Origin of the sequence: Actinoallomurus purpureus (assembly GCF_024055795.1) — a bacterium.
Taxonomy (GTDB): domain Bacteria; phylum Actinomycetota; class Actinomycetes; order Streptosporangiales; family Streptosporangiaceae; genus Actinoallomurus; species Actinoallomurus purpureus.
Map to the genome: position 1 here is coordinate 1 of NZ_JAMXMY010000037.1, position 52,915 is coordinate 52,915.

Sequence of the window (52,915 nt, forward strand, 5' to 3'; positions counted from 1 at the left end):
CGACGACTGCTTGACGGCTGGCTCGCCGCGCGCTGGTGACCTCGTCGTCGAGCTTGTCGATCCGGGTGCGTAGTGCCGCGATCTCGACCGCGTAGACCGCCACCAGCACGTACTTGTCGAATGTCGCGGTGAACATGGTCGCGTTCGTGGTGAGCTGGCTTTTGAGGTCGAGGATGTCGGCGCTGGTTTCGCGGTGGTTCCGCTCGATGAGCCGCTCGAGCTCGGCAGGCCCGGGTCCATCAGTCATCGAACCCCTTTCCCTTGTCGCCGGACTGAGTGCCGAGGGCTCAGGAGTAGGTGACCGGGGTGACGGTGAGGTAGGAGTTCTCCTTGACCCTCACTCCGGTGCCGCCTGCCGTGGTGTCGGCGGCGACCTGGAGGGTGACCGACCCGTTGACCACGGAGGTGCCGACGTACAGGTGCCCGACGATGTACAGCGATCGCTGGTTGGTGTAGCCGGAGGCGCTGACGTTGCCGTCGCCGTCGACGACGACGTAGCGGGTGGTGCCGACCTGGGAGAGGACGTAGGGGTTCTGGGCGGTGGCGTCGGCCTTGGTGTAGTGCGGCTGCCAGTGGAAATCGACGGTGCCGGAGCCGGAGACGATCGCGGTGGCGAATCCCATCCGGGCGTTGTCGGTGGCGTCGGCGCGGTAGATGATCAGCGCTTCGACGCGGTAGTAGCGGGCGCCGCCTGGGACGGTGGCGGTGAGCTGGCCGTCGGAGGTGAGGGTGGTGCCGGTGACGGTGACCTCGTCGGCGCTGCCCTTGCGTTTGGCGACGACTCCGGATGCGCCGGCCGTGCCGCCGTTGGTGATGGTCAGCAGCGTCGAGCCGAAGGAGGACTGGACGCGGACCTCGTGCGTGGAGTGGGCGGCGCCGTTGACCCAGCCGACGCCGTCTGCGGGGTCGGCGGCGCTGCTGCCGGACTTGTTGTCCCAGGCGGTGCCCTGCAGGAAGATGTTGCGGGCGGCGGCGTCGATCGTGACGCCGCGTTTTTGCAGCTGGGAGGTGCTCGACCGGTTGTAGGCCTGGATCCCGGTCATGGTCAGGGATGAGGCGGAGGCGCCGATGTAGAACCCGGAGCACTCGTAGGAGCCCGCAGACCCGGAGATGTTGTCGATGTAGTTCGAGCTGTCGGCGGTCGCTCCGACGAACGTGTTTTTCCCGAACTTGACGACGAAACCGTGGCCGCCGTTGTCCTGGGCTTCAACGCCGAAGAAGCGGTTCCGGGTGCCGCCGATGTACCAGCCAGCGCCGTCTTTGTAGGTCTGGCCTTCGACGAACGCCGTGGAGCGCTTGTTGAACCAGCTGCCGGTGGCGAGGAAGGCGTTGTTGGTGCCGTAGACCTCGATGCCGCTGTAGGTTCCGCCGCCGCGGTTGGCGGAGGAGAAGTCGCACATCGCGTAGTGGTCGTCGGCGCCGCCGCCGGAGCCGTCTTCGCGGCCGACGACGAGGCCTTGCCGGAGGAAGTGCCGTCCCCGGATTGCCACGAAATTGATCGCCTGGTCGTCGACGCCGTATACGACGAGGCCGCGGTCGCAGTCCCAGATCAGCAGGTCATGGAAGCGGTGCACGGCGTCGGAGTCCCAGGTGACGCCGCCGGAGTTGAGCAGGATCCCGTCGATGAGGCTCGGCGGGGTCGTCGCGAATGCCGTGCCGGGCGTGCCTTTGATCCACAGGTTGGAGACGTGGACGTTGTGGACGTTCGCTGCGGTGCTCAGCGTGCCGATGTTGATGATGCCGGACTCAGACGCCCAGGTGCCGACCGCGACGAGCATCGTGTTCTCTTGGCCGGCGCCGCGCAGCCACACCCCGCTCTTCATTTGCAGGCCGGGCGCGCCGATGCCGTACGTGCCGGGTGGCAGCAGGACGATCCCGCCGCCGGCTGCGGACACGTCGTCGATGGCGGCCTGGATCACGGCGCGGACGTCGGTGGCGCCGGTCTTGTCGGCGGAGTAGGGGCCCTGGGTGACGTCGACGCCGATGTATCCGGCCGGGCTGGATCCGCTGCTGCCGCCGGTCGGTGGGGCACCCCACCGGACTCCGAATTCGCTGGTCGGGTCGGCGTCGGGGGTGAGCATCTGCCCGACCGCGCCGCCCCGAAGGAGGGTCAGCAGGTCGTTGAACGCCGTGTGGTCGACGTTGAACGCGCCGATCGCGTCGGCCAGGTCGGTGGCCAGGATCTTGATGCGCGGGCCCGCGCCGCCGTTGCCGTCCGCCCAGGCATACCAGGTGTCCGGGGTGGTGTCGGGGCCCTGGATCTGCGGGAGCTGGCCGTTGCTGTCCGCGGTCACCGAGGTGATGGGGTTGCCGAGCGCATCGAGCAGGTCGGTGATCTGGACGCCGCCGCTCGCGGCGGTCCACAGCGTGACGGTCCCGCCCGGGATGACCAAGGCGTGCTTGCCGGCCTGACCGGACACTGCCGTCTCGTCGGCGCCCAGGCCGAGCGCCCAACTCGCGACGTCGCCGAAGAACAGGTGCCGCGCCATCAGCGTTCCGCCTCCTCGTCGTCGCCGGTCGGGGGGTTCGGAGGCGGCACCGGGCCGCAGAGAATCGGCATGCTCATCCCAGGAGGTAGCTGGTGTCGAGGTAGACGCCCTGGCCCTCGGACAAGGAGCCCACGGGCATGGCGGTGATGGTGATCAGGCCGGAGGGGTACAGGCGCATCCGTCCGGCCGCGGACTGGCCGATCGGTGCGAGCCAGACGTGGTCCTCGACGGGCGCGAAACCGCTCGGCAGCTGTGCGACCTTGGGTTCGGACGTGCCGGCCTGGATGCTGATGGTGCCCTCGACCAGGGCGTTGCCCTTGACGTAGCACCAGCCGTTCTTGGCGCGGACCTTCATCGGGAGCCCGCCGGCGGAGAACTTCGAGCTCGCCACGCTGTAGCTCTGCCAGCCGGTGTCCTGGTAGAGGATCTGGCCGGCGGTGCCGTTCCAGCCGATCCACCTGCCGGTGGAGGTCTCATAGACGATGTCGCCGGGGACCAGCACCGTCTGGATGTCGGTGATGACCGTGCACGCGCGGGACGCGGCGGCCTGGAGCAGGGGCCGGGACTTCACGTTCCCGCCAGCGATGGATGCAGCGCCGTTGAGGACCGTGACGTCCGCGGCCGGGATCTCCCACAGGCCGGTGTCTCCGGCGTCGCGCTGCAGCGTTGGGGCTCCGGCGCCGGGGGTGCCCTGCCGCACCACGCAGTTCGCGTTCCAGGTGGACTTGTCCAGCCGGATCACGACGGTGTCGATCCGGGTCTTGCCGGAGGTGTTCGCGGCGATCGTCAGGTTGAACTCGCTGGTGCCGGAGGCCCAGGCGTGCCCGCGCACGATGGCGTAGCGGTTCGCGCGGACGTGCACCTCACGGGCGGAGGAGTTGGCGTAGACCAGGTCAGAGACGTCGGGGAAGATCCCGTCGGCCGACCAGGGGATGAGGCGGGGGTATTCGGTGTCGGTGACGGCTCGCGCCGGGGTGCCGTGGCTCGGCGACGGCCAGGAGACTTCGGCCACGTCATGTCCTTTCGAGGCGGGCGAGTCGTTTGCTCAGGTCACGGACGGCGGTGACCCAGCGCGGGTCGGTGGTGGCGTCCGGGGAGCCGACCACGCTCGTGACGTATTCGCCGTCCTTCGGACTGGCCTGAAGTTGGGTGGAGCGGACCAGGTCAGAGACGGTGGTGCCGGTTGCCAGCTCGACGGAGACCTTGTCGCCGAGGTCGAAGTCCCGGCCGGCCTTCAGGTCAGGGGTGTCGACCGTGACGGTGGCCAACTCGACGGGCGCGGCGCCCTGGGCGAGGGCGACCTGCCCGGACTGGGTGAGTTGGCTGGCGTCGCCGGTGTCGGACTGGTTGACCACGTCCTCGATCCGCCACCAGGTGCTGGTGGCGGTGGCGTCGCTGACCTCGGCGATGATGCGGGACTCGGCATCGCCGGATCCAGCGACCAGCGCGGTGGTGAGGGTCGGCGCGGACTGCTTGTAGGAGACCGCGCGCAGGTTCCCCAGGCCCCGGGAGAACCGGGCGGTGGCGGTCAGGTCCCGCGGGCCGTACACCTGGTACTCGATGCTGGTGCCGACCTGGGCGGTGCGGAATCCGAGGCCGCCGGCGGCGATCGCGACCGTGCGGCAGGCGTCCAGCAGCGGTTCGAAGCGCGTGGTGACATTGCAGGTCGTGCCGACGCTCGCGACCGCGCCGAGCACCAGGTGCGCGATCTTCCGGGCGGTCAGCGCACCGGGCCCACAGTTCAGGTTGACCAGGTCACGCAGGATCGTCTCGCCGTTGACGGCCGTACGGACGTAGGAGGCGACGGTCTGGGCCGTCGCAGCGGCGGCCGGGTTCGGGTAGGTCTTGTATCCGGCGAGGTAGGCCAGGTCGTCGGCGAAGGAGACCTTGACGATCCCAGGGTCGGGTTCGGAGGAGGCCGAGGCCCCGCCGACGCCCCAGGTGTATTCCTGGGGGACCTCCATCGGCCCGGCGCACCAGATCTGCCCGTCGCGGATGACGATGATCCGGTTCCCGGGCTGCAGCTGGGCGAGGATGTCGGGGTAGGCGACCAGCTCGAGCGTTCCGGCGGCGGGTGCGTTGAAGCTCCGGGTGACGTCCAGGGACCGCCAGTCGACGATCGGGTCGCCGACGACGTTCAGGTTCCGGTCGGTGACCAGCAGCTGGATCGCCACGGTCAGGCCGTCTCGTACAGCGGGTAGAAGACCAGGTCGATTGCTGATCCGGCGCCGGAGCCGTCGAGCTGGAACGTCACGTCGACCGTGCCGGGCGGGATGCCCCACAGCACGGCCCCGGGCCAGTTCAACGCCCCGATCCAGTTCGTCGAGCCGAACCGCACCTGCGGCGGGTCGGTGCTGATCGTGACCTGCTCGCCGGCCAGGAGGTTGCCGTGACCGATCGCGGTGGCGTTCGGGTTGAGCTGGAAGCTTTCCCCGGTGGTGGTCAAGGTGGCGGTCAGTAGGCTCGCCGGGCCGGTGACGACCCAGTTCGGCCAGGCGATGGCGTCCCCGGGATTTTCGATCGTCGTCGCGCCGAGCACCTGGGCGGAGCTCACCGACGGGTACGGGGACTGGAAGTCCACGCCGGTCGCGGTCTCCCGGTGGATGACCTGCGGGGTAACGTCCCGCCAGTACGGATCCTCACACAGCAGCGTCAGGACGAAGAAGTCGGCGATGGTGCCGTAGCCCTGCTTGCCCTGCCCCTCGAACCCTTCCTGGTAGTACGCCGTGACGCGGCGGGCGGTGCCGTCCGGGCGGGCGATCTCCAACTCGCCCGGCCCCAGCCGGCTGGTCTGGGTGAAGGCCGTGCCGACCGCGCGCCAGAGGTTGATGAACGCCTGGTGGTCCTCGCCTTCCACGCGGATCGGCCAGGTGATGATGCGCTGGCCCGGCTGGATGTGCCGGACCCGGACGCCGCCGCGCGGCCGGTCATCGGTCGTGATGCTGATCGAGGCGGCGTCCAGGCCCGACACGCCGTCGGCGAGGGTGAACCAGCCGGAGTCGGGGTCGGTGAGCGGCCACACGGTGCCGTCGGGGGCGTACCAGGTCGCGACCGAGAAGCCCACGCCGGGCAGATCGGTGCCCCCACCGGCCTGTATCTGGGATCCGACGAGAACCGGCATTTACCGCGGCCTCCCCACGCGCGCCTGCGCTTCCTGGCGCCGCTGCAGCGCCTGCAGGTCCTGGACGCTGAAGTTGGCGCGCTGCGGGTAGATCTCGTAGTGGACGTGGCTCGCGCCGTCGCCGCCGCGGGTGAGGCTGGAGATGTCGGCCCACTGCGTGGGCGAGAACACCGGCTCCGGCTTCCGCGTCGCGTTGTAGGCCAGGTTGAGGCCCGGCTGGAGCCAGCCGCCATCGTCGTACCAGCCCGAGGACACCTCGTGGGACCAGGCCGCGGCTGGGGAGCCGTAGCGGCCCCGGATGTAGTTCAGGCCCCAGCGCATCTGCGTCGCGGCGTTGTCCCGCCAGTCCGACCCGGCGGAGGCCATCTTCGAGGCGGGCAGGGACTGCGGGATGCCGTACGCCCCCGAGGAGGGGTTCGTGGCGTTCCACCGCCACCCGGACTCCCTGTTCCACAGCCGGATCAGCGCGGAGTACTGGCCGGCGGTGCCCCACCCGTAGCCCATGAGGGCCTGCTGCGCCCACGCCTGCGCAGCGGACGACGAGGCATGAATCAAGCTGCCGCCCGGGCCGGCGCCGACCGGGTAGGCCGGATGGGCGTGCCCCTGCGCGCTGCTGCGCGTCACCAGGGCGACACGGTCACCGTAGTTACCCTCGACGGACTGCCAGGGGTTCCCGCCGCTGACCGCGATACCGACGTGGCCGATGCCGCCCCAGCCGTTGCTCTGGCCGCTGTAGAAGACGATGTCACCGGGCATGACCCCGGAGCTGCCAGCCTCGAACCGGCTCCCGAAACCCTGCGCCATCCCTGGCGCGCTCGGAGTCTTCGGGATGATCTTCGAGTTGCCGGTCTGCTGGGCGAGCCAGTCAATGAAGTCGGCGCAGTTGTGGACGGCAGCACCATCCGCGACGAACGCATGTTCGCCGGGGACGGTCAGGTCGTACACCGTCTCTAGGCGACCGGTACGGCTCACACTCCGGACCGGCACCCACAGGTAGCCGTCCTGCTCGAAGTGCTGACGACGTCGGATCGGCCCCGGCTTCCACTTGACCAGGTACGCCTTCCGAACTGAAACCTGGCGACCCTCGATGGTCATCTCACCCGCGTCATGCGCCACATGGATGTTCGGCACATGCCCGAGCGACCGGACGAGCTTGCCAAGGCCGATCGCCAGGGCGCGGGACACGGTGGTGGCGCGAAACCCGTTCGCTTCATCGAACGATCCGTCGCCGGCCAAGTACCCGTCGAGGAGCGCCTCGCGCGCTGCCCGATCCCAGGTGAACACCTCACCTGGGATCTGCTTGCCGTGCGCGAGGTCCCCGAACTGGCCGCATAGGTCGTACAGGTCGTCGTCGTAGACGGTGAAGTGCAGACAGGTCCGATTCTCAGTCACACGAACATCGCCGTTGCCCGCGGCCTTCAAAGCCGCCAGGATCCGCTCCCGCTCGCACGCCTCGTCGCTGAACTGCACGCCGTGCGCCGTGTCCCGATGCAGCCGATGTCCGTCGGCGAGGTACATGCCGAAGACATAGGCCAGCGCGGGGTCGAAGGGATCCCGCCCCTCGGCCGGGATCGGCAGGGCAATCATGTCGCCGCGCTTCAGCTCACCCGCCGGGGTCCACGTAGGCCCGTCCAGGCGCCGCTTGTGCTTCGCGGGGGTGGTGCGCCGCATCGCCCAATACGGATGGTCCTCGGTCACCAGCGTGTCCGGGACACCGAGCGCTGTGAGTTGCAGCAGTTCCTTCCGGCGTGTGAGCAGCGCAGAGGTCCGCGCCGCCCGCCCGGATGGCGTCAGGACGGTCGAACCAGGCTGGATCTCCTCAATAGGCCGCAGGCCGTTCGGAGTGTCCACGAGAGTCCCCGCAGCGAAGCACCACTGTTCTGCGGGCTGCCCGATCCCGGCGCTGTACTTGTTGGAGTTGTTCGCGCCTTCCCGGTAGCCGACCTGGCCCCGGGCCAGAGCGACCATCGCCTGCGCGCCAGCGCCGCCTCCGAAGGAGGATTTGAACGTCTCGATGATCTGCTTGGCGGCGGTCCAGACCTCGCCGATCAGCTTCGGCGGGATCGCGGCTGCGGCCTTCCCCCAGTCACTCGTCCCCAGGCCCTTCGCCTGGCCGAGGATCGGCGCGGCGAGCTTGTCGAACACGCCCTTGGGGTTCGCCAGCAGGCCGAGGGCGTCCTTGCCCAGGTTGAAGATCGAGCTCGCGGCCTTCTTGACGCCGTTGAGGATCCCGCCGATGATGCCGCCCTGGGCGAGCATCTGCAGGTCGCCGCCGGCCGCCGCCCACAGTCCCTGCGCGCGGGCCCGGTAGCGCGGATCGGTAGGAATGACGTACTCGGGGAACTGCGGCCGTCCCTCGCCGACGATCGCCATCGGGCCGTTGGTGACCATGGGGCGGATCGGCTGCGCGGCGGACAGCTCGCCACCGGACGCGAGGCCGGGTACGTGGTAGGGGGTGAGCGTCCCGACCGTCTTCTCAAGGTGGAGCCAGCCCATCACCTTGTTCCACATGCCGACGATGCCCTGGTTGTAGACCGTCTCGACGACGAAGTGGATCGGGGCGGAGGCGTAGCCCTTGACCTTGTTCCAGGCGATGCGGATGGCGCTCGCTGCGACCTCGAATGCGTGCCCGACCTGCCCGAGCGCGGTCTTGACCGCGTTGAACACGGGTCGGATGCCGGTCTCCCAGACCGTGGAGATGGCGCTCTTGATGCCGTTCCACACGGGGGAGACAACGTTGTGCCACAGCCAGCGGAAGATGGGCCCAAGGGTGTCCCGCAGGAAGCCGACGATGGCGGCGAAGACCGTCTTGATGGCGCGCCACTGCGTGAGGATGATCGCCTGGATCCCGCGCCAGGCCGGGACCGCGACGTTGTGCCACAGCCAGGTGAAGGCCGAGCCGATGGCGCGGACGGCGGCCCGGATCGCGTTGAAGATCGGCCGGATGAACACGACCCACCAGGCGGCGATCAGCAGCCGCATCCCGTTGAAGGCAGGGACGATCGCGTTGTGCCACAGCCACAGGGCCGCCGCCGACAGCACCTTGAAGGCGACGACGATCGGCGCGATGACTGCGAACAGCACGATCGCGGCGAGCAGCCGCGCGGCGATCGAGATGAACGTGAACGCGGGCTTGATCGCGTTGTTCCACAGCCACAGCGCGGCCGTCCCGACGGCGCGGATCGCGATGCCGATGGCGGCCAGGATCGGGCGCAGCACGCCGATCACGAAGGTCAGCACGCCCACGACCAGCCGCAGCGCGGCGACCAGCACGACGCCGGCGACGCGCGCGACTGCGGCGATGATCCCGATGGCCAGCTTCAGGACGGGCAGCAGGGCGGTGACCAGCGTTGCCGCGAGCTGGGCGACCGGGGGGATCAGCGGGATGAAGGCGGTGTAGACCTGCAGCAGGATCGGCACCAGCGTGAACAGCGGCGGCAGGAGCTGGGCGATGGCGAGGACGATCTGCTGGATCGAGGGCATTGCGGTGATCAGCGCCTGGACCAGGGACCCGTCGATCTGGGCTGCGAGTCCGGCGAACATGCTGATCAGCGGGGTCAAGATCGGTAGCAGTCCGGACACCAGGTGGGCGATCAGCTGGCCGAGGGGCGGCAGGATCGGGGTGATGGCGGGTAGGACCCGGGCGATCGCGCCGACCAGCAGGGCGACGACGGGCACCAGGGACGCGACGGCCGGCTGCAGCCCGGACAGCAGCGCGGCGATCACCGGCTGCAGGGCGCGGATGACGACGCTGAGGATCGGGCCCAGGCCGAGCAGGATCGGCTGCAGCCCGTTGATCAGCTGGACCAGCAGCGGCGCGAGGGCGGCGACCAGCTGGGTCACGAGCGGGGCCAGGGCGCGGAAGATGGGGGCCAGGGCGGCGCCGAGCGCCCCGGCGACCTGCGCCAAGGCGTTGATCACGGGGGCGGCGACCTGCCCGACCGCGCCCAGCAGGGCGCGCAGGGCGGGCTCCAGGCCGGTCACGATCCGGCCGAGCCCGCCGATCAGCTGACCGATGATCGGCTGGAAGGCGGACAGGTTCTGGCCGAAGGCGGAGAACGCGGCGCTGGCGTGGACGATGCCGCCGAGCACGATCGGCGCGAACGGGGCCGCGGCCTGGATGATCCCGGCGAGCCCGGTCGCGATGTTGCCGAGCGTGCTCCCGAGCGCGGCGACGGAGCCGTGCGCCAGCCCGCCGATGGTGGTCGCGAAGCTCTGCCAGAACGGGGAGCCCAGCGCCCTCTGCGCCGAGGACAGCAGTTCGTTCAGCGCGGAGGCGGTGCCGCGCACTGCGGGGGTCAGCAGCGGGAACACCCCGCGCAGCAGGGTCAGGCCCCGGGTGAGGACCGGCAGGACGGCCGGCTCGAGGCTGGCCTGCCACGCCTGGTAGACGCGGGAGAAGCCCTGCCATGCGGTCATGAGGTCCCGGGCGGCGGGGGACAGCTTCCCCATCGCCGTGGCGAGCGTGTTGTTCGCGGCGGCGCCCTGCAGGCTCGCGGCGATCATGGCGCGGCGGGCGGCGGCGACCTGGTCGGCGGCCTGCTGGTCCGCGCGCGCGACGTTCGCGCGGGCCTGGGCCAGCGCCCGCTCGGAGTTCTGGACCTGCAGGTTGGCCTGGGCGAGGCGCTGACGCGCCGCCACGACCTGGGAGGAGCCGTCGACGCCGGCCTTTGCGGCCGCGCGCTCGTCCTGCTGCAAACGGCGCAGCTGAAGCTGCTGCTCGCGTAGCTGCTGGACGGCCTGCCGGTAGTTCAGCTCGGCCTTCTTGGCGGCCAGGTCCGCGGCCCGCTGCTGGTTCTGGGCGGCCTTCAGCGCGGCCTGCGCTGCGGTCACACGTACCTGGGCAGCGGCCTTGTCCGCGTCGGAGGCACCCGGGGTGCCGGCGAGCTGCTGCTGCGCGGCCAGGGCGGCGTTCAGCTGCGTCTGGGCGGCCGAGACCTGGTTGGCCGCTACCGCCGCGGCGGTGGCCAGCTGCTGCATGGACAGCCGGGCGGCATCGACCTGCAGCGTGTCCTGCTCGACCGCCAGGCCCGCGTCGATGACCTGGTTGCGCAGGTCCTCCATCGTCCGGCGGGCCTCCAGCCGCGCCTGGGTCAGCTCCCGCTGGGCGTTCACGGCGGACTGCTGGGCCGCCGTCAGCTGCTGCTCGGCGTTGCGGACCTGGTCCAGTGCCTGCTGGTGTGCGTACGCCTCGTTGCGGATCGCTGCGGCGAGCTGCTGCCGTGCGCCGGCCTCGGTGAGGGCACGCTGCTGCGCCTGCACGCCTGCGGCGGCGGACTGTTGGGCAGCTTGGGTCTGGGCCTGCAGGGCGTCCTTGATCCGGACGATGGCCGGCATCGCGACCGCACCGAACCCCGCGAGCCCGACACCGGCGCCGGCCGCGCCGGCGGCGACCGCCGCCAGGCTCGCTCCGGCCGCGACACCCAGCGACGACAGCGCGGGGAATAGGACCGCGTACTTGGCCGCCAGCAGACCCAGGCTGGACAGCGCACCGGTGACGTCGATGTTGATATGCGCGGTCCGGCCGTCGAGCTTCTTGACCTCCTCGTCGGTCGCGGCCAGCTCCGCGTCGGCGCCGGCCGTGTCCGCATCGACCTGGACGTTGGCGTGCGCGGCGGTGACCTTGTCGACCTCGGCCTGCACGGCGTCCAGCTGCGCGATGGCCGCCGCGGTGTCGGCCTGCACGTGGATGGAGGCGTTGTGACTGACGGCCTCGAGCTCGCGTTTGATCGCGGCGAGCTCAGCGATCGCCTCCCCGGCATCGACGTCGACGCCGATGGTCTTCTTGGAGAGCTCCTCCATGCGGGCGCGCAGCTCGGCGACCGTACGGTCGGCCTCGGAGGAGTCGGCGGTGATCTCGGCCTTGGGCAGGGATTTGAACGCCGCCGTCAGGCGCCGCTTGAACCCGGCGGCGAACGCGCCCCCGATCTCCTCCCCGTCACGGGGCGCCTTGGGCTGCTGCTTCCGCTTCGACTCCTCCAGCGGGTCCTTGAGCGGGTCGCCCAGGCCCTGCCCGATGCTGTCGCGCAGCTGCCGGCCGATGTCCTCGCCGATCTTCGCGACGATCGGGCCCAGAGCCTTGTTCAGCTCCGTCTGGATCGTCTTGTGGAAGCCGGTGAGGTCGGGCCGGATGGGGATGTAGGCGGTGCCTGCTTGGGCGGGCATACTCACCCCCGCCCCGTGGCGTCGCGCGTCAGTTGTGTGGCAGGACCCGGGCGACGAGCGCCTGGTGACGTTCCAGCCGCCGGCGTTGCTTGAGCCGGTCGGCGGCGGTTACAGGCCGGGGATAGGCCGGGATCTGTGGTGGGGTGCCGCCATTCGCGGCGATGAGCACGCGGATCAGCTCACCGAGCCGGTCGACGCCGGCGATGATGGCCTGCACCTCGGGAGACCATTCGGTGAGGCGGGGCGGCCTCGGCTGGGGGTCCTCGGTGGACTGGGCGGCGAGTTCCTCATCGTCGGCCATCGCCGCGATGTAGTGGGAGTTGCTGGGCAGCCCGTCGATCACGTTCAGCAGCAGCCGCCAGCGTTTCGCCGCCCACAGTTCGGCCAGGTCCCAGCCGCGGTCGAACAGGTCCCGCTCGATTGCCTCGCCGTACCTGCTCAGGAGGTAGGCGAGGCGTCGTCTTCCCCCTCCTGGGGCAGCCCGTAGTACTCCTGGAGGACCTCGACCAGCTTGGCGACCTTCCAGACCGGCATCCCGACGGCCACGAACGCCTCGTAGTCCTCGCCCAGGAGCGCGCGGATCAGCCGGTCGACGTCACGCGGGTCGAAGCTGATCGCCTGCTGGTAGTCCATCTCCATGGGGTCGGGGAAGGTGAACTCGCGGCCGCCGGCTCGGACGACGAACGGGTCCTTGGTGCCCTCCCGCTCCAGGGCGTCCAGGTCGAACGCCTTCTTCTTGGGGGCGGGGCGGGGCCGGGTGGTGCGGGTGTTGCTCATCAGGGCGGGCTCCGTCTTCTATTCGGTGTCGGACTTCGGCGGGCGCTTGGTCTGCTTGGCGGCCGGGTCGCTGTCGGCCCCGCTGCCTGCGGCGGCGGGCGGGGTGGGGGGTTCCTGCTTGCGCCAGCCGGCGAACTTCAGCCGGACCTCATCGCCGACGGTCGCGGCGATCTGGGTCCGGCCGTCCTTCTCATAGACCGGGTAGGCGGGCTGGGTTGGTTCGGTCACGTCTCCTCCAGACGCGGGCGGGAAGGTGTGGTCGCGCCGGCCGGGCCGCCCGCCCTACGAGAGCCCGGCCGACGCGACGATCAGGGCTCGCGGGCGACGAGCTTGAGCTGGCTCGAGTCGACGTCGATCGCGAGGGAGTTGCCGTACACGCTGGCCGGGAAGTCCCCGAAGTCCATGGAGGAGTTCGCGGGGACCGACACCTGCCGGTCGGAGACCGCCAGGCCGTCCACCGTGCCGGGCGTCTCGAAGGTCACCTGGTGCGGGTTGGTGCCATCGGCGTTGCGGACGGTGATGACCGTGCGGCCGGAGTTCGTGACGACGTGCCCGTTGGTGTTGTCGCCGGCCTGCTCGGTCGGCGAGGTGACGCCGCCACGGGCGGCCTTGACGACGGGAAGGACCGTGCGCGCCATGATCAGAAGCCCATCTGGGTCTTGAGCGCGGCCCAGCCCTGCCCGCCGTACAGGTCGCGGGAGCTGTAGCCGAGCGTGCTGTCGATGTAGGCGGTGAGGGTCACGCCGAAGGTGAGCGGGTCGTCGGCCTTGCTCTGGAACTTCTGGTCGTCGTAGTCGGTGACCCGCACCCTGGGAAGGAACCGGGCGATGTACAGCTCGCCGGCGTCGGTCAGGTCCACGCCGAGGATCAGGCACCGGTAGTGCTGGAACGCCGGCCGCGCGGGCTTGGCGATGTCCACCTCGCTGGTGGTGGCGTCCGCGGTGATGCCGGTCATGTCGGCGCCGGAGTACAGGCCGATCGTGGCCCGCTTGGTCTCCTGGCAGATGATTTTGACGGTGGTGGTGTCCTTGGTGATGTCCGAGCGGGTGGGCTCGACGGCACCGAAGGAGGTGGCGTTGGCGGTGTCGACCGACCGGGCGAACACCGCGCCGGAGTCGTCGATCCAGCCGACGTCCTCATAACCGACCGGCAGCGCCCTGAGGAGCTTGTCGGTGTCGGTGAGCGTGGTAATCGCGGACGCGGTGATCGGCGCGAGGAACACGCTGCCGTCGATCGTCCGGCGGATCAGCTCGTTCTGCTTGTTCTGGAGCGTGTCAAAGGCCACTCCGGCCATGACGGTGCCCCCCTTCCGGGTACGGGACTCAGGAAATGGCGGAGCCCCGCGTACGGGGCGAAGGGCGGGCGGGCTCTGGCGGCGGCCGGGTCAGGGGACGCGGCGCCGCAGCGACATCCGGTAGGTCGCGGTGACCATCCGGACGTCGGGGTCGTCGTAGGAGATCTCCTGGGGCCGGACCTCGGTGGTGGCCCGGTCGATCACCCCGAAAGCGGTCTGGCGTGGCCGGGAGATGAGGCGCTGCCGGATGGTCTCGGCCAGCGGCATCGCCACGGCGCGGGTCGAGGCGTAGACCTCGACGTCGACGCGCGGGTAGTCGGTGAAGCGGTCGTCGTCGCCACCGATGCAGCGGACCCGGATGACCTTGCGGCCGGCCCCCAGACGCGTCTGCAGATCGGCGGGGATGCGGGTGCCGACGTCGGCGGGGTCGGTGACCAGGTCGGCGAGCAGGTCCATCACCGCGCGTTCGACGTCGGGGAACGGGCCGAGCTCAGGCACCGCCGTGCTCTTCGATGTAGTCGACGGTGCGGCCGAGCACGCGCTCGCCGCCGCGGTTCTTGAACTCCACGTCCGCTGCGTGGCCGGAGTCGTTGACCAACCGCGCCTCCGCGCGGTCGTGCCGGGGGCCGCCCTTGACGTTCGCCTCCACCCGGAAGGAACCGGCGTAGGTGCCGGTCCGGCGGGGGCTGATGGAGATGGCGTGCTCCTTGCCCTTCTCGGCCGCGGCCGTGACGAGCGCGAGCATCTCGGGGCTGTTCATCAGCTCGTTCGTGCCGCGGATGTCGGGCTGGTAGTCGATCGTGAACTTCGGCATGTCGACCCCTTTCCTCAGCCCTCGACGCGCCGCAGCGCGACCTCAACGTGGTGCGCTCTGCCGCTGAGTACGTCCCAGGCGTCCGGGTCGCCGTCGACGGCATACAGCACGCCGTTGAAGCGGATCTTGTCGGTGGCCCGTACGTCGGTGCCGGGCGGCAGGAACGCGATCAGGCCGGTGATGACGGTGTCGCGCAGGTCGGTGGCCTCGGTGCTGGTGCGCGGCTGGACGAAGCAGCCGCCCACCGTCGTCTCAGCTGAGCCGGGGAGGGGGTCGCCGAGCGGGTCCTGCCCGGCCGGGCGTACGACGGTGACGGTGTGGCTGCCGAGCTTCACATCTGCCTCACCGAGAAGACGCCGCGGCGGCGGCCGGTCACGCTGAGCCGGGTGCGGATGCGTTCGACCAGGTCCCGGCCGAGGGTCTCGGTCGCGTAGGTCTCGGAGTAGCCGCCGACGGTCTTGGACCGCAGCCCGTCGGGGTTGGACCACAGGACCTGCGCGACGTCCAGGACGATCGCGATGACGTCGTCGGGGATGGTCTGGTAGCCGTGGCTGTAGGTGACCTGGACGCGGGGGCCCCACACACCGAGGGGCCGGTTGTAGGGCCAGCCCATCAGGCGGGTGTTGTTCGTCCAGTACCAGGGGTAGCCGCGGGTCAGGACGTTGCCGACGCGTTCGAAGTCGCGGTGCTCGACCATCGGGATGTCCTCGCCGCCGAACACCCCGCGTTCGACGACGGTGAGCGGGTGCGCGTCGTCGACCACGGCCGGGCGCTGCGGCAGCGTCAGCGTCCGGTCCCCGCCGACCAGGATGACGGTGTCGCCTGCGACGAAACTGATCGTCTGCCGGGCGATCGCCCGTACGAGGCCGGAGGCGTCGGTGAGCGCCTGGGTGGCCTCGGTGGTGTCGAGGGGCTGGCGGAGGCGGGCGGTGAGCTGTTCGACGGTGGCGAGAGGTTCCATGGCCGCCTCCTGGTCGAGGGTGGGCTGGTCAGGAACCGGCGATCTCGGCGAGCTTCTTCAGCAGCGTCGAGCGGGGTTTGTCCTTGGCGGACTCGGCGGCGTGCGCCTCGGCGGCCCGTTCGGGGTCGTCGGCGACCCAGTCCAGGACGGCGGCCGCAGTGCCGGTGATGTCGAGCTCACCGTCCGACGCCGGATCCTCAGGGCCCGAATCGCCCGCCGGATCGGGATCAGCCGGCGGCGCAGGGTCGGGGGCCGGCGTGGGGGCGGTGTCTGCGCCGACGACCTCGACGGGCGCGCCGCTGCTGGCCAGGAACTCGGCGAATTCCCCGTCGTGGGCTTCGCCCGCGGCCACGTCGATGCAGACCATGCGGTAGTAGACCTTGAAGGTTTCAGTGGCGACGACACGCATCGGTTCTCTCCTCGGGGGCGTGCGGCGCGGCCCGGGGATCGCCTCGGGCCGCGCCAGCGGTCGTCGTGGGTCAGGAACCGTGCTCGACGATGACGCCGCGCTTGTACAGCGCCGCGTCGCCGGTCTGCAGGTCCGACGGGACGCCGTAGTCGCCCACCCACGCCCACGTGGTGGACAGGACCTGCTGGAGGCGGTCCTGCGGCGGACGGACGATCCGGGCGACCTCCACGCCGGGCGCGGCGGTGACCATCGAGATGTCCGGGACGGACTCCACACCGGTGCCGGCCAGGAGCGTGCCCATGTTCTCGAACGGCGCGGCGACCAGGACCCCGCCGCCGACCACGATGGGCCGGTGCACGGTGACGTTGCCACCGGAGCCGCCGAGCAGCGTCGGCACCTCGTTGTTGCGGACCCAGTCGATCCCGCCGAACCGGCCGATGGACAGGTCGGTGTAGACGGGGGAGTCGACGCGGCCCTGCAGCGCCTGCTTGAAGTCGCTGTCGTCGAACAGCATCGCCTCGGTGTCGGGGTCGATGTGCGCGACGTAGTAGCCGCCAATCGTCGGCACGTTCATCTTCCGCAGCCGCGCGACCGCCGCCCGGAAGAGCTTGAACGTGGCGACGTCGGAGGATGCGAGGTCGTACGCGGAGTTCTTGCTCGTGCCCGGGCGCACGGAGAACGGCGCGTTCGCCGACAGCACGTAGTCACCGGCGACGTCGACGCGGGCGGTGCCGAGGGTGAGCGTCTTCGTGCTGGTGTTGACGCCGGTGACGGTGTTCGCGACGCCGGCGATGGTGACGTTGAGCGGGTTCGCGCCGGACACCGGCGTGGGGACGCCGTTGACCATGACGGTCTCGAAGCCGTCGGTGGACTGCACGACGATGCTCGTGTCGGAGCTGCCCGCGGTGGTGCACCAGGTCCTCCCGCCCGCGTAGGCCTTGTACAGCTTGGTCCGGGCGATCTGGTTCAGGGACTGGCCGGCGTTGATGCCCAGCGTGCCGACGTCGGCGAGGTATTTGCTGGCCAGCGCCATCGAGGACTGCAGCATGTTGGTGTCGACGGCCTGGCCGTACTGGTCCATCGTGACGGACCACTGCTCGAGGCCGTACGAGGCGGCGGAGGCGTCCGAGCCGGTGATCGGGGTGGTGGCCGGGGCGAGCAGGCCCTTGCGGGTGAAGGTCTTGGTGTCGCCCATGTTCGCCTGCCACGGCTCGCTGTCGGCGACGGCCGGGAAGATGAACTCGGGGATCAGGGCGTCCTGGAAAACCCGGTCGAGGATGCCGCTCTGCATCATGTTCCGGATCTGCGGCGGCACGGTGGACCGCACGTCGTGGCGGTCGAGCCGGAACCACGGCCTGCGCGTCCCGACGGTGAGCGTCGTCATGACTGGTTACTCCTCAGTGATGGTGATGGACACGAGGTCCGGGTTCTGACGGGCGATCTGTTCGAGCCCGAGCAGTGCGGTCTGGACGATCGCGGAGACGCCGGCGCAGACGACGCCGCCGCGGGCGTGGCCCTCGTGCCCGTCCACCTCGATGGAGGTGTGTCCGTCGCCCAGGCGGGCACGGATTTCGATCACGAGCGGCGGCGGTAGCCGAACTTGGCCAGCTCGGCGTCGACGGTCGCCTGGTCGGCGGTGCGGAAGTCGACGGTCTTGTCGCCGCGCGCGCCCTGCCCGGCGTCGGGCTTCGGACGCGGCCTGGCCGGCTTCCGGGTGGTCTTGTCCTCGGCGTCCGCATCGGCTGCGGGCTCGCTCTTGCGCCAGTGCGGCTTGCGCTCGAGCAGATCGGCGAGGTCAGCGATGATCGCGTCCTCGTCGATCTCGCCGTCGTCGGTGACGTACTTGGCCGGGTCGCGGGTCAGGACGTCGATCGCGTCTGACGGGTCCGCGAACGTCTCGGCGGCCTGCGCCTTGACCTCCGCCCGGATCGCCCGCGCGGTCGCCTCGACGGCGCGCTGTTCGGCCCGCTCGGCGCGGCCGGTGAGTTTCTCCGTCTCGGTCTTGTCGCGGTCCTCGTACTCGGCGAGCCGCTTCCGGGCCGCGGCGAGTTCCTTCGCGGCTGCCTGCCGTTCGGCCTCGGCCTTGCGCCGGCGGGCCGCCTCGATGCGCCGCTTCTCCTTCTCGGCCTTCAGGGCCTTCTCGCCCTTGGGGCCGAGCTCACGGTCCTCCTCATCGTCGTCACCGTCATCGCCGGTGTCGCCGTCGTCCTCGAGGCCCGTGTCGTCGGCGTCGTCCTGGACGCCGGTGTCGGTGGTCTCGTCGGTGTCGTCGCCGCTGGCACCGTCATCGGTGCCGCCGGTGTCTTCGCCCTCGTCGTCGAAACGAGCGAGGTCGAACAGCCAGGGGCGAGGGTCGGTAGTGATCAATGCAATCTCCCGTTGCGGGACTTCATCCCAGGCCCTTGCGGCCCGGGAAGCCTTTGATCGGCTACGTGATGTAGCCGAAGCGCTGAAGCTGGCGGACGATCTCGGCGCGGTCCCAGCCGAGACGGTCCGCTTCGGCGTAGATCTGCTCGGGCATCAGCCGCGGAGCTCGCGCACGCCGGTACCGGGACCCGGGCTGCTTCTCCAGGTCACCCAGGCGGCGTCCGGCAATGCCGCGGGCGGTGGTGCCCTCGGTCGTGTAGACGATCCGGCGGCCGCCCGGCCCGGCCGCCGTGGCGACCCCGCGGCGGGCGTTGACGACCTGGCCGATGTCGGCGCCGTCCCGGATCGCCCGCGCGCCGGCCTTCCCGAACGCCTTGCGCTGCTCGGCCTCGCTCATCGACGCGAACAGGTCCTCGGGGGTGTTGTCGACGTTGGCGTTCCGCCACTCCTCATGGGTGACGGGCAACATCAGGCAATCGCACCGCGGATGCCGAAGGAACCCGGTTGAGTGGGAGTACAGCCGCCCGGCGAGGATGACGCACCGGCCGCACGCGGGCAGGTTCACGAACCTCTCGTAGCCCGCGATCGCGCCGTCGTTGACCATCCCGATTCCGGTGGCGACCCGGCCGGCGTCCGCGACCTGGGTCGCGACGATCGTGATCAGGTTGTCCATGCCGCTGTGCAGGGCCCGGTCGACGTCGACGCCGCCCTGCAGGTCCTCGAACACCCCGATGAGCGGGGTCTCCAGCAGCGATTCCAGATCCCGGCCGTCGGAGGCGATACCGGCGAGGGCCTGCGGGACGACGCGCCCGGTCGTCTGCGGCACCGTGCCGGACACGCGGACGATCCGCTCGACGTAGCCCGCTCCGTGCTGGGCGGCGGTGTACTGGGTGCCGGTGAGCGCCCGCAGCAGGCCCTGCAGCAGGTCTCGCCAGGAGTCGGAGATGGAGTGGCGGTCGATGCGCCGCCACTGGGACTGGGCGATGACCGCGGTCTGACGGACGAGGGCCTGCTGCTCGGTGTACTGCTGGCGGGCGAGCTGGTCGGTGGGCACCTACGCCGCCGGCGGGGGTCCGGCCGCCGCATCCTCGGGCGGGACCGGGCCGGGGACAGGTGGTGGCTTGGGCGGCAGGAGGCGGTTCATCGGGTCCGCTGCCTGGTCGGCTTCTTCCATCAGCGCGATCTGCGTCTCCGAATAGCCGAGGTCCTCGCGGGTCTGCCGGAGCGGCACGATCCCGGCCTGGAACCGCTTCACGGCCGCGTCAGCGGACTGGGCTTCGGTCGGGGTCGCCGCGGACCGCCAAACGGTCTCCAGCCGCCGGGCGTCCGGGTTCCATTCACCGTCGCGGATCCGCAGTGCGAGGCGCTGGACCTGCTCCCAGCTGCCACCGAAGGTGCGCTGGCGGCGCTCGGCGCGTTTGATCAGGCGGATCTCTGAGGAGCGGATCGCATCGGCGCTCGCGGGGTTGTCGGTGGTCATGCCGAGGAAGTGCGGCGGCAGGCCCGACAGCGAGGCGACCAGCTTGGCGAGGGCGTTGATCGTCTCGTGGAAGTTGTTCAGCGACGCTTCGGGGAACTGAACGACGTCCGCGCCGTCCGGGCCGCCCCGGGACTTCATGGTCGCCCAGACCCGGCCGACCACCCGGGAGAACGCCGAGACGGGGTTGCCGTCGATGTCGGTGAAGTCCTCCTCGGAGAACCCGAACGCGACCCTCCTGGGGACGGCGTGGTACTCGGCGGACACCATCATGTCGGTGGCGATCTTGCAGGCGGCGTCCGACAGCGGGATCACGTCGGCGAGCTCGGAGACACCGCCGCGGTTACGGGTGCGGGGCCGGTTCACCAGCGGGACGACCGGCACGACACCGAGGTTGTGGTCGTCCCGGTCGACCTCGACCCACTGGCCCTTCTCCTTCTGGAAGGTGACCCGGGTATCGGGCAGGTAGAGGTTCGCGAACTCGGTCTTAGTGGTGCCTTCCTCCACGCACCACCGTTTGATCGCGGCCGCGACCTTGCGGGTACGCGGGTCGTATTCGACGTGCACCTCGAGCGGGGACTCAACGGTGATGAGGGGGATTTCCTCGTCGTCTTCGTTCGAGCCGGCGATAGCGAACGAGCGCTTCATGACCAGCGCGTCGAGGTGTCCGAGCTGGGATTCCTCGTCCAGGTCGTTGGCCTGCCAGATCTCCCACAGCCCTGGGTCGGCCTTGGCCTTGCCCGGGAAGCGAAAGCCCTCGACGTCGAGGCGCTCCTCGACGGAGTCGACGATCAACCGGGGCCAGTTGATGACGACCTGCCGGATCCGGTTGTCCATCTCCGCGAGCAGTTCCGGCGCCATGTACGAGAGCAGCTGCGTGCCCTCGTAGTAGGCGTCCAGGTTGAGCAGGGGCTGTTTCTGCTGGTCGTGCTGGGAGATGAGGTAGGTCAGCCACTCCTGTTCCGAGCGATCCACCACACCCCACCCCCGCTCACCTGAGGATCAGCATCCGGCTGGACTTCTTCGGGCGGGCCAGGCCAGCCGCGATGACGTCGCCGGCGGCCTGGTGGGCGAGGATCGAGCACACCGTGAGGTCGATCTTCTGGGACTGGCTGGCCTTGGCCAGCACGTACTTGTTGCCGGGGCGGCGGGCCTTGCGGGTGTTCCCGACGTGGGTGGCGGTCGTTTCGCACCCGTCGTGGGTGAAGGCGGAGTCGGCCTTGGTGACGTCGGTCAGCAGCCGCTCGGCCGCGTCGTACATCTGCGCGGCCCGGCGGGTGTACCAGCGGATGACGACCTTCTCGCCGTACTGCTCCGCCCAGCCGTCGACCTCGGTCTCCCACTCCGGCGGGTCCGCGTACAGCCGGACCACGTCGTAGCGGGCCATCAGGTCATCGACCGCGGCCGCGACCTCCAGGCGCGGGACCTGGCCGCCGTAGTCCGCCGGGTTCCAGATCGTCGGCAGCCGGTCGGGGCCGAACGTGGGCGTGAACTGGAAGCCGTCGAGGGTCTCGGCGCGGATCCCGGTCCAGTCGTCGGAATCGGAACCGTCGAAGCCGAGCACGATGCGCGTGCCGTCCGCGACTTTGCGGGCGGTCTTGGCGGCCCGGCCGTTCCACGTCGCCGCATCAAGCCAGGTGCCGATGCCCGAGACCATCCGGTTGCCGAAGAACCGTTCGGCCTGCCCCGGGTCCTTCTCCAGCAGCTCGGCGGCCTCGGCCTCGATGGCGTCCAGGTCGACGTGCGCCGAGCCGCGATACACGTACTTGTGGATCTTCCGGCGCTCGGACTTGATGTGGTACCGCAGTGAAGCCGGGGCCTGCTGCCAGAACCGGAAAATGTCCGGGCGCTTGGACTCCAGCGTCCGCTGGGCGACCGACCCTTCCGAGGGGTCCGGGGCGTTGGTGGTCTCCATGCTCCGGCCGCCCATGCCGGCCGCGCCACGCCGCTGCGTCTCAGCGACCCGGATCATCTTGTTCGTGGCGGTGTACAGGCCGGTCTCGTCCTGCAGCGCGAAGATGATCGGGTTGCCCAGCCGGGACTGCGCCGAGGAGGTGACGACGTCGACCTTGCCGTCGCTCGGCAGCCGGATGAACCCCTCACCGACCCGCATCATCGAGGCGAGCGGCCCGTGCTTGGCCATCGCCTGCAGCGGCCGGTACACGTTCCCGACCTGGTCCTCCGACGTCGCCAGCAGCTGGATCAGCGGCGTCGGCCAGTGCGTGGCCATCGGATCGCCGGGCTCGTACTCCCAGACCCAGCCGCAATCACAACCGTGGTCGCGGCAATCCCAGACCTCGCCGCCCTTGGCCCAGCCGGCGAACACCGCCGGGCCAACCGCCTCGTTGCAGATGATCGTCGCCGACCACGGGCCCTTGCCGGTGTTGCAGGTCGGGATCATCTCCCGGCCAGCGAGGAACACGTGCGAAGGCGCCTCGACGGTGAGGCACTGGGTCGGCACGGTGGCGATCTGCTCGACTGCGATGACGCGGCGGTGCCGGTACTGCGCGTGCCCGCGGCCAGGCGGCTTGAGCCGCTGCTGCTTGCGGGGCAGGTGGAACACCGGCATGTCCGAGCGTGCCGCGAAGTCGATCCGCCACTTCGGGCCGGTCGCCCGCCCGTTGAGCCGGGCGATGCCTTCGTGGACCAGGTGGCGGATGCCCAGGGAGTACAGCAGTTCCCGTACGCCGTCCCGGAGCGCTGGCAGCGTCGTGGTGAACTCGCATTTGCCCTGGCGGACGTCCGCGTACCCGTCGGTGTCCATCAGGCCCTGCAGGAGCGCCCACCGCTGCTTCTCCGATGCGCGCAGGTACGCCACGGGGATGTGCTTGTTCCGCAGCAGCCCGGCCTTACGCAGCAGCGGCTTCAGATCCATGATCTGACGGCGCTTCGGAACCGACGTGCGCCGTACCTCATGGCCGGCCGCCTCGATCCGCGCGAAGATCTCCTCGTCCAGGCCGGTGATCCGGGCGTCGTCGGAGTGCCCGTCGCCCAGCCACGCGCCCAGTACGTACGGATCGATCGGCAGGTCGACGTCGGGCAGCCGCAGCGGCTCGGCGTTCGGCACCCGGTACCGGCGCGCGCCGTGTCCGTCGACGAGGTTCGCGGCCATCTCCGTGGTCGTCACCCGATCCGGGACGTACGTGCCGCTCGGGGTCCGCCGCTCTACCCACCACTGGTGGTCCCCGCACGCGACCAGAGACGCGCCGTCGGAGAACGTCACCCGGTAGGTGTCCGACAGCCACACCGGTGACTTCGAGATGGCCCGGGTCGGTTCGCCCCGCTCGTCAAAGACGTCGTCGCCCGGCCGGACCTCGCCCATCGTCGTCCACCCGGTCGGCGTCGCGATCGGGGTGTCCAACGCGAGCGCCTTCTGCGGAGCGATGATCTGGCTGCGGCGGTAGTGGAACGCCGTCGCGAGCTGCCCGACGGTCGCGGTGGGCTTGACCCGGTAGTGGTTGACGGTGCACCACAGCTGCCAGTCGTACATCTCGAACGGCCTGCCCTTGTCCCAGCCGTCCGGGACGATGCAGTGCTGCTCAACCCAGTCGGCGACGAGGAAGCCGAGCGTCGGCCACGAGACGACCCACTCAGGTCCCGGTGTCGCCATCGCTCGGGACGACCTTCAGGCGCGACCGCGAGGACTTCCGCGCCGGGGCGCGCCGGGTGGTAGCCGGCTTCGGGTCCGCCGTGCCGCCGTCGGACAGGCGCCAGCGATTCCGCAGCATCCCCACCGTCGACAGGCCGAGAGAGTCGAAGAACTGCTTGACGCCCTTCAGCAGCTCGGTGCTCGACTTCGGAGCCTCCGCGCGCGCGAGCATCCGCACGCACATCGCGACCTCATACTCCTGGCCGAGCTTCTCCCACATCACCGCCTGCGGCCGGGCCCACAGGTCATCCCACAGATCTTCCTCGCGGCGAGTCGGCTCCGTCAGCGGCCACACCGGCGGTTCACCCGTACGGCCTTCCGCTGGAAGCGTGATCCAGCCCGCCTTATCGCTCGCACGGTCCCGGCGCAGAGCGTTCGGGTCCGGCGGAGGACCCGACGTCACACGCGCGCCACCTCGTGGCATGGTCATCAACTCCTCCGCCGCATTGCGCGGCCACACTCGCCACGTTGCGTGACGAAGCAGAGGTCAGGCCGGAATCCGGCCCCGAAAACGTCGAGCGGCTGACCTGCGAAAACGACCCTTTGAACCTGGCAGACCTCTCAGCGCCCTCAGCTGCGGGCTTCCGGTAGGTGATCTTGGGGGTATCCCCCCACCCTCCGTAACCGGCGTCGGCTCGGGCCTGGCCGGTTATTCGTCGGGGGCTTCCAGGGGGCTCTGGCGGAGGATCTCGTCGGCGGCGTAGACCATTCCGCGCATGGCGATCCAGTCGAGGGACTCGCTGGGGACGATGAGCAGGGTGACCTCGCCGTCGGCGCGGATGACCTTCGCGAGCACGAGGGCATCTGAGACCAGGTCTCCTTCGTCGAGCTCGAGGTTGACGCCGAGGTTGTCGAGGATCTGGCCTGCGGTCTGGTCGGTCATCGGCCGAAGCCCCCGTCCTGGTGGATCGTCTTGCGGGAGTGGCAGGGGTGGCACAGGCCGATCAGGTTGTCCGGGTCGAACGCGCGTGGGCCGTTGCGGCCGGTGCCGTCCTTGTGGTCTGGGTCGGTGGCCGGCTGCCCGCACTGGCCGGGCTGGTGGATGTGGGCGCACCAGTCGGCGGTGCATGCGCAGATCGGGTGGTCGCGGAGGTATCGCTTGCTGAATGTCGCCCAGCGATTGTTCCAGCCGCGTGCGCTGCCAGACCCACGTCGCCGGTCGGCCGCGCGGGCGCAGTCGGTGCAGCGGCCACTGGGGACGAGGGTGGGGCAGCGGTCGCCGCAGGCGGTGCAGCCACGGCACGAGCAGACGGACAGGGCCCGTGCGGCCAACGGGATCAGCTCTTGGGGTTGTCGCCATGCATGGCCTTGTACTCGGCAGAGCCCGGCCACATTCCAGTGGCGCGGTGCGCGAGGTTGGCACACAGACCATGCACGATGCCAGGGGAGACGTACATGGGATTCGCCTCCGAGATCCGTGTGGCTGGTCAGCTGACCGCGACCCACCACGGCAGGCTGTTGGATTTCACGTTGGACGCTGGGGTGATCGAGGCCGGCAGGGCGGTCGCGGCGGTGCCGTTGATCGCGAAGCGTAGGGCGGCGGTGCTGAGGTTGGCGTTGGTGTGGCCGCCGTTGGATCCGCGCATGAAGGTCAGGGCGCCGGAGAAGTTGACGAGCAGCGCCACCCAGTACATGCCCGGGGCCAGGGCTGTGGAGGAGATCGCCGCGGACTGGGCGTTCGCGGACGCCTGGATCTGTGTGTCGGTCCCCGCCGAGGCCAGGAGTACCCCGGCCGAGGTGTACAGGCCGATGAAGTTCTGACCAGCGGTGATGGACGTGGCGGCGGCGCCGTTCGCGAACCACAACTTCGTCGCGGTGATGGGCTTCCGGATGTAGACGGCGACGAGGTAGACGGTCCCGGCGGTCGGGGTCTGGGAGGTCACCGACACGGACGGATCGTGGCTCCAGGAGAGGAGGCCGTGATCGCTGGGGATGGCGTTCGCCACGCGGTCCGCCGGAGCGAAGATTCGGGAGGTCATCGCAGGACACCTCAGCCGTAGTAGCGCAGGACATCGCCGATCGTCGCGACGGGCATCCCGGCCGTGTTGATCTTGTCGATGATGGCGTTGAAGTCGGACTGTGCGCATTCCAGGGTCGAACCGACCGACCCGGTGACGATCTTGTGGAAGACCAGGATGAGCCACCCGCTGCTGGCCTTGACCTTGTCGATCGTGCCGGTGCTCGCCGTGGTGAGGCTGGAAGGTGTGACACCGCCGGCGAACGTGCTGATGGAGGAGATCGCCCGCAGCCGGAACGGGTCGGCCGGCGGGAACGTCTCGGCGGTACGGCGAGCGGTCGTCCTGGCCCAGGAGAAGTACCGGCGGGTGATGTCGACGGTGCTGACGTTGTCGCTTGTCCGGCCGAACTGCCCGAGCGGGTAGGCCGTCCCATCACCGATGCGGACGCCGTTGCTGATCAGCCAGGCGCGCTGTGCGCGGATGTCGCCTTCGAGCTGGGCCGCGGTCATCCCGGTGTAGGTCGCGGCGTGGTTGGCGTCGAGTTGGGCGTGAGCTGCGGATTCCCAGCCGAACCGGTCGACGCGGGTTTTGAGGTCGGTGAGGGTGATGTGGTTCGCGGAGCCGAGCTGGTCGGTGATGGTGAACAGCGACGCGGGGTAGCCGTAGCTGTCGAGCTTGGACCAGGCCAGGTCGCGGGGGCTGCTCCAAGAGTCGTCGAAGCAGATGGACGCGACACCGGACGGGAAGACCGCGGAGCCATCTGAGATCAGCTCGACGGACTGCAGGTGCACCGTGACGGGGTTGCCGGTGCCGTCGTCCCAGGCCTGCAGCTGAAGGTCGGTCATGCCCGAGCGGGCCGGCGTGCCGGTCGTGGTGGCGTCCGCGAAGTTGAGGGTGACGGTCACCCAGTCGCCGCTCGTGATCCACGCGGAGCCGCCGCCGATGAAGAAGCTCCACTTGTAGGTGTTGGCCAGCGAAGACGAGCCGCAGTAGAAGTCCAGCTCATTCAGATGGGTCGCGTCGTCGACCTTGATGCGGAGGCGGAAGATTTTCCCGGTCGTGTCCGGGACGCTTCCGGCGAACTTGCGGATGTTCGTCTGGGCGGCGGTGCCAGCGGTGGTCAGCTTCGCGGCCTGGGACCCGCTGATGGAGTCGCTGGTGTCGTTGAGGTTGAACGTCGCGCCCGTGCCCGAGCTGGTCCAGCCGTGCCCGGACTGCATCGTCGTGGCGACGCTCGAGGCCTGCGGGAACCGCGGTAGCCGGGCGGTGCCGGGGAACAGCGCCGACCGGTCTGGTGGGGCGAAGTTCCGGGAGGTCATCGCAGGACGCCGACCGAGACGCGTGGGGTGCCGGTCGAGATGAGTTTCACGGTCGTCGGGGCGGTGCCGGTGCCGGGCGGGCGCAGTTCGATGGAGCCGACGGCGGCGGGCAGTAGCCAGGAGCCGTTTCCGCCGACTGCGGGGGTGGATCCGTCGACGGTGGCCCAGACCTCGGCGGCGCCGTCGACGTTGAGGATCTCGATCAGGTCGGCGTCGACGTCGAAGGTGAGCGTCGTAGGGGTGTTCGCGACGAGTGTTGCGTGCTGCGGGTTGGCCATCTCGACACCTCCCGGGTGTGGTGGTTCGGGGTCGGTCAGGCGGCGTCACAGAGATGGCGTACGGCGCGGGTGGTGGTGCCGGCTGTGCGGGCCGCGTTCATGCGGGCTTGGTATTCGGCCTCGATGACGTCTTCGAGGGCGTACAGCGGCTGGCGGGGTGGGGTGCCGGGGACTCGTGTGAGTCGGCCGCGAGCTTCCCAGGTGCTGATGGTGGCGGGTTTGACGCCGGCGGCGCGGGCCGCGTTGGCCCGGTCGACGTATTCGCGGCCGTCGGGACCGTGGTGGATCTGGATGTCCAGGGCGTGTTCACCTCCCCCGGACATGCGTATGCCCCCAGCCGTTTTGTGTCCGGCTGAGGGCATACGTCTGCTTGCTGATCAGTTTGCCACCGCAGGTGAGAGCGCTGCAACCAGGGACGCTCCGACGCGCCGAGGGTGATCGTCTCAGGGAGTCTTCTGCTTCCACGGCCAGGTGGCGTTCCGCCCGGCTTCCAGGAGCGGGATGAGCCCGAACGCCCGGTCGGTGAGCCCGCCGAAGGTGTGCCGCTGTCCGTGGCCGGACGGGCCGTGACCGTGCTGGTAGCCCGCGAGGTTCCAGGTGTAGACCGGGACGTTGTCCGGGACCTGGCCGGTCGGGTTGGCACCGTGGTAGCCGCCCCACGCCTGCTCGTCGGTGACGATGACGACCCGGTCGTGACCGCGATAGTTCGCCCGTACGGCCTCGGCGGTGTTCGTGCCGCCCATCGAGCCGAACTCCTTCAGCGCGGTCAGGACCGAGCTTCCGGCCTGCAGGCGGATCGGGCGGTGGCTGGTGCCGAACTCCACCAGGTCGGCGGACGCCGCACGCAGAGCGAGCGCCGTGCCGAAGATGGCCGCCGAGTCGGCGCGGTTCAGCCCGGACCGCTCGGAGATCGGACCGAACATCGAGCCGGACCGGTCGACGAGGATGAGCGTGCGGCCCGGCAGCGCGGGGACGTTCGCCAGCGAGGCGTTCAGTGCCTTCTCCAGCGCCCAGGCCCAGCGCAGCGACGGGGCCGCGTTGTAGGCCGCGAGGAACCGGAACGGGAACTGCCGAGACTTGGCGACCTGCTCGGGGTCGGCGATCCGCGCGGCGATCTGCTCGGCGACCTCGTCGGAGACGCCGGCCTGGTCGAAGTTCCGCAGGTTCCGCAGCAGGGCCATGTACCCCATGGAGGGGATGAGCGCCTCCCATACCTTGGCGTCGAGCGGGCCCTGCAGCCATCCGGCGACCGACTCCCAGCTCATCCCGGCGTCCTTCAGGACGAACGCGGCCTGGCTGCGGTCGAACAGCGCGCGGCGCTCCTCGACCGGCCAGGACATCAGCTCGGCGTGGTTGCCGATGGTGATGAGTGTCTCGGGGATCGGATTGTCACGGCCGTGTCGACGGTCGAGGGCGTGCTTGAACAGGTCACCCTGCCAGGCACCCCAGGCCTCGGCGTGGCTGCCGGCCGTCGGGTGGACGAGGTCGACGACGTCGCCGAATCGGAAGCCCTTGGAGTCGGTGTCGTACTTCAGCAGTGCCCGCTCGTTGTAGAGCCGGGCGACCGCGTCGGCGACACCGCGCTTGACCGGCTTGGGAATGTTCCGGCCGTACTTGGAGGTCCAGTAGGCGAGCATCTCGCCGGGCTCGTCGGCGCGTTGGAGGACCGAGTCGACGACGCGGCGGTTCGCCGAGGCGTGGTAGGCGAGGTTGTCGCCGCCGAACGTGACGGCGGCCTGCTCCGCGCCGGCCTCGTGCGGGCGCCGCGGCCGGGTGCCCGCGGCGGCGAGGCGGGCGTGGACGTATTCGGCGGCGCCGACGATCGCTGCGGATCGCATGTTGGCGTCGGTCCGGAGCCATGCGAGCAGGGCGGCGGTCCAGTCGGGGTCGGCGACGGCGAGCTGGCGGACGAGGGTGACGTACCGGTCGTCGCGCTGCTTGGCGCGCTCGTAGAAGGTGTCTTCGCCGACCATGTTGGCGATGGCCAGGAGGAAGAGCTCGGACTTGGCGTCGCGGGCGTGGCCGGGCGCGCCTTCGTGGGTGCGGCCGGTCGGGGTGGTCTCGCTGCGTACCGGGCTGAAGATTGCCGGGCGGGTGCCGCGCTGGTTGAACTTGGACACGAAAAAGGTCTCCTTCCGCACCGGGAGGAGACCCCTCTTCATCGCCTGGTGCCCGAGATCGAGTCGACGGAGGTGACGTTGGCGCTCTGCCGTTGAGCTACACCGGCCGTGAGGCCGGTGGCAGGACTCGAACCTGCACACACCCCATTAACAGTGGAAGTAACCCCTGTCTGCGCACCGGGCACCAGCGATGAAGTTGTGTGTCCTCCCGAGATCAGTGACGGCGCCGGTGGGTTTCTGTTCGAGAGAAGTAACCGGAGCCTTCGCACCGGGAGGTGCTGATGACGATCGTACGCAGAGGAGGCCGTTCCGCGCTTCGATTTCTATGCCGACAGCGGCACGGCGGCTGGGGCGAGGGCCAGTTGGATGCTGCAGGGCCGGTCAGCATGCCGGGGCCGGATGCACACCCACCGGCCGGCGACCTGGCGGACGAGGTGGTCGTCGCAGGTGACCGGGATGAGGACGCCGTCGGCCAGGACGGCGTCGATGGTGGGGGGCATGATCCGATTCTTCCAGCGGTCACTGACCATCCGGGCGGCTGACGCCGTGCTGGCGCGCTTCTCGTCTCAGGTGGGCTTGCTGTTTGCGCCGGCAGTAGCGGAGCAGGTCGATCTGGTCGCCGAGGACCCACCGGGCGCCGGGGACGTGGGTGGCGTAGCCCTCGACGACGAGGGTGTTGAGCAGGTGGTAGACGGTGGAGAGGGCGATGCCGGTTTCGGCGGCGATGTGCTTGGCCGTTGCGCCGCCGGGGCTCGATCCGATGACTTCGAGGATGTTGGTGGCTCGTTGCACGGACGTGATGATGGTGCCTTCATCGGTGGTTTCGGCCATGCCCGGAATGGTGACACGGTGGGCGTATCACGGCTAGTGCGCAATGAAATGCGTCGGGTTATCTCCGGTTCCTGCGTCGTGCTCGCCGACGGCGCGCGTATTCGGAACCGTTGACCTTCAGCGGCGGGACGGTGCCGCGCCGGAGGCTGGCCCGGCAGATCGGGCAGCGCCGCCAGTGCGTGCGGTAGTCGCGGTACATGAGCGGCGCGAACGATCGGTGCATGGCCGTGGCCGTGGACTGCACGCTGAGCGTGAACTGCCGCACGATGGGGCGCATCGCTTCTGCCAGCTTCATCACGTCCGGCATGACCGACGTGGGGTCTGGTGGCTGGTCCGGGATCAGCCGGCCGATGCTCACCCAGGGACTGTCCTCGAGCGGCGCGTCGGCCGGTGCCGCGAAGATTTCACCGTCTCCGGTGGGCGTGGTCATCGTGCCTCCTGGGCGACCTCGTCAACGAGTGAGGCCAGAGCGGTCGCTGCGGCGGAGACCTCGTTCATCTTGTCGGTCGGCAGCGTGGTGAGCACGGCACGGGCCTGCTCCAGGTCGCCGCGGAACATCCATCCCATGGCGGCCTGCACGATCATGACCTGGGTGGCGTTCTCCATGGCCTCCCGCATCTCGCGGAGCCACTCCGGTTCGCTCATGCTCATACCGCCTTGGGGGTGGGCTGGTCGTCGGTGAATTCGGGGGCCGTCTTCTTCTTCTTCTTCTGCTCGGCTTCGTATTCGTCCTGGTACTTGTCGTACTCGGCGACGGTCATGATCAGCCCGCACTTGTCCGGGTCGGCGTGGCAGCGCACGGTCGGCCGGGTGGGGTCGTCGTGGAAGAACAGGCTGTACCGGCCGCAGCGTCGGCAGGGGATCGGTTTCTTGGTCAGGGGCGGTCGGGTGTTCGTCGCGTTCTGCAGGCGGCGGTGCCACCACTGCACGCCGGTTCCGTACGGCTTGCTGATCTGCGGGTGCGCGAGCATGTGGTCCAGGTGCTCGCCGTGCCAGGCGGTCGTGCTGGTGAGCGCATGCGCTGAGACGCCGCGGCGGGGTGGTGCCGGCCACCGCTGGGAGTTGCGGTATTCGATCTCCCAGGTGCGCAGCCATTCCAGGAGCTCGTCCAGGTCGTCGTGCCCTGGTGAGGGGGAGCGGTCTTCCTGGGTGCCGCTGACACGACCGGCGGAGTAGTCCCCGGGCTCGTTGTAGCCGTCGCTCTGCTCCAGGTGGAGCGGGGTGAGGTCGTCGAGTTCGGCGAGGTTCGCGCGGATCGTGGCGGTGCAGCCGGTGCACCAGATCGGGTCGCCGTACCGGGGGCGGATGCTGGGCGGCTCTGGGCGTTCGCCGTGCGTGGGGTGGGGCCGTGGGCCGGCGGCATCGGGGCCGTTGCGGTGCTTGGCGAGTTCCCACTTCGCAACGCGTTCGGCGTGCTGTTCTTCGGCGGCCTGCCAGTCGGCGAGTGCGGCCTCGAAGTCGGCGATGGCCCGGCGGTAGCGGTTGTTGCAGCGTCCGGGGCAGATGTCGGTCAATGCGGTTCCTCGGGGTCGGCGACGTGGTCAGAGGGCCCAGCGCCACAGGGCGACCTGTAGCGGGATGGCCGTGATGAGCAGGACGACGGTCAGGACGCGGATGAACGCGGCCGTGGCGGCGGGGACGTCGTTGACCGCCAGCGGGACGGGCTCGGCGTGGTCGTGGCCGTTGATCACCGGATCTCCTTGCGAATGTGTCTCCAGGACGGGGCGACGTTGGGGTGCTGGTCGCAGACGGGGCAGACCTGGACGCGTCCGAGTCCGGCGAGCCTGACCTTGCGTACGCGCTGCCTCGGGTGGATGAGGACTCGGCCGGCGGATGCGCAGCCGTTGCACAGGTCGCCGGGGCCGATGGCGTGGTGGAACATCGGCGCGCCCACGGCGGCCATCAGCGGTCGCCTTCTCGGGCGCGGAGCTCGGCGCACTCGCGGCGGAGGGCGCGCCGGTCGGCTCGCTTGTACTGGCGGTACCACCACCACTGGACGAGCGGCCACTCCCACCACCGGCTCAGCTTGGAGCGGGCGAGCCGCCAGTTCGCGAGCTCGATTTCGGCGCCCTCCAGGCGGGCGCGCGCTTTGGCCAGCTCGGCTGCGTGGCGTTCTCGCTCCTTCACTCCGAAATCCGCGAGTCGCTGCACTTCTGCCTCGGCCCGCTCGGCGCGCAGGCGCTGAACGTTCCGGGCAAGCTGGGCCTCTGTGCGACCTTGGATGACGCGGTCGAGGCTCGCGCGCAACCGCTCCAGCTCGTGGTCACGGACGGACACGGTCTGTGCTGCGAGCTGGTCGAGGTAGACGGGATCCTCGGCGAGGTCTGGCCATGCCTCGCCGAGTCGTCTCGCGATCCGCTTGCGCAGGTCGTCAGCCACGGCAGGACTCCTCGTCGTGCGCAGTAGCCCATTCCTCGGTGAACAGCGCGACGTATTCGCGGCGGTGTGCCTCGATGAGGCGGAGACGGGCGTGGTGGCTGGCGCGAGCGCCTTCGGGGGTGAACTTCTCCCGGGCCGCGATGAGGGGCGAGCCGACGATCCCGGTGAGCTCGGCGAGGTCGTCACGGATGGCGTACTCGTCGGTCGAGGTCCGGCGGGGCATCTCCGGTGGCGCTGGCGGTTGAGCGGTTGCCGCTGCGCACGAGCAGCGCTGCTTCGCGGTACTGCGGGTCGGCTCCGTCGGTGTCGGGGTTTCAACGGGTTTAGGAGCGGGTGCCGGGTCGGGCTTGGGCTCGGCGGCCGGGGGCGTGCGGCGGCCGATCATCTCGATCAGCCACGTGGTCAGGTCGCTCACAGGTCGGCCTCCATGTCTCGGACGTAGCCGGAGGGGCCGCGCCGCCAGCGAGGCCGATGCGGCGTAGCGGCTTCCTGGGCGTCGTGGGGCGGGTGGGGCGGCTCCGCGTCCGGGGGAACAGGCGTTCGGGCGTCCTGGTGGCTGTCCGCGCCGCTGGGGGCGTCCAGGGCGGCCTGGAGGGTGGCGAGGATCTCGCGGTGGAAGCGGTTGGTCTGCTCGCTGGTGGCGCCGAAGAGGTGCAGTGAGTGGAGCCGCTTGAATGCGCTGCGGATGGCGGCGTGGGCGGCGTCTCGCTCGGCCTTCAGATCGTCCAGTTCTTCGAGCGCCTTGGCCCGGTCTTCGGCGTGCTCAACGGCAGTCTTCAGCACCGCGTCTCGCTCGGCCTCGGCCTGCTCGGCGCGCTGGCGCTGCGTTTCCAACGCCTTGCACGCCTGCTCGTACGCCCACGCGGTCGGGTACGGCTGCCGGTCGTGTGCGATGGCGAGGTCTCGTTCTTCGCGCGCCGTGGCCAGCTCGCCGCGCAGCCGCTCCGCCTCTTGCTCGGCCCGCTCGGCGCGGCTCAGCACCTCGGCCACGATGTCCCGGAGCTGAAGCGGATCAGTGTCGATCGCCTCGTCGACGCGTGTCCAGATGTCACTCATCGTCGGTCTCCGTCGGTGCGTTCGGGAACAGGGCGCGGTAGGCGCGCTGGAAGCGGCTGGTGTCGTGCTCGCTGGTCTCGATGACGTAGCCGAGGGCGTCTTCGACGTCGCCCATCACCTCGTGGGCTTCGAGCGCAGCGAGCATGGTGCCGACGTCGCGTTCGGCCGCCTTGCGGGCCATGGCCTGGCTGACGGGGTCGTCGGCGATGGACCAGGAGGCGAGCAGGGCGGCGATGAGCCGGTCGCGCATGTCGTCACTCGACATCGGTGGTCTCCTTGGCAAGTTCCTGCTGGTAGAGCGCGTTGTATTCGATGGGGAAGCAGCGGGCGAGGGCCTTGAGCGCGCGGCTCTGCGCGCGGGACCGGGCACGCTTCTTGTCGTCACCGCGGGCCCGCTCGTTGTGCGCTTCGCGGCAGGTCTCGCAGTCCTCGCCGGCGGCGAGGTGGGTGCGGTAGGCGGCTTCGGTGCCGCAGGCGGGGCGGTCGTCAGCGGGCACTCGTGGCCTCACCGGTGCCGGTGATGAACTGGGTCTCGGGCGCCTCGGCCCAGGCGATGGAGTCCTGGCCGAAGCGGGCAGCGATCTTGGCCAGCTGCTCCTTGATGCGGTCGGCACTGCCGGCGATCGGTTCGAAGCAGATGCAAGCGTTCTGCCACCGGTGGTGGGGCAGGGAGTACCACTCGCCGTGGATCACCCCGCCGTACACGCGGATCAGCCGGACGGTGCGATTGACGAACAGGCTCCAGTCGACCTGGCGCAGCTTGTCGTCGCTGTTGCCGATGGAGACGTAGACGGTGGTCACTGGGTGGTCCTTTCCTGGGTGTCCCCGGCTTGGTCCTTCTTCGCGAGGAGTTCGCGGGCGAGGTCGGCTCCGCGTTTGCTGACGGTGCGGGCGGTCTCGGGGTCGGTGGCGGGTCGGGGTGGCGCAGCGGCGGAGGGGAGGTACCGCCAGCCGCTGTTCGCGGCGTCGGCCCAGTAGGTGTGGGCGAACGCGAGGGGATCGGCGAGGAGGGTGACGTGTTCGAGGCGGCGGGCGAGGTCCCGGGCCGCCCGTTCACGCGCTTTGTCCTGGTCCGCGGTCATGAGGCTGCCTCGTTCCGGAGGGGGTGGCAGTTCGGGCAGCGGCGCGGGTGGTCGGCCCCGACGAGGCGGGTGTCGGGGTCGCAGGCTCCGCACCACTGCGGCCGGGCCGGGCGCTCTGCGGCGGGGCGGATGGTCCACCAGGGGCCGTCGTGTGCGAGCCGGCCGGGGTGCTGGGACTTCTGGTCGTGGGCGATGGCGAGCATCGCGGGGCCGCGAAGGGACGTGGGGCGCTCGATCACGTTCGGGTGGTGGAGCGCGCGGGCGATCGAGCGGGTGGTCCAGTCGGGGCGGATCTCGCGGACCTGAGCGATCAGCGCGAGGTCTGTGGTCTGCCCGGAGGGCTCCCCCTCCTCCTCCGCTTGAACGCCGGCCGACGCGGTGGGTGCGGCGGCGGGGCTGGCGGAAGGGTCGCCGGGGGGAGGGGGTTCCTGGGGATAGGGGGAGTCCTTATCTACTACCTGTACCCCTATCCCCTGTGAAGGCTTAGGCGATGGGGTGCCGGAACCGTTGCTGGAAGGGTTCACGGAACCCTTAGGCGAAGGGTTCGGAGGTGGGGCGGGGAGTCCGCGCCGCAGGTCTTCGATGAATCCGTGCACGATGGCGTTGATCTGCGAGGATGCGACCTCGTGCAGCGGGAGACGCTGCAGTTCTTCGATCAGCGCGGCCTTGATCCGGGTCGAGCGGACGACGCTCGCGGACTCCCTGGCGCTCTTCAGCAGGTTCGGTTGCTTCCAGATCCGATCGTTGCGAATGAGCGATCGGACGAGGACTTCGCCGGTTTCGTCGTCGATGATGAGGAGGGGCCGTTCACCCTCTTCCGGGGACCCTTCGCCGAACCCTTCCCGGAAGGGTTCGGCTAGGGCTTCGAGGTCGGTCAGGACCTGGTCGACGGTGAGGCCGCGGGCGTCGCGGGCCCAGCGTCGTTCGCGCAGCGGGATCACGCCGCAGTAGGACAGGTCGACCTGTGACAGCAGGTACAGGTACATCCGCTGGGCACCCGGCGAATGCGCTCGGAATATGGCGTCGTCCCAGATCGTGACGAAGATCCGGGCTTCCTTGCGCTGAGCCATCGCGCGGTGTCCTTCCTGGTCGTGCTGATGTCAGGCAGCCGCGGCGTGAGCGGTGGCGTGGACGCCGAGCCGGCCGGACTGGTAGGTGGCAGGTGGGATTCCGGCGGCGCGGAGGCGGGCTTCGTAGCGCCAGGCGGTGCGTTCGCTGATGCCCATGCGGGCGGCGGCGTTGACGAGGGTGTAGTGCTGGTCGCGGGTGAGTTCGGCGTACTCTCCGACGCGGCCGTTTCGCTTGGGTGGTGGACCGGAGGCGGGGCGGCCAGCGCGTTCCCAGCGGGAGTGGCAGGCGCGGCACCAGGTGTAGCCGCCGTGCTGGCCTTCGTTGCCGCAGCGGTCACAGAAGATGATGCGGCGGCTCATGCGGTCTTCCTCAGCGGGGCGGGCTCGGTGCTGAGCTGGCGGGCGGGGGTGCGCTGCGCGGCGCCGCGGCGGCGGCGCTCGCGGCGTTCGGCGCGGAAGCAGGGCCGGCATTTCTTGGACAGGCCGTCGCGGGTCTTCTCGCGGTAGAAGTCGTCGGCGCTCTTCGTCTCGCCGCACTTCTCGCAGGCCTTGGTGGCGGGGACGGGCCGCTTGGGCTTCGCCGGGGTCTTCAGGGCGCGGCGGCGGCGTTCGCGCCTGCGCTGGTTCTCGTTGAGGCCGCTGCGGATCCCGCCTGGGTCGGCTCGCTCGGGCAGGTTGAGGACCCACTCGCGGCACTCGGTCTCAACGGGGCAGGAGGCGCAGAGCACCCGGGCGGGGTTCTCGTTGGGGCGCCCGTCGGGGAGGCGGTCGATGAGCCCGTCGGCGGTCCGGGATTCCAGGACGTGTTCCTTGCCCTTGCAGGCGGCGCGGGAGGCCCAGCGGTCAAGGTGGATGGCGCCGGCATCGGCGGCGTAGGTGTTCAGCATGTTGGTGGTCACGCTGTGGCCTCCTCGGGTGTGGTTCCGGGCGGGTCGTGGTGGTGTACTGGGGCGCCAAGGGATCGCGCGCGGTGTGCGCAGCGCGGGAGGCGCGAACGGTTCAGGCGCTTGCTGCGTGGGCGCGGCGGCCGGCTTTTCAGCGGGACGGCGTGGTGGTTCGCCCATCTCGCGGGCCCACCCCGGGTCCGTGACCCGGGGCAGGCGCTTCAGCGTCAGCTCGTAGCCGAGGGCGGCGGCCCATGTGCAGCCGATACGGACGGCCACGTCCGCCTGGGTGAGGCGGTCGCGTTTCCGCGCGTCGCGGAGCTGCACGACAACCGGGTGCCTGGGCCGGATGGTCACGCCACCGTCTCCAGGTCTTCGCCGGTGATGGCCTCGACGAGGGCGGAGACGATGACCTCGGCGACGTTGGGCGTGACGGCGTTGCCGTATTGCCTCACGCGCTCTCTCTTGTTGCCGAGCACGACGTACTGGTCGGCGAAGCTCATGGCACGGCCGATCTCGTGCGGCTCAAGCATCCGGAACAGCACGTCGTTGATGTCGACGTCGCCTTTGACGAGTGCGTACCGGTCGCGGGTCGACAGCGTTCCGATCGGCTCCCGGACGGACCGTGCGGTGCCGGTGCCGTAGTACGGGATGAGCAGGTGCTCCCAGGTGATGAGGGACTGGTGGCCGGCCGTCGTCAGGGTCCGCAGCGGCTCGTCGGCGCTGGTGCAGTGCTCGCCGCCGTCGCCCTTGCTGCCGTTGTTGCGCATGATCATGGCGGGCCAGTCGCGGGCGGCGACGCCGAGGTGGTTGCCGGACGCGGTGACGGACGCCGTCGGGTCCAGGATGGACCGGGCGTCCGAACTGCCGCCCCGCAGCTCCACCATGTACGGAAGCCACGCCAGGCCGGTCTCGTTCCTGGCGGTCTGGGTGCGTAGTGGCGCGTTCGCCGACGCGGGTTCCTTGCCGTCGCGGCCCTCGACGGGGATCAGCAGCGGCGGGACGGCGAGGCCGTCGTTCTCCCGGGTGGTGCGGGTCGGCATGGGGTCGGTGACGCTCGTCGCATCGTTCCGCCAGGTGCCGCCCGCGGGGACGACCATCGGCCGGGCGAACTTCTCCAGGCCGGCCTCGATGCGGGCGATGGTCTTCGGCGCGAGGGGCTTGGCCCGGTCGCCGATCCGCTGGCCCGGCAGTGACCAGTCGATCGCGACGGCCGCGGGCAGCACCTCGGGCTCGAGGATGGCGTTGCGGCAGGCGACCCGCGGGCACCGGTAGACGTACTGCTGCCGGTACCGACCCATGTCGCGGCCGGGGGTCTTGAAGACCTGCATGGCCCGCACGAACTCGTCACAGGTCGGGCAGTAGGCGTGCGGGCGCAGCCACTTATCCCAGTCCGGCCTCCGCTTGAGGCTCTTATGCCAGTAAGCCAGGTACCAGCGGTCGCGGGACTGCGGCGTCCGGTGCGTCCTGACCGGACTGGCGTGCATGCTGTTCATAGCGATCTTGTGTGTGTAGTAATCGAGCTTGTGGATCTCGCCGCGCCAGCGGGGACTCTGATCCCACGCATCGACGTCGACGACGTTCTCGACGACACCCGCAAGGATCAGACCGCCGCGGTCCTGCACGCCGCGCAGGTACAGCGGTACCTCTTCCATGAGCGCGCGGGACCGCTCGACCTCCTCCGATGGGGCGGTCTCGCCGAACAGGTCGTCTTGCAGGCTGGTGGAGAAGTCGCGCTTCTTGCCGCGGGCGTTCGACCACTGCGGGCATTCGGGGCTGGCCCAGAACAGGTCGCAGACGGGCCAGCGGTCGACGGGGGCTTCGCGGATGTCGCCGCGGTAGTGGTCCGTGTCGGGGAAGTTCGCGGCGTGCGACTCGATCGCGCGTTCCCAGTGGTTCGCCGCGCGGGTCACCTCGACGCCGGGCACGGCGTGGGCGCCCTGCGAGGAGCCACCGGCGCCGCAAAACCAATCCATGAGGCTGAGCGTCACGGGGTCACCTCCAGCTCGGTGATGTGCAGTACGAGCCGCCCGCTCTTCTCGACGTCGCCGATGCGCATGTCCGGGCCGACGAGGTACCGGTCGGAGTCGTCGTGCAGGACGTGGGCGTCGACGAGGCCGTCGATGGCGGCCTTCGCGGACGGGAAGAGGTTGTGGACGTCGCGGCGGCGCCGGTCCGGCGGCCTGTACTCGGCGACGATGTGGGCGCGGTTCAGGTGCGGGATGTCGGCCTTGATCGCCAGGAGGTACGCGGCGGTGCGCAGGGCCCTGGTGAGCTCGGCGCGGCGCATCCAGTGGATGCGGCGGTTCGCGTTGATCAGCGGCAGGCCAGCGGGGAGCTCCACGGTCAAGGTGCGGGCGGGGCCCGCCGGGACGGATGCCCCAGCGGGAGTCTGGTCGGCGGCCGTCATGCGCCCACCGCCTGGGGTACGCCCTTCCGGTTGCGTTCACACGCCCGGCAGTCCCTGTCGATGCGCATGCCGCCACGGACCTTCCGGCGGCGGATCCGCGTGTTCTCCGGTGTCCACTCATGCCCGCGCGAGCAGTGCGTTGCGGGCTCGCTGCCATGGGCGCGAACGCGCCGGTCGATGTAACGGACGCTCGGCGGGGTTTCACCTTCGAACCACAGGCGCAGCAGCTGCCGCCGGGCCTTGCTGAGCCGGATGCCGAGAGCCTTGTAGGTGATGCCGAGGGACTCGGCGGCCAGCACGTAGTCCTCATGCACCGCGAGGGCGATGACGGCGTTGCGGTAGAGGGGCGGGAGCGTGTCGACGACCTGGTTGACGGCGAGGCGTTCGACGATCGGGTTCTCCGGCGACGATGTCGCCCGGTTCATCCAGTACTTCAGGAAGTTCGGGGCGGTGGCGAGCTCGGAGTGTCCGGAGCGGTCGGCGCGGCCGTGCTGCCGGTATTCCTCGCGGATTGCCTTGTAGATGGCCTGCCAGCCGGCCTGGATGAGCTCGGAGCGTTTCGGCCAGTGCGGTGCGGAGCACAGGGCTTCGGCGATCGCGGACCAGGCGATGTCCCGGCGCTCTGTGTAATCCATGGCCAGGGACCGGTCGGCGATCGTCGCGGCATTGGTCATCTGCTGGAGGTCGCGGAGGGTGTAGCCGTACTTCACCTCGATGTCGGCGGCGTTCACCGGTCCGTCTCCGGCCGTACGGTCTGCTCCTGATCGGCGTCGACGGGGCCGCGCCGGAACGCGGAGACGATCTCGAACCCCAGGTAGGCAAGGCCTGCGATGACGCCCAGGAGGGGGCTGGCGGCGAGGGCGTACAGCGGGTGCTTGGCGACGAGTTCGATCACCGGTCGCCACCGCCTCCGGTGGCGAGCAGTTCGCCGGGCCGGTGCCCGCTGTCGGCGAGCGCGGTGAGGATGGCGCGGGCCTGGTCCTCGTACACCTCGCGGGGCGTGCCGTGGCATCCGCTGTCGTCGCAGCCTTCGTGGGCGTGTTCGACGAGGATGTCGGTGACGATGCGCAGGTCGCTGTTGTCGTTGCCGACTAGGAGGACCTCGGGGTCGGGGTTGGCGGCGTCCATGGCGGCGTCGAAGCGGTGCTGGCCGTATCCGTCGGCGAAGCCGGCTCGGCGGCCGCGGCGGTGGCCGAGCCGGTAGGTGACGGCGGCGATCCCGCCGGTGACGATGGTCGGCAAGGCGGCGGCGATGGCGATGAGAGCGGTCATGAGGCGGTCCTCGGAAGGGCGTGGTGTGTCTTCGGTGCGCGGTGGGGAGCACGGCGGGTGCCGTACGGGCGGACGTGCCGGCCGGGCTGCAGCGGCCACTTCGCGGCGGCGACGGAGACACCGACGAGCAGCGCGGCCGTGACGGCGACGATGGTCAGGGCGGCGATCACGGCCGGGGCTCCGGGACGTCCTTGTCCGCGACGATGACCTGCATGGTGATGCCACGGGACACGGCGTGGACGGGCTGGCCGTCGGGGCCGGTCAGGATGAACCGGTGGGATCCGTGCGCCAGCCAGGTGGCGTCCGGGTGGTGCTGGCCGCGGTCGGTGAGGTACTGGACGGCGAGCTTCTGGGCGGCTTCGGGGGTGTCCTCGTAGCCGATGTCGTCGGTGGTGTCGCTGCCGGGCCCGGCGCAGAGGTGAGCGCCCCACTTGGTGATCACGGCCGTGCCCCTTCCTGCGCGGGCGCGGACCGGGTCTGGTCGGTGGTCGGCGGCTCGGTTGGCAGGCCGGCTTCCACCGCGGCCTCGGCCGCCTTCTTCGACCACCAGGTCTCGAGCTCGGTCTGCTCCTCGGCCTGCGTGATGATCGCGTTGAACTGCGCGGTCATATCGGCGAGGTACTGCTGTGCCTTCGCCTGCGCCTCGGCCATGACGGTCTCGGCCTGCGCGCGCAGCTGCGCGCCCTGTTCGCGGTGCGTGCGGGCGTGCGCCCACATCTGGGCGACGGGTTCTCGGGCGTCCATCAGGTGTTCTCCGATCCGGTAGTGGGGACGGCGGCCAGGGACGGGAACGGCGGCCAGGGGCGCGGGCGACCAGCGGGGTCGGCTTGCAGGTCGGTCATGAGCGCGGTGATCGCGTTCTCGTAGCGCTGGGCGAGGCGCTCGGTGATGTTCATGCGGGCGGCGGCCTGGCTGCAGTCCATGCCGAGGGCGCGGTAGAGGGAGAACCGCATCAGGTCGGCGCAGACGGCGTCGGCGGCTTCGTTCCAGTCGATGGCCATCACTCACCGCCCGGGGTGCGGGTCGGCGGCCAGGGCCGCCCGGCCGGCGCGTCCGTGGCGGGGGCCGGGCCGGGGGGCGGGGTGGTGATGTCCTCGGCGGAGAGCTGGGGCGTGGGGAACGCTTCGTCCTTGCGGATCTCGCCGCGCGTGATGCTGGAGTAGGTGACGCCGAGCTGGGAGACGTCGCGGGCGGTCCACTCCGACGAGGGGGAGCCGACCCGCTCCTCCAGTCGCTTCTTGGAGATGTCGAGCTCGGCGAACTTCTCGATCGCCTCGGTGATGCGGTTGGCCAGCGGGATGCCGCCGCCGTTCTCCAGTGTCTTGGCGCACAGGTCCTTGGCCTGCTCGATGAACCAGGGCGGGAGGACGGCGAAGATGGCCTCACGGACGCGGCGGGAGCCGTTGTTGGCGTTGTTCTCGTAGATGTCGCGCATCTCGGTCAGCCGCTCGGGGCCGCCGCGCTTGTCGCGCTTGTGGGGGACGACGAACGTGCTGGAGTTGCGGGTGTTGGTCTGCACGTCCCAGGCGAACGCCTGCATCTCGGACTGGGCGTAGTCGTCGTCGCGGCGCATCTCGACGAGGCCGTACTCGACGTTGCCCCAGCAGCGGGCGAGTTCGCGGGCCAGGTGGATGGACGGGCCGGACACCGGGGATCCGCCGCGCCGGAACTCATAAAACGCCCGCTCGGCCAGGTACATCTGGCGGCAGGAGTCCTCCATCTGCGCCTTGGCGGTCTGCACGTCGCGGGGGCACTGCTGGGCGACCAGGATCATGGCGTGGACCTGGGCGACCGCGCGGGACTGTTCGACGGCGGTGCCCTGCCCGACGCGGCCCGGCACCGGGAGCTGTGGCATCGCGGTTCGCTGGATTTCGGCCTTGCTCACGCGTTCTCCTTTGGGAAATTGAGGTGGGCGAACTCGCCGAACGCCTTGCTGGCTGCGGCGTCGTAGGCCTTGGCGGCGTCGGTGGGGTCGTTGAATAGGCCGAGGTGACGGCGTCTGCCTGCGATGTAGATCGCTGCTGCCCAGCGCCGCCGGTCTCTGTGCCGCGACACGCCTTTGAAGCCGGAGGTGTTGTCCGAGCGGCGTCGCCGGTTCTTCGCGTTCTGGGCCTGCGTGGCCGGCCGGAGGTTCGCGCGGCGGTTGTCGAGACCGTTGCCGTTGATGTGGTCGACGTACGGCCAACCGGTGATCAGGTTGTGCATCCGGATCGAGGTGCATCGGCCGTCACGCCAGAAGTTCTTGCGGGCGTAGAAGGTCCGGTCGCTCGGGTTCGCGTACCACTTGCCGACGGTGACGACCCGGTCGTAGTCCTCGTCGTCGACGAGGGCGACGAGGCCACGGGAGAGCGGGATCTTCTTCACTCGTCCACCTCCGCGAGGTATTCGTGCTCGACCCAGCGGGGCAGGGAGACCAGCTCGACGTTCTGGCCGTAGCCAGGCCAGTGGCCGGTGGCGACGCACTCGACGTAGGTCTCGATCGCCTGCCGGTTCCGGTCGCGGGCGATCCGCATCGCCATCGCATCGGGCTCGATGACGTTGACGAGGAAGGGAGGCGTCTTCTCTTGGCAGACGAAGACGAACTCAGCGTCCGGCGGGCCGCCGAGGGCGCGGACACCGTCGAGGTACCAGTCGGCCTGGCAGTGGTAGCCGAGCGACTGGAGCGTGCGCCGCAGGCTTTCCAGGTCGGCGGCGGCACAGGTCTTGTAGTCCGGGACGATGTACCGGCCGGGCCCGGCGTTGCGGAGCCAGTCCAGGCGTGCGCGCCGCCAAATGCCGGTGAGGCCGTCCTGCCAGAACAGGGACTGCTCGGGCAGGCCGGAGTCGGGGTGGAACAGTGCCGAGGCGGTGGGGTGTTCGCGTAGGGCCTTGGCCATCGCGTGGACCTGGTCGTACTCGGCGGGCTTGAGGGGGATGGCCCCCCGGGCGCGGACGGCGGCGACCTTGGCCTTGACCTTCTTGGTCCGCCACTCGTCTGCGTCGATGCGCACCAGCTCGGGCCCGGCGCCGAGTACGAGCTTGTGCGCGGCGGTGCCGAGGTCCAGGGCCTTCGTGGGTGCGGGCGGGTGGTTCCGCTCGTACCGGAAGATGGCCGGGCAGTACGGCGGCAGCAGCTTGCGCGCGCCGCTGGAGGACAGGCTCCCGCCGGGCACCGGGTCAGCGTGGTACGCGGCTTCGGGGATTCCGTCGTAAACACCTGGGCTTGTGATCTCGATGCTGGTCATCGGTGCGGGTCGGCGCCGTTCAGGAGGTCTTGGACGGCGGCGGCGGGGTAGCGGCGGCGGCCGCCGGGCGTCCAAATGGAGGGGAGTTTCCCGGCCTTGGCCCAGCGGCCGACGGTCTTGACGTCGACGCGGAAGGCGGCGGCGACTTCGCCGGGTGTCAGGAGCGTCTCGGGCTGGAACGGGGTGGGTTCGGTCATGGGCCCTGTCCTTCCTCGGGTGGTACGGGGTCGAGGTGTGGTGGCCGGCGCGAGGCGGGGAGGCGCCGGGAGCCCGTTACTGCTCGGGCTTGCGGTCGGCGCTGGAGGTGCGGGGCGCGGGGCGCAGCAGGAGGGTTTCGCGGCGGGCGTCGAAGACCCGGGCCATGGCGTTGAGGAGCTTGTCGCTGGGCTGGGTGTGGCCGAGTTCGATGTTCCGGATCGTGTCGGCGTGGCGGATGACGCCCTGGTCGGCGAGCTTCTTGAGGAATTCGTCCATGGAGAGGTCGTGCACTTCGATGCGTAGGCGCCGGATCTCTGTCCCGTCTGCAGGTTGTCTCGCCATGACCGAAACGCTAGTACAGATCTCTACAGATCTCTAGAGTTACCAAGGGGTTTCTCTCAGAGATCTCGTGCAGGTGGGGCCCCTGACTTTTGGGTTATCTCGGTGTAATTTTCCGGAGGCTTACCTAAGTCTGTGTGGACCTGTAGAGATCTGTAGGCCATCATGTGTAAACGTGAGCACCCCGCAAAGCGTCGACCCCGCGCACAAGGCCCGGCTCGCCGAGGCCATCGAGGACCGTGCCGCCCAACCCGGCTGGTCTTACAAACGCATCGCCGACGAAGCAGGCGTGGATGTCGTGACGGTCAACGCCCTGCGCAAGGGGGATTTCAAGAGCCGTCCCTACCGGCGGACCCTGCGCGGCCTTGACCGCGCCCTCGGCCTGGCCGACGGCACCTGCGAGCGCATCCTCAACGGCGAGGAACCGATCAGGCCCCGCGAGGCCAAGAAGGCGCAGAAACCGAGCGCTGAACAGCTACCCAAGGGCGCACTACCCCAAGAGGTCGCCTCGGTGATCGCCGAGATCGAGTCGCTGGAGAACCTCAGCGAGGAGCAGCGAGCCATACTCATCAACACGCTGCTCGCCGCCGCCCATGGCATCCGGGATCAGGCCCAGCGGTTGAACGAGGAGCAGGCGAGCTGACTGAGCCCCTGACCGAAACTGAAGCGCTTCGATAACAACCAGACACCCACGTTTGTTAGTGACATCCCCGTATCCCCCCTTGCGTCCCCTCCGTCACAGTCGTAGGCATATACGGACACAGAGCAACACACTGGTCACGCAGGATCGGCAAATGCGGACGGAACATACCGGCCGCATCCTGGGGGCACCCGATCCAGACGAGCACGTGACCGCACGCGTGAAGGAGCGGGGATGCGCACACCACAACAACTCGCCAGCATCGGCGTCATCGCAGCGGCCTGGGGAACCGTCGCGATCAGCGTCGCCAACACCTGGGACGAACACCTCCACGACGCCATCATCGGCGCAGCGATCTGCATCACCATCGCGATCGTCGCCGTCTCCAACCGCAGCGTCTACCACCGTGACCTCGACATCCTCCGCACTGAGGTCGACACCGCCATCAAAGCCAGCAATTTCGGGCAGGTCCTCGACAAATGCGGGACCCCGTTCCGGCCGGCCGTCCCTGACGGGCCGGTCCGGTCGGTGCCCATCACCGGCGAGAACGCCATCGCCGGTGTCCGCGACGGAACCCTCATCGACCTCAACGCGGTCCGGGATGCGATCCGCCGTAGCGAATCGTGAAGCCCCTGCAGCGCCGCGCGCCACTACCACCGAACTGCTGGTGGATCGTCCGGATCGACCGCCGTCGCCGCCTAGTCGTGATCCTGGACGTGGCCGTCCCGGCCGGGAGCGTGGCCGAGGAGTATCTGACGCGGGCCGCGCTGAAGGCCTGGCGTGAGCACCGCCGGAACGTAGTGCTGTACACGCCGGCGGCGGCACTCGGGGTGATGCTGCTGGTGGGTGCGGCGGGTGTGCTGGTGTTGGTGCTGGCCGGGTCGACGTTGCCTCTGCCTGGGCCGGTGGAGCGGCCGGATGCAGTGCGTCCGGCTCCGGGTCCGGTGTCGCGTGAGGCTGGTAGCCGTCCGGCGGCTGGCCCGCCGGGGAGTGTGTTGGCGCGGCCCCGCTCGAGGGCCATCACGCCGACCTCGCCGGTGGCCTCGTCGTCGCCGGTGTCGGTGGTGCCGGTGGAACGCACGTCGTCGAGTTCGCTGCCGGTCACGGTCGTGGTGCCGCGGCCACGGCCGGTCCGGCATGTGCGTGGGGTGTTGCCGTCGCCGGTGGCCTTGGTGCGGCCGTGTGAGCTGCTCGGCCTGCCGGTGGGTCACTGCGTGCGCAGGTAGACCTCCAGAGACACGAACGCCCCCGGCACAGAATCCCGTGCCGGGGGCGTTCGAATACCTGGGGTCATACGAACGGGTCCTCGGTGTACGCCCGATCCGCGCGGCGGCCACGCCACGACCGCACCCACCCCACCAGCCACGCCACCGGATCACTCCGGCCCGCCTGCGTGATGAGCTGCCGGGCGATCCGCCGCTCGCACCGCTCGCAGTAGTTCGCGTCGCACGGCGGCAGAGGGAACAGCCACCGCGACGCCTTGGATGCCGGCCGCTTCCTGCGGCAAACGTTGCAGATGACGTGCCACTCGGCGACTCGCGTGGTGTCTTGGGTGCCGTCGGGCTGCTGCTCAAAGTCGATCACGACGCCACCGCCAGGCGACGCATCCGCCGGCGCTGCCCCGGGGTGGTGCCGCCCCAGATCCCGTGTCGCTCGTTCCGCTCGAGCGCGCGCTCCAGGCACGCGTCGGTGAGCGGGCAGCCAGCGCACAGCTGCCGGGCGTCCGCCTCGTACGCGAGGCGGGCCACTTTGGTCCTGGGCGCGTCGGGGAACCATGCCTCCGGATCGGCGCCCGGGCGTCTGCAGTTCTGGATCGGGAAGTGGATGATGGTGGACACGGTCTGTCCCTCCAGGGAGTCGATTCCAGGTGAGGGGGAGGCCGCGGCCCCGGTGCGTCACCACCGGGGCCGCGTACGTTCGGGATGGTCAGGCGGTGGTCGGCTTGGGCATCGCCCGGCAGGCGCTCGCGTGGTCGTTGGCATCGTCGCGGGCCTCGTCGCGTTCGCGCGGTAGGTAGTCGCCGGCGTACGAGCGGGAGTCTCGGCCGGACGCGTCGCAGCCCAGGCACTCCCAGGCGAACCCGTCGACCTCGTACGGCTCGACGACGGCGTCCGGCCGGCCCTTCGCCGGGTGCCATCTGGTCTTGAAGCGCTTGGACCGCAGCTCGACGACGGCGTCCGGCCGGCCCTTCGCCGGGTGCCATCTGGTCTTGAAGCGCTTGGACCGCAGCTCGACGACCGCACCGCCGACGGTCAGGAACCGCATCAGGGGCGGATCGCCGTCGGGCTGTGTGGGCTCCTGCTCCACGGTGGTGGTCTGGGGGAGTCGGGTGCCGGTGCGGAACATCGCGCGGCGGGCGAGCATGAAGGCGTCCATCAGGGTTCCTCTCGGATGTCTGGAGCGGCCCCGGTGTTCGCGCACCGGGGCCGCGTACGTTCGAAGTGGGCCAGGAGTTGGTCAGGAGTTGGGCGGCATCGCGCGGCACTCGCCGGCGTGCTCGCGCGCCCACTTCTGGGCCCTGGGCGTGGAGAGCTTTCCGTCCGTGTCGAACTGATCGTTCATCCACCTCTGGTGGTCCCAACCAGCCCCGTTCCACTCCACGGTGTGGGACTCGCCGCACGTCTTGCAGGTCGCGACGGTCTCGGTGTGGTCGGTGCGGTCGCGGTAGCCGGGCCGCGTGACGACCTCGACGGCCAGGTGCGCGTCGCCCAGGGCCTCGCCCACACGCGTGAGGTAGCTGATGACCAGCCGCGGCTTCGCGGCCTCCTCAGCGGCCCGCTGGGCTTCCCTCTTCGCGTCTTCTTTCCGCCACTTCTCCCAATTCTCGGCCTGCCTCTGGGCCTCGGCTCTTTTCGCCTGCTCATCCGCGGCGCGCTTCTGCTCGAGCAGGTCCTCGAGCTCCGCAGCGACGCCGGGCCCTTCGATCTTCCACCGGACCTTGCCTCGGCCCGGATCGTAGTAATGGTTCAGCGACAAGAAGATTTCGTCCGGGTGCCAGGGGAGGGTGAACCAGTGCGTCGGGTCCTCATGCCCGGCGGAGGCCATCGCGGCGGTGAGGGACTTCAGGCGCCGCGCGGTGATCGATGTGAGGACGGAGTCGTCGAAGAGCCGGTACGGCCCGGTTCCGATGGTGGTCGGCTCGGGGATGCTGATCTCGGTGCGGGGCTCTTCGACACGGCCCAGCGCCCGGATGAAGGTGGCGAGCTTGGCGTTCATCAGAAAGTTCCTCTCGGGGTGTCTGGGGTGGCCCGCCGAGCGTCTGCCCGGCGGGCCTGTGTCCTACTGGGCGAGGCGGAGCGGGTGCTCACGCATGCCGTTCAGGAGCGCGGCCGCGGTCTTGTTCCCCGTCGGGTGACCGGCCGCCTTCAGCTGACGCATCAGTTCCGCGACCGCTGGCGGAGTGCCGTGCTCGGTCATGTGCTCGTCGTAGATCTGGCGGGCCAGCTCGTTCCGGTCGACGGGCTTCCCACGGTGCTTCGCGGGTTTCCGCTGGCGCTGGTTCTGGTCTTCCTCACGCTTTCTGGCTCGCTCCTGATCGGCCATCCTGCGGACGTACTCGTTGACGTCTTCCGTGTCCGGGGTCGTGTCCGTGGGTGTGTTCTGAGCCGTGTCGGACACGGGCGGAACCGTGTCGGCGGTCGTGTCGGGCATCGTGTTCTCGACGCGGGCCGGGGCCGTGTCCGACACGGTCTCGGACACGGGTTTCGACACGGTGCTCGACACGTATCGGGTCGTGTCCTCGACACGGTTCCGAGGCGTGTCCGACACGGTGCCCGGAGCGGGTTCCGACACGGTCGGAACCGTGTCGGGGGCCGTGTTCCGGGTCGTGTCCACGACCGTGTCGGACACGGCCGCGCGATCCCGGTGAAGCATGTGCGCCAGGCCCGCGCCAGCGCCCAGAACGAGCACCGGAAGACATGCGACGAGTGTCGTGATCAACCACGGCGCGGACTCCGGAATCGCCGTCGCGGCCTGCTGCACGGTCACGTGGTGTCGCTCCGCGAATGCCGAAACCTTCGCCTCATGCGCGACCTGCAGCAGGTGGTAGGCGATCTGCCCGAGCATCCCCAGGACCAGCGCCGCGATAGCGCTGACCTTGGCGTATCCCTTCGTCGCCTTGCTCAGCGGGGCGTTCGTCAGCCACGCCGACAAGGCGAACGCGGCGTACGCTTCAACGCCGACGGGCAGGGTGATCGCGGAGTTGACGGTCAAGCCGTCCCAGATCCCGGGGAGTGGGTGGACCTTCCCGAAGCCGGTCAGTCCGCCGAGTCCGACCCATCCGGACCAGGTCGCCACGCCGGCCGGTGCGGCGAGCATCGCGAGGGGCCAGCGGCGGGGCCATCGGACACGGTCGTGTCGTGTCATGGTGGCCGTGTCGGGAACCGTGTCCGACACGGTGTCAGCCGTGTCGGCACGGGTCGTGTCGACGGCCGTGTCGGTCGTGTTCATCGTGTCCTCTTTCGTCGTGTCGGGTGGGGGTCAAGCAGACGCCGTGTCGGCGTCGTCGAGGCGGGCTTTGACGTCCTCCCACGGGATGACGGGCTCGCCAGCGGCGACTGCGTCCAGTGCCTGCCGCGCGGCTGCGACGTCGTCATCCAGGGCAGTCCGAGGGGCGTCCGGCATGGTCCCGCAGACTCCTTTCATGTGCGGTGTATCGGCTGGATGGACCTACACGTGTGGGTGCCACGTGTAGGTGCTGTGGTCGCCTGTGTGGGTGTGTGACCTACACGGCCACCGCATCCGGGGGTTGGCCTGCGGAAACGAGGCTTGCGTGTGGGTGTGTGGGGGTCGCGGATACCCCCCGTTTTCGGGGGTCTGGGGCCCGTAGACCCCCTATCCGCGACCCACACGTGTCGGGTCATGCGGCGGGCCACTCGGCGACCTCGTCGGGCACCTCCTGCTCGCCGCGGGCGACCCGCGCGGCAGCGGTTTCGAGGTCATCGCGCGCGTACCCGCGGGCTCGTTTCCCCGCGACGTAGAACGCCTCCGGCAGGGCCCGCACGTCGAGCTGCACGAGCAGCCGCGACAACTCGGTCGTCGAGGTCATGTCAAGCTCGGCGGCGAGCGTCTCCGAATGCATCTTGGTGATGTCAGCCTCGTCGAACGCGGCGAGCGCCCGGGTGAGGATCTCCGGGATCGGCTGGGCCTGGGTCAGCACCCCGGCCGGCGCCGTCTCGGTCGCGTTGGCCGCGCGGGTTCCGATGGGCGGCCACGCCGCGGCATCGCTGACGTCGACCGGTTCCGTCTGGGCGCGCAGGTCCGTGACCGACGGCCAGTCCGCGGCGTTCCCGCCGACCAGCCACAGCGCTGGCCGGTCCGCCACCGGGACGACCTCAGCCGGCTCCGGTATCGCGACCTCCATCGTGGTCGGGGCCTCGTCGACACCCTCGCCTTCGGCCAGCTCACCGAAAGTCCGGCGCATCCGGTCGAGGCGACCGGAGTACAGCCCGGACACGCGGACCGGATTCCGGCCGCCCATGTCCAACTCGAACTCCCCGTCGGCGACCGCCGCCGACGAGGCATCAAGCTCGGGGCGCTGCCGGGCGATAGCGACCGCCGCGCGGGTGATCTGCGACGGCTTCATGTAGTACGCCTTGAACGGCTTCGGCGTCACCGCGCCCGTCGCGATGAACCCCGACCCCTTCCCGGACAGGTCCGCCGGGTCGATCGCGGACCGGTGCTGCCACCCGAACAGGTACGCAAGCTCCTCCTGGTCCTGCACGAGCATCCCGATGCGGACCCTGGACTGCTTGACGACCGCAGGTGCGATCACGTCCTGTGTGGCGCGCAGGCCGGACGGGACGACGTTGACGCCCTCGTTGCCGCCGATCCGCTGGGTCTCCTCGATGTTGCTGCGGACCTGCCGCAGGATCGGGTCGGCGTTCGCTCCGCTGCCCAGAACCTCGGCGCCCTCGTCGACGACGATGACGATCTCTGGCAGGTCCTCCGACAGCTGAAGCAGTTTGCTGTCGGAGGTGACCTTGAACTTCCGGTACGCGGACTTGCGGTGCTTGGCGATGGCGAGCAGCACCGTCGTCATGTACAGCGCTTCCTCGGCCGTGGCCGCCGACCACAGGATCGCCGGGCGGTCGGTGACGCCTTCCAGCCACGGGTGAAGCCACACCTGGGAGATACCGCCGCCGTTCATGTCCAGGTGGCACACCAGCGCGTCCCGGCAACGTCCGACCCCTGCGGTGAGGATGTCGAGGGTGTTGGACTTGCCGGAGCGCTTCTGGCCGACGACGACCGCTGAGTCCTCCCGTAGCTCGACGGTGGCGAGCGAGGAGTTGCGGTGCTCGCCGAGGTCGATCGGGTCGTAGATCGACCGGGGCGAGTAGTCCTCCGGGTAGTCGATCGTCTCGGTCAGCCGGTTCACCGTGGATACGTGGGCGACGAACGTCGCCCGCGTCTGCCCTCGCTCGAACTCGATCCCGCAGCCGTCCGGCAGGTCCGCGTCGGTGGCGAGCGCGTCGGCGAACCCCTGCAGGTTCTTGACGGTCGCTCCGCCGGGCGGGAGCTTGCCGTGCACGTCGAACCCGGCGCCGGTCGGCCACTGCTTGATGGCGGTGACCTCGACGCTGACCTTGCAGACGCGCCGGAACCGGGACTCCCATTCCTGGCCGGTCCGCGCGGCGGAGCGCAGCACGAGCGCCCGGCCGGGCTGGGCGTTGTCGCGGGTGCGGCCCGCCAGCGGTGCCGAGAGCCCGGCGCCGGCCGCGCCCACGGCGAGCGCGGCCAGGCCGTTCGGTTTCCACCATTCGTGGGTGGCCAGGGCCCAGGTGAGCCAGCCGCCGGCACCGGCCCAGCAGCCGAGCCGGTACACGACGGCGCCGGGGGTGAGCGCGTGATGGCGGGCGACCACCAGGTGGCCGAGCGCGCCGCCGACCGCGCCGATCGCACCCCACACGGGGCTGATGTGCGCGATGTCGCTGCCGAGCGCGGCTATCCCGGCCAGCCCGATCGCGGCCTCTGCGGTCGCGGACACGGTGCCGCGGGGGTTCAGCGACAGGTCCGCCTTTCGGGGCTGGGTGGTGGTGCCCACCGGTCCCCTCCTTTCGTTCCGTAGTGGTCAGGGGTTGGTCAGACGTTCCACTTGTCCTCGCCGATACGCGGCGCGGTGCGGCGCTTGATGTCCTCGGCGTGGACGTCCTTGAACAGCTTCGAGATGTCCATGCAGGACACCGCGACCTGACCGAGCGCGGTGTACATGCGGAACAGCGCCTCGACCACGACCCGGTCGAGGGGGTAGGCGGCCTGCAGGGTCTTGGTGTAGGCCTGGACCGCGTTCGCCAGGGCCTCGGGCAGCAGGTGGATCTGCTCGAGGTCCTGGTCGACCTGCCACATGGTCTGCGGCCAGTAGCGGGCGGCGGCCGCTTCGACCTGCGCGGTGGCGTCGGCGAGCGGGAACTGGTTCGTCATCGTTCTCCTCGGTGGGATCGGTTGACCGGGCTCCGGGGTGGAGTCCGGGGTCGGGGTGGCCTGCTGTCGTAGTGCTTCGCTGCGGCGCGTGAAGCAGGTCAGGCAGACCCTGAACGGCAAGCCGTGAAGGACGACTTCTTGGTCCTGGCCCTTGTCGATTCGGCGTCCGCACCACTGGCAGTGCCGGGGCTTGTCGGCCGTGGCCTCTTCGGGCTTCTTCTCGGGCTCGGTTGCGGGTTTCTTGTCGGGATCGGCCGCTGTCTCCTCGGTGGTCTCGTCCTCGGCTTTCTCGGCGCGCTGGCGCTTCCACCGCTCGTGGAACATCGCGAGCAGCGCCAGCAGCCCGGCGGCCGGGGCGGCGAACAGCCGCACGAACGGGTTGTTCGACTTCGACAGGCGGGCGCGGGCCGCCCGCCGCGCGGCGTTCCATCGCGACCACCGGCCGGCGCCGCTCTTACTGCCGCCTGCCGACGCGCCCTTCGCGGCCTGCACGGCTTTCGTGACGCGCTGCCCGGTCTTCGTACGGGCCGCCGCGGCGGCTGCTTTACGGCCGACAGCGTGCGCGGCCCGGCCGAGCCGAGTCTTGGGCGTCCTGACATTGGCGCCGCCGGCACTCGAGCGGCCGCCCGCGTTTCCGGCCGCCCCGCCGCGGTTCCCGCGCCCGGTGGTACCGGACCCAGCCCGGCCGGCGGTGCCCTTCCCAACGGTCTTACCGCCGAGCTTGGATCCGCGGCCGCCGAACAGCTTCGCGCCTTTGCCGCCGAGGGCGGCGCCCGCCTTCCCGAGCTTCGGCCCGGTCCCCTTGCCCAGCTTCGGGCCGCCGCCCTTACCCAGGGGGGTGCCTTTCCCGCCGCCGAGCTTCGCGCCGCGACCCCCGGTCAGCTTCGGGCCCTTGCCCTTGCCGAGCCCGACC

71 protein-coding genes and 1 tRNA gene (1 of these 72 cut by a window edge) are annotated in these 52,915 nt (G+C 70.0%); 3 read left to right on the plus strand and 69 right to left on the minus strand.

Annotated features, from left to right (window positions below; all coding sequences use genetic code 11):
- The 62 genes from NE236_RS41290 to NE236_RS41595 form a co-directional block, all read right to left on the minus strand.
- A partial coding sequence (locus NE236_RS41290) for a hypothetical protein (RefSeq protein WP_252847771.1) occupies nucleotides 1-247 on the minus strand: 247 nt, incomplete at its 3' end.
- A 40-nt stretch (nucleotides 248-287) separates the two neighbouring features.
- Nucleotides 288-2,489 (minus strand): glycosyl hydrolase family 28-related protein, encoded by a 2,202-nt coding sequence (locus NE236_RS41295; protein WP_252847772.1) that lies wholly within the window; start codon nucleotides 2,487-2,489, stop codon nucleotides 288-290.
- Nucleotides 2,490-2,562: 73 nt separating this feature from the next.
- Nucleotides 2,563-3,501 (minus strand): hypothetical protein, encoded by a 939-nt coding sequence (locus NE236_RS41300; RefSeq protein ID WP_252847773.1) that lies wholly within the window; start codon nucleotides 3,499-3,501, stop codon nucleotides 2,563-2,565.
- Nucleotide 3,502: 1 nt separating this feature from the next.
- Nucleotides 3,503-4,663 carry a siphovirus ReqiPepy6 Gp37-like family protein gene (locus tag NE236_RS41305; RefSeq protein ID WP_252847774.1) on the minus strand — a complete coding sequence of 387 codons (1,161 nt, stop codon included), beginning with the start codon at nucleotides 4,661-4,663 and terminating at the stop codon, nucleotides 3,503-3,505.
- A gap of 2 nt (nucleotides 4,664-4,665) precedes the next feature.
- Complete coding sequence (locus NE236_RS41310) at nucleotides 4,666-5,610, minus strand: phage tail family protein (RefSeq protein WP_252847775.1); 945 nt, start codon at nucleotides 5,608-5,610, stop codon at nucleotides 4,666-4,668.
- On the minus strand, nucleotides 5,611-11,775 hold the full coding sequence (locus NE236_RS41315; protein WP_252847849.1) for an aggregation-promoting factor C-terminal-like domain-containing protein: 6,165 nt from the start codon (nucleotides 11,773-11,775) through the stop codon (nucleotides 5,611-5,613).
- 28 nt (nucleotides 11,776-11,803) lie between these two features.
- Nucleotides 11,804-12,118 (minus strand): hypothetical protein, encoded by a 315-nt coding sequence (locus NE236_RS41320; RefSeq protein WP_252847776.1) that lies wholly within the window; start codon nucleotides 12,116-12,118, stop codon nucleotides 11,804-11,806.
- 95 nt (nucleotides 12,119-12,213) lie between these two features.
- Entirely contained in the window at nucleotides 12,214-12,552 is a 339-nt protein-coding gene (locus NE236_RS41325; protein WP_252847777.1) for a hypothetical protein, read from the minus strand.
- 18 nt (nucleotides 12,553-12,570) lie between these two features.
- Complete coding sequence (locus NE236_RS41330; RefSeq protein ID WP_252847778.1) at nucleotides 12,571-12,780, minus strand: hypothetical protein; 210 nt, start codon at nucleotides 12,778-12,780, stop codon at nucleotides 12,571-12,573.
- Between the two features lie 80 nt (nucleotides 12,781-12,860).
- The gene (locus NE236_RS41335) at nucleotides 12,861-13,190 is read right to left on the minus strand and encodes a hypothetical protein (RefSeq protein ID WP_252847779.1); all 330 of its coding nucleotides are present in this window, start codon (nucleotides 13,188-13,190) and stop codon (nucleotides 12,861-12,863) included.
- A gap of 2 nt (nucleotides 13,191-13,192) precedes the next feature.
- Entirely contained in the window at nucleotides 13,193-13,846 is a 654-nt protein-coding gene (locus NE236_RS41340; RefSeq protein WP_252847850.1) for a phage tail tube protein, read from the minus strand.
- Between the two features lie 90 nt (nucleotides 13,847-13,936).
- Nucleotides 13,937-14,344 carry a phage tail termination protein gene (locus NE236_RS41345; protein WP_252847780.1) on the minus strand — a complete coding sequence of 136 codons (408 nt, stop codon included), beginning with the start codon at nucleotides 14,342-14,344 and terminating at the stop codon, nucleotides 13,937-13,939.
- The gene (locus NE236_RS41350) at nucleotides 14,337-14,660 is read right to left on the minus strand and encodes a hypothetical protein (protein ID WP_252847781.1); all 324 of its coding nucleotides are present in this window, start codon (nucleotides 14,658-14,660) and stop codon (nucleotides 14,337-14,339) included. The genes NE236_RS41345 and NE236_RS41350 overlap by 8 nt, the downstream gene beginning before the upstream one ends.
- Before the next feature lie 14 nt (nucleotides 14,661-14,674).
- Nucleotides 14,675-14,995 (minus strand): hypothetical protein, encoded by a 321-nt coding sequence (locus tag NE236_RS41355; RefSeq protein ID WP_252847782.1) that lies wholly within the window; start codon nucleotides 14,993-14,995, stop codon nucleotides 14,675-14,677.
- Nucleotides 14,992-15,621, minus strand: a complete 630-nt coding sequence (locus tag NE236_RS41360; protein ID WP_252847783.1) for a head-tail connector protein — start codon at nucleotides 15,619-15,621, stop codon at nucleotides 14,992-14,994. The genes NE236_RS41355 and NE236_RS41360 overlap by 4 nt, the downstream gene beginning before the upstream one ends.
- 28 nt (nucleotides 15,622-15,649) lie before the next feature.
- Nucleotides 15,650-16,030 carry a hypothetical protein gene (locus NE236_RS41365; RefSeq protein ID WP_252847784.1) on the minus strand — a complete coding sequence of 127 codons (381 nt, stop codon included), beginning with the start codon at nucleotides 16,028-16,030 and terminating at the stop codon, nucleotides 15,650-15,652.
- Between the two features lie 70 nt (nucleotides 16,031-16,100).
- A complete protein-coding gene (locus NE236_RS41370) occupies nucleotides 16,101-17,414 on the minus strand; it encodes a major capsid protein (RefSeq protein WP_252847785.1) in 1,314 nt (437 codons plus the stop codon).
- 6 nt (nucleotides 17,415-17,420) lie between these two features.
- Nucleotides 17,421-17,609, minus strand: a complete 189-nt coding sequence (locus tag NE236_RS41375; RefSeq protein ID WP_252847786.1) for a ribosomal-processing cysteine protease Prp — start codon at nucleotides 17,607-17,609, stop codon at nucleotides 17,421-17,423.
- Nucleotides 17,606-18,397 (minus strand): hypothetical protein, encoded by a 792-nt coding sequence (locus tag NE236_RS41380; protein ID WP_252847787.1) that lies wholly within the window; start codon nucleotides 18,395-18,397, stop codon nucleotides 17,606-17,608. Before NE236_RS41380 ends, NE236_RS41375 begins: the two co-directional genes overlap by 4 nt.
- A 61-nt stretch (nucleotides 18,398-18,458) precedes the next feature.
- A complete protein-coding gene (locus tag NE236_RS41385) occupies nucleotides 18,459-19,451 on the minus strand; it encodes a hypothetical protein (protein WP_252847788.1) in 993 nt (330 codons plus the stop codon).
- Nucleotides 19,452-20,849 (minus strand): phage portal protein, encoded by a 1,398-nt coding sequence (locus NE236_RS41390; protein WP_252847789.1) that lies wholly within the window; start codon nucleotides 20,847-20,849, stop codon nucleotides 19,452-19,454. It lies immediately after the preceding gene.
- 16 nt (nucleotides 20,850-20,865) lie between these two features.
- On the minus strand, nucleotides 20,866-23,484 hold the full coding sequence (locus NE236_RS41395) for an LAGLIDADG family homing endonuclease (RefSeq protein WP_252847790.1): 2,619 nt from the start codon (nucleotides 23,482-23,484) through the stop codon (nucleotides 20,866-20,868).
- The gene (locus NE236_RS41400; protein WP_252847791.1) at nucleotides 23,465-23,926 is read right to left on the minus strand and encodes a phage terminase small subunit; all 462 of its coding nucleotides are present in this window, start codon (nucleotides 23,924-23,926) and stop codon (nucleotides 23,465-23,467) included. Before NE236_RS41400 ends, NE236_RS41395 begins: the two co-directional genes overlap by 20 nt.
- A gap of 246 nt (nucleotides 23,927-24,172) precedes the next feature.
- A complete protein-coding gene (locus NE236_RS41405) occupies nucleotides 24,173-24,406 on the minus strand; it encodes a hypothetical protein (protein WP_252847792.1) in 234 nt (77 codons plus the stop codon).
- Nucleotides 24,403-24,795 (minus strand): hypothetical protein, encoded by a 393-nt coding sequence (locus NE236_RS41410; protein WP_252847793.1) that lies wholly within the window; start codon nucleotides 24,793-24,795, stop codon nucleotides 24,403-24,405. The genes NE236_RS41405 and NE236_RS41410 overlap by 4 nt, the downstream gene beginning before the upstream one ends.
- 155 nt (nucleotides 24,796-24,950) lie before the next feature.
- Nucleotides 24,951-25,502, minus strand: coding sequence for a hypothetical protein (locus tag NE236_RS41415; RefSeq protein ID WP_252847794.1), 552 nt, complete (start codon nucleotides 25,500-25,502; stop codon nucleotides 24,951-24,953).
- A gap of 11 nt (nucleotides 25,503-25,513) precedes the next feature.
- The gene (locus tag NE236_RS41420; protein ID WP_252847795.1) at nucleotides 25,514-26,800 is read right to left on the minus strand and encodes a polysaccharide deacetylase family protein; all 1,287 of its coding nucleotides are present in this window, start codon (nucleotides 26,798-26,800) and stop codon (nucleotides 25,514-25,516) included.
- Nucleotides 26,797-27,078: a hypothetical protein gene (locus NE236_RS41425; RefSeq protein WP_252847796.1), complete on the minus strand. Its 282-nt coding sequence runs from the start codon at nucleotides 27,076-27,078 to the stop codon at nucleotides 26,797-26,799. The genes NE236_RS41420 and NE236_RS41425 overlap by 4 nt, the downstream gene beginning before the upstream one ends.
- Before the next feature lie 35 nt (nucleotides 27,079-27,113).
- Nucleotides 27,114-27,401 carry a hypothetical protein gene (locus tag NE236_RS41430; protein WP_252847797.1) on the minus strand — a complete coding sequence of 96 codons (288 nt, stop codon included), beginning with the start codon at nucleotides 27,399-27,401 and terminating at the stop codon, nucleotides 27,114-27,116.
- 120 nt (nucleotides 27,402-27,521) lie between these two features.
- Entirely contained in the window at nucleotides 27,522-29,198 is a 1,677-nt protein-coding gene (locus NE236_RS41435) for a TROVE domain-containing protein (RefSeq protein ID WP_252847798.1), read from the minus strand.
- 112 nt (nucleotides 29,199-29,310) lie between these two features.
- Nucleotides 29,311-29,381, minus strand: a tRNA-OTHER gene (locus NE236_RS41440).
- Between the two features lie 140 nt (nucleotides 29,382-29,521).
- A complete protein-coding gene (locus NE236_RS41445) occupies nucleotides 29,522-29,698 on the minus strand; it encodes a hypothetical protein (RefSeq protein ID WP_252847799.1) in 177 nt (58 codons plus the stop codon).
- 19 nt (nucleotides 29,699-29,717) lie between these two features.
- Nucleotides 29,718-30,029, minus strand: a complete 312-nt coding sequence (locus NE236_RS41450; RefSeq protein ID WP_252847800.1) for a helix-turn-helix domain-containing protein — start codon at nucleotides 30,027-30,029, stop codon at nucleotides 29,718-29,720.
- Nucleotides 30,030-30,087: 58 nt separating this feature from the next.
- Entirely contained in the window at nucleotides 30,088-30,459 is a 372-nt protein-coding gene (locus tag NE236_RS41455; protein WP_252847801.1) for a hypothetical protein, read from the minus strand.
- Complete coding sequence (locus NE236_RS41460; protein ID WP_252847802.1) at nucleotides 30,456-30,674, minus strand: hypothetical protein; 219 nt, start codon at nucleotides 30,672-30,674, stop codon at nucleotides 30,456-30,458. The genes NE236_RS41455 and NE236_RS41460 overlap by 4 nt, the downstream gene beginning before the upstream one ends.
- Before the next feature lie 2 nt (nucleotides 30,675-30,676).
- Complete coding sequence (locus tag NE236_RS41465) at nucleotides 30,677-31,543, minus strand: hypothetical protein (RefSeq protein WP_252847803.1); 867 nt, start codon at nucleotides 31,541-31,543, stop codon at nucleotides 30,677-30,679.
- 27 nt (nucleotides 31,544-31,570) lie between these two features.
- Nucleotides 31,571-31,720, minus strand: coding sequence for a hypothetical protein (locus NE236_RS41470; protein ID WP_252847804.1), 150 nt, complete (start codon nucleotides 31,718-31,720; stop codon nucleotides 31,571-31,573).
- Nucleotides 31,717-31,932 (minus strand): hypothetical protein, encoded by a 216-nt coding sequence (locus NE236_RS41475; RefSeq protein ID WP_252847805.1) that lies wholly within the window; start codon nucleotides 31,930-31,932, stop codon nucleotides 31,717-31,719. Before NE236_RS41475 ends, NE236_RS41470 begins: the two co-directional genes overlap by 4 nt.
- Nucleotides 31,932-32,408, minus strand: a complete 477-nt coding sequence (locus tag NE236_RS41480; protein ID WP_252847806.1) for a hypothetical protein — start codon at nucleotides 32,406-32,408, stop codon at nucleotides 31,932-31,934. The genes NE236_RS41475 and NE236_RS41480 overlap by 1 nt, the downstream gene beginning before the upstream one ends.
- Nucleotides 32,401-32,823 (minus strand): hypothetical protein, encoded by a 423-nt coding sequence (locus tag NE236_RS41485; protein ID WP_252847807.1) that lies wholly within the window; start codon nucleotides 32,821-32,823, stop codon nucleotides 32,401-32,403. Before NE236_RS41485 ends, NE236_RS41480 begins: the two co-directional genes overlap by 8 nt.
- Nucleotides 32,820-33,464, minus strand: a complete 645-nt coding sequence (locus NE236_RS41490) for a hypothetical protein (RefSeq protein ID WP_252847808.1) — start codon at nucleotides 33,462-33,464, stop codon at nucleotides 32,820-32,822. Before NE236_RS41490 ends, NE236_RS41485 begins: the two co-directional genes overlap by 4 nt.
- Complete coding sequence (locus NE236_RS41495) at nucleotides 33,457-33,729, minus strand: hypothetical protein (protein ID WP_252847809.1); 273 nt, start codon at nucleotides 33,727-33,729, stop codon at nucleotides 33,457-33,459. The genes NE236_RS41490 and NE236_RS41495 overlap by 8 nt, the downstream gene beginning before the upstream one ends.
- Nucleotides 33,719-33,961 (minus strand): hypothetical protein, encoded by a 243-nt coding sequence (locus tag NE236_RS41500; protein WP_252847810.1) that lies wholly within the window; start codon nucleotides 33,959-33,961, stop codon nucleotides 33,719-33,721. Before NE236_RS41500 ends, NE236_RS41495 begins: the two co-directional genes overlap by 11 nt.
- Nucleotides 33,951-34,265: a hypothetical protein gene (locus NE236_RS41505; protein WP_252847811.1), complete on the minus strand. Its 315-nt coding sequence runs from the start codon at nucleotides 34,263-34,265 to the stop codon at nucleotides 33,951-33,953. The genes NE236_RS41500 and NE236_RS41505 overlap by 11 nt, the downstream gene beginning before the upstream one ends.
- Nucleotides 34,262-34,546: a hypothetical protein gene (locus NE236_RS41510; protein WP_252847812.1), complete on the minus strand. Its 285-nt coding sequence runs from the start codon at nucleotides 34,544-34,546 to the stop codon at nucleotides 34,262-34,264. The genes NE236_RS41505 and NE236_RS41510 overlap by 4 nt, the downstream gene beginning before the upstream one ends.
- Nucleotides 34,543-35,616 (minus strand): hypothetical protein, encoded by a 1,074-nt coding sequence (locus tag NE236_RS41515; RefSeq protein WP_252847813.1) that lies wholly within the window; start codon nucleotides 35,614-35,616, stop codon nucleotides 34,543-34,545. The genes NE236_RS41510 and NE236_RS41515 overlap by 4 nt, the downstream gene beginning before the upstream one ends.
- A gap of 30 nt (nucleotides 35,617-35,646) precedes the next feature.
- Nucleotides 35,647-35,976 carry a hypothetical protein gene (locus NE236_RS41520; RefSeq protein WP_252847814.1) on the minus strand — a complete coding sequence of 110 codons (330 nt, stop codon included), beginning with the start codon at nucleotides 35,974-35,976 and terminating at the stop codon, nucleotides 35,647-35,649.
- Nucleotides 35,973-36,857 (minus strand): WhiB family transcriptional regulator, encoded by an 885-nt coding sequence (locus tag NE236_RS44845; protein ID WP_252847815.1) that lies wholly within the window; start codon nucleotides 36,855-36,857, stop codon nucleotides 35,973-35,975. The genes NE236_RS41520 and NE236_RS44845 overlap by 4 nt, the downstream gene beginning before the upstream one ends.
- The gene (locus tag NE236_RS41530; RefSeq protein WP_252847816.1) at nucleotides 36,854-38,491 is read right to left on the minus strand and encodes a DNA cytosine methyltransferase; all 1,638 of its coding nucleotides are present in this window, start codon (nucleotides 38,489-38,491) and stop codon (nucleotides 36,854-36,856) included. Before NE236_RS41530 ends, NE236_RS44845 begins: the two co-directional genes overlap by 4 nt.
- On the minus strand, nucleotides 38,488-38,910 hold the full coding sequence (locus tag NE236_RS41535) for a hypothetical protein (RefSeq protein ID WP_252847817.1): 423 nt from the start codon (nucleotides 38,908-38,910) through the stop codon (nucleotides 38,488-38,490). Before NE236_RS41535 ends, NE236_RS41530 begins: the two co-directional genes overlap by 4 nt.
- Nucleotides 38,907-39,641: a sigma-70 RNA polymerase sigma factor region 4 domain-containing protein gene (locus NE236_RS41540; protein ID WP_252847818.1), complete on the minus strand. Its 735-nt coding sequence runs from the start codon at nucleotides 39,639-39,641 to the stop codon at nucleotides 38,907-38,909. The genes NE236_RS41535 and NE236_RS41540 overlap by 4 nt, the downstream gene beginning before the upstream one ends.
- Nucleotides 39,638-39,805 carry a hypothetical protein gene (locus tag NE236_RS41545; RefSeq protein WP_252847819.1) on the minus strand — a complete coding sequence of 56 codons (168 nt, stop codon included), beginning with the start codon at nucleotides 39,803-39,805 and terminating at the stop codon, nucleotides 39,638-39,640. Before NE236_RS41545 ends, NE236_RS41540 begins: the two co-directional genes overlap by 4 nt.
- Nucleotides 39,802-40,182, minus strand: a complete 381-nt coding sequence (locus NE236_RS41550; RefSeq protein WP_252847820.1) for a hypothetical protein — start codon at nucleotides 40,180-40,182, stop codon at nucleotides 39,802-39,804. The genes NE236_RS41545 and NE236_RS41550 overlap by 4 nt, the downstream gene beginning before the upstream one ends.
- Nucleotides 40,179-40,352: a hypothetical protein gene (locus tag NE236_RS41555; protein WP_252847821.1), complete on the minus strand. Its 174-nt coding sequence runs from the start codon at nucleotides 40,350-40,352 to the stop codon at nucleotides 40,179-40,181. Before NE236_RS41555 ends, NE236_RS41550 begins: the two co-directional genes overlap by 4 nt.
- Nucleotides 40,349-40,624, minus strand: a complete 276-nt coding sequence (locus NE236_RS41560; protein ID WP_252847822.1) for a hypothetical protein — start codon at nucleotides 40,622-40,624, stop codon at nucleotides 40,349-40,351. The genes NE236_RS41555 and NE236_RS41560 overlap by 4 nt, the downstream gene beginning before the upstream one ends.
- Complete coding sequence (locus NE236_RS41565) at nucleotides 40,621-40,926, minus strand: hypothetical protein (protein WP_252847823.1); 306 nt, start codon at nucleotides 40,924-40,926, stop codon at nucleotides 40,621-40,623. Before NE236_RS41565 ends, NE236_RS41560 begins: the two co-directional genes overlap by 4 nt.
- Nucleotides 40,926-41,183: a hypothetical protein gene (locus tag NE236_RS41570; protein ID WP_252847824.1), complete on the minus strand. Its 258-nt coding sequence runs from the start codon at nucleotides 41,181-41,183 to the stop codon at nucleotides 40,926-40,928. The genes NE236_RS41565 and NE236_RS41570 overlap by 1 nt, the downstream gene beginning before the upstream one ends.
- A complete protein-coding gene (locus NE236_RS41575) occupies nucleotides 41,183-42,067 on the minus strand; it encodes a hypothetical protein (protein ID WP_252847825.1) in 885 nt (294 codons plus the stop codon). The genes NE236_RS41570 and NE236_RS41575 overlap by 1 nt, the downstream gene beginning before the upstream one ends.
- Nucleotides 42,064-42,546 (minus strand): HNH endonuclease, encoded by a 483-nt coding sequence (locus tag NE236_RS41580; protein WP_252847826.1) that lies wholly within the window; start codon nucleotides 42,544-42,546, stop codon nucleotides 42,064-42,066. Before NE236_RS41580 ends, NE236_RS41575 begins: the two co-directional genes overlap by 4 nt.
- Entirely contained in the window at nucleotides 42,543-43,334 is a 792-nt protein-coding gene (locus NE236_RS41585; protein WP_252847827.1) for a PD-(D/E)XK nuclease-like domain-containing protein, read from the minus strand. The genes NE236_RS41580 and NE236_RS41585 overlap by 4 nt, the downstream gene beginning before the upstream one ends.
- A gap of 68 nt (nucleotides 43,335-43,402) precedes the next feature.
- Nucleotides 43,403-43,603, minus strand: a complete 201-nt coding sequence (locus NE236_RS41590) for a BldC family transcriptional regulator (RefSeq protein ID WP_252847828.1) — start codon at nucleotides 43,601-43,603, stop codon at nucleotides 43,403-43,405.
- A 76-nt stretch (nucleotides 43,604-43,679) separates the two neighbouring features.
- The gene (locus NE236_RS41595; RefSeq protein WP_252847829.1) at nucleotides 43,680-43,880 is read right to left on the minus strand and encodes a hypothetical protein; all 201 of its coding nucleotides are present in this window, start codon (nucleotides 43,878-43,880) and stop codon (nucleotides 43,680-43,682) included.
- Between the two features lie 238 nt (nucleotides 43,881-44,118).
- Between NE236_RS41595 and NE236_RS41600 the strand changes: the two genes are divergently transcribed.
- From NE236_RS41600 to NE236_RS41610, 3 genes are all read left to right on the plus strand, one after another.
- Complete coding sequence (locus NE236_RS41600) at nucleotides 44,119-44,586, plus strand: hypothetical protein (RefSeq protein WP_252847830.1); 468 nt, start codon at nucleotides 44,119-44,121, stop codon at nucleotides 44,584-44,586.
- A gap of 231 nt (nucleotides 44,587-44,817) precedes the next feature.
- Nucleotides 44,818-45,210 (plus strand): hypothetical protein, encoded by a 393-nt coding sequence (locus tag NE236_RS41605; RefSeq protein WP_252847831.1) that lies wholly within the window; start codon nucleotides 44,818-44,820, stop codon nucleotides 45,208-45,210.
- Nucleotides 45,207-45,809, plus strand: coding sequence for a hypothetical protein (locus tag NE236_RS41610; RefSeq protein ID WP_252847832.1), 603 nt, complete (start codon nucleotides 45,207-45,209; stop codon nucleotides 45,807-45,809). The genes NE236_RS41605 and NE236_RS41610 overlap by 4 nt, the downstream gene beginning before the upstream one ends.
- Nucleotides 45,810-45,873: 64 nt before the next feature.
- Here NE236_RS41610 and NE236_RS41615 read toward each other — a convergent pair whose 3' ends face one another.
- The 7 genes from NE236_RS41615 to NE236_RS41645 form a co-directional block, all read right to left on the minus strand.
- The gene (locus NE236_RS41615) at nucleotides 45,874-46,167 is read right to left on the minus strand and encodes a hypothetical protein (protein ID WP_252847833.1); all 294 of its coding nucleotides are present in this window, start codon (nucleotides 46,165-46,167) and stop codon (nucleotides 45,874-45,876) included.
- On the minus strand, nucleotides 46,164-46,421 hold the full coding sequence (locus NE236_RS41620) for a WhiB family transcriptional regulator (RefSeq protein ID WP_252847834.1): 258 nt from the start codon (nucleotides 46,419-46,421) through the stop codon (nucleotides 46,164-46,166). Before NE236_RS41620 ends, NE236_RS41615 begins: the two co-directional genes overlap by 4 nt.
- Nucleotides 46,422-46,509: 88 nt before the next feature.
- Nucleotides 46,510-46,959, minus strand: a complete 450-nt coding sequence (locus tag NE236_RS41625) for a hypothetical protein (RefSeq protein ID WP_252847835.1) — start codon at nucleotides 46,957-46,959, stop codon at nucleotides 46,510-46,512.
- Between the two features lie 81 nt (nucleotides 46,960-47,040).
- The gene (locus tag NE236_RS41630; RefSeq protein ID WP_252847836.1) at nucleotides 47,041-47,799 is read right to left on the minus strand and encodes a hypothetical protein; all 759 of its coding nucleotides are present in this window, start codon (nucleotides 47,797-47,799) and stop codon (nucleotides 47,041-47,043) included.
- A 63-nt stretch (nucleotides 47,800-47,862) separates the two neighbouring features.
- The gene (locus tag NE236_RS41635) at nucleotides 47,863-49,032 is read right to left on the minus strand and encodes a hypothetical protein (RefSeq protein WP_252847837.1); all 1,170 of its coding nucleotides are present in this window, start codon (nucleotides 49,030-49,032) and stop codon (nucleotides 47,863-47,865) included.
- A gap of 409 nt (nucleotides 49,033-49,441) precedes the next feature.
- On the minus strand, nucleotides 49,442-51,625 hold the full coding sequence (locus tag NE236_RS41640) for a DUF3631 domain-containing protein (protein ID WP_252847838.1): 2,184 nt from the start codon (nucleotides 51,623-51,625) through the stop codon (nucleotides 49,442-49,444).
- A gap of 38 nt (nucleotides 51,626-51,663) precedes the next feature.
- Nucleotides 51,664-52,915, minus strand: partial view of a hypothetical protein gene (locus NE236_RS41645; RefSeq protein ID WP_252847839.1) — the 3' portion only. The gene runs 365 nt beyond the window's last position; only the last 1,252 of its 1,617 coding nucleotides appear in the window; the start codon falls outside the window, past its right edge; its stop codon occupies nucleotides 51,664-51,666.

What these genes read in the sequence shown, in the direction of transcription:
- NE236_RS41520 (WP_252847814.1), bottom strand. Translation starts at nt 35,976, where the DNA reads ATGAGCCGCCGCATCATCTTCTGTGACCGCTGCGGCAACGAAGGCCAG.
- NE236_RS41565 (WP_252847823.1), bottom strand. Translation starts at nt 40,926, where the DNA reads ATGGACGCCCGAGAACCCGTCGCCCAGATGTGGGCGCACGCCCGCACG.
- NE236_RS41340 (WP_252847850.1), bottom strand. Translation starts at nt 13,846, where the DNA reads ATGGCCGGAGTGGCCTTTGACACGCTCCAGAACAAGCAGAACGAGCTG.
- NE236_RS41420 (WP_252847795.1), bottom strand. Translation starts at nt 26,800, where the DNA reads ATGACCTCCCGGAACTTCGCCCCACCAGACCGGTCGGCGCTGTTCCCC.
- NE236_RS41425 (WP_252847796.1), bottom strand. Translation starts at nt 27,078, where the DNA reads ATGGCCAACCCGCAGCACGCAACACTCGTCGCGAACACCCCTACGACG.
- NE236_RS41450 (WP_252847800.1), bottom strand. Translation starts at nt 30,029, where the DNA reads ATGGCCGAAACCACCGATGAAGGCACCATCATCACGTCCGTGCAACGA.
- NE236_RS41310 (WP_252847775.1), bottom strand. Translation starts at nt 5,610, where the DNA reads ATGCCGGTTCTCGTCGGATCCCAGATACAGGCCGGTGGGGGCACCGAT.
- NE236_RS41535 (WP_252847817.1), bottom strand. Translation starts at nt 38,910, where the DNA reads ATGACGGCCGCCGACCAGACTCCCGCTGGGGCATCCGTCCCGGCGGGC.
- NE236_RS41550 (WP_252847820.1), bottom strand. Translation starts at nt 40,182, where the DNA reads ATGACCGCTCTCATCGCCATCGCCGCCGCCTTGCCGACCATCGTCACC.
- NE236_RS41605 (WP_252847831.1), top strand. Translation starts at nt 44,818, where the DNA reads ATGCGCACACCACAACAACTCGCCAGCATCGGCGTCATCGCAGCGGCC.
- NE236_RS41635 (WP_252847837.1), bottom strand. Translation starts at nt 49,032, where the DNA reads ATGAACACGACCGACACGGCCGTCGACACGACCCGTGCCGACACGGCT.
- NE236_RS41415 (WP_252847794.1), bottom strand. Translation starts at nt 25,502, where the DNA reads ATGACCTCCCGAATCTTCGCTCCGGCGGACCGCGTGGCGAACGCCATC.
- NE236_RS41460 (WP_252847802.1), bottom strand. Translation starts at nt 30,674, where the DNA reads ATGAGCGAACCGGAGTGGCTCCGCGAGATGCGGGAGGCCATGGAGAAC.
- NE236_RS41495 (WP_252847809.1), bottom strand. Translation starts at nt 33,729, where the DNA reads ATGTCGAGTGACGACATGCGCGACCGGCTCATCGCCGCCCTGCTCGCC.
- NE236_RS41365 (WP_252847784.1), bottom strand. Translation starts at nt 16,030, where the DNA reads ATGCGTGTCGTCGCCACTGAAACCTTCAAGGTCTACTACCGCATGGTC.
- NE236_RS41630 (WP_252847836.1), bottom strand. Translation starts at nt 47,799, where the DNA reads ATGAACGCCAAGCTCGCCACCTTCATCCGGGCGCTGGGCCGTGTCGAA.
- NE236_RS41455 (WP_252847801.1), bottom strand. Translation starts at nt 30,459, where the DNA reads ATGACCACGCCCACCGGAGACGGTGAAATCTTCGCGGCACCGGCCGAC.
- NE236_RS41395 (WP_252847790.1), bottom strand. Translation starts at nt 23,484, where the DNA reads ATGGCGACACCGGGACCTGAGTGGGTCGTCTCGTGGCCGACGCTCGGC.
- NE236_RS41315 (WP_252847849.1), bottom strand. Translation starts at nt 11,775, where the DNA reads ATGCCCGCCCAAGCAGGCACCGCCTACATCCCCATCCGGCCCGACCTC.
- NE236_RS41490 (WP_252847808.1), bottom strand. Translation starts at nt 33,464, where the DNA reads ATGAGTGACATCTGGACACGCGTCGACGAGGCGATCGACACTGATCCG.
- NE236_RS41350 (WP_252847781.1), bottom strand. Translation starts at nt 14,660, where the DNA reads ATGCCGAAGTTCACGATCGACTACCAGCCCGACATCCGCGGCACGAAC.
- NE236_RS41515 (WP_252847813.1), bottom strand. Translation starts at nt 35,616, where the DNA reads ATGGCTCAGCGCAAGGAAGCCCGGATCTTCGTCACGATCTGGGACGAC.
- NE236_RS41360 (WP_252847783.1), bottom strand. Translation starts at nt 15,621, where the DNA reads ATGGAACCTCTCGCCACCGTCGAACAGCTCACCGCCCGCCTCCGCCAG.
- NE236_RS41625 (WP_252847835.1), bottom strand. Translation starts at nt 46,959, where the DNA reads ATGGACGCCTTCATGCTCGCCCGCCGCGCGATGTTCCGCACCGGCACC.
- NE236_RS41445 (WP_252847799.1), bottom strand. Translation starts at nt 29,698, where the DNA reads ATGCCCCCCACCATCGACGCCGTCCTGGCCGACGGCGTCCTCATCCCG.
- NE236_RS41335 (WP_252847779.1), bottom strand. Translation starts at nt 13,190, where the DNA reads ATGGCGCGCACGGTCCTTCCCGTCGTCAAGGCCGCCCGTGGCGGCGTC.
- NE236_RS41430 (WP_252847797.1), bottom strand. Translation starts at nt 27,401, where the DNA reads ATGTCCGGGGGAGGTGAACACGCCCTGGACATCCAGATCCACCACGGT.
- NE236_RS41590 (WP_252847828.1), bottom strand. Translation starts at nt 43,603, where the DNA reads ATGACCGAACCCACCCCGTTCCAGCCCGAGACGCTCCTGACACCCGGC.
- NE236_RS41510 (WP_252847812.1), bottom strand. Translation starts at nt 34,546, where the DNA reads ATGACCGCGGACCAGGACAAAGCGCGTGAACGGGCGGCCCGGGACCTC.
- NE236_RS41325 (WP_252847777.1), bottom strand. Translation starts at nt 12,552, where the DNA reads ATGAGCAACACCCGCACCACCCGGCCCCGCCCCGCCCCCAAGAAGAAG.
- NE236_RS41475 (WP_252847805.1), bottom strand. Translation starts at nt 31,932, where the DNA reads ATGGCCGCCGTGGGCGCGCCGATGTTCCACCACGCCATCGGCCCCGGC.
- NE236_RS41405 (WP_252847792.1), bottom strand. Translation starts at nt 24,406, where the DNA reads ATGACCGACCAGACCGCAGGCCAGATCCTCGACAACCTCGGCGTCAAC.
- NE236_RS41570 (WP_252847824.1), bottom strand. Translation starts at nt 41,183, where the DNA reads ATGGCCATCGACTGGAACGAAGCCGCCGACGCCGTCTGCGCCGACCTG.
- NE236_RS41295 (WP_252847772.1), bottom strand. Translation starts at nt 2,489, where the DNA reads ATGGCGCGGCACCTGTTCTTCGGCGACGTCGCGAGTTGGGCGCTCGGC.
- NE236_RS41370 (WP_252847785.1), bottom strand. Translation starts at nt 17,414, where the DNA reads ATGACGACGCTCACCGTCGGGACGCGCAGGCCGTGGTTCCGGCTCGAC.
- NE236_RS41595 (WP_252847829.1), bottom strand. Translation starts at nt 43,880, where the DNA reads ATGGACGAATTCCTCAAGAAGCTCGCCGACCAGGGCGTCATCCGCCAC.